Raw genomic sequence first — 57,671 nt, 5'->3', positions numbered from 1 at the left:
GTTAATGCGGACAAGACCGGACTGCTGATCTTCGATGTACATATGAAAGAGTTCCCGAGTGGCGAGGTAACTCCAGCTGTTGTTACCCTGAAATCAGACAATGGCAAGTCGGGGCAGGTTGATATCACAAGTTCGCTCAGTGCTTACTTGGGTGTGAAACACAGCGATTTGGTCAATAGTACTCAAACTGTTCGGATCCCTTTGCAATGCTTTGCAGATCAAGGTGTTGATTTCAGTAAAGTGACACAATCTTTCTCAATGGATATGAGTGCTAATGCTAATTTTGATATTAGTAATGTCCGTGTTCAGGCAGAAGCAGGTGGTGATAAGCCTGGCATTAACCTAGTGATTGAGTGTGATAACTCAGCTAAGAGTGAAGTGCTAACTACGCCTGAATCTACTATTTATGCTCGCAGTAAAAATGATCAAGGCGAATTTGTCGAGTCTGGTTGGACTTATCACCAGACTTCCAATGGCGCTAAAATTTATCCTGTCAATAATGAAGATTCAGACATCGGCTGGGCGGGTGTTGAGTCTACCGCTGAACCGGGTAAGCAGACATACTTGAGCTTTATTTTGAATAAAGAAGATACGAAGCTTAAAGATGTAAGCCAGTACTTAGAAAGAGGGGCTTTGGAGTTCACCCTATGGGTTGAGTCTTATAGTGAGATGCCTCACCCGACAAATAATATCATAGTGAAAATTGATACGCCGACTAAGAATGATCCAGAAAGTCCATCTTCAGATTATCGCTATCCAGCGTCTAAGCTGTGGACAATAAGCTGTAAAACAGATAACTGTGAAGGGGCAGTACAGAAATTTTCTCTTTCTCTTGCTGATTTCTTTAGTACAGCAGATGGCGAGATTGATATCAATGTACTGAAGCACATCAAAAAAATAGTGTTCTTCCCAGAGAAAGTAGATGACAAATCATACTCTCCGAAAGGGTTTAAATTCAGTGTCAGTGACGTGAAGTTTGTCATGAACCCTCAATAACGTTTCTTACCGTAAAGCTTGTAGCAACTATTCTGACTGTTATCTCTTTCGTTAAATAACAGTCAGATTCTTCGACAAATTAAATTGATTTTTGCCGGTACTACTTTCGCTAGGGGAAGAGCAGTAGTACCGGCTTTTTTGTTTTAAGGAAAATATTTAAGGAAACTCACTGTGAAGATGAAAGCAATACCTCTAATTGTTATGGGGGCTCTTGCATCTGTCGGTAGTATTCATGCTGCTGAATCAAAGCCCATAGAGAATAATGCCGAAGGTCTGCAAAGGCCGAATGTTCTGTTTATTATGACAGACGATCACGCTGTACAAGCACTTAGCGCCTATGGTCATGAAATCGCACAATTAGCACCAACGCCCAATATCGACCGTATCGCAAAGCATGGCGCTATTTTTACTAGCTCCTATGTGACAAATTCGTTGTGTGGACCAAGTAGGGGAACAATGCTGACAGGTAAGTTTGGCCATAAAAATGGCTTTAACTACAATGGCCAGAGCTTTGATGGTAGTCAGTTTACTTGGCCGAGAGCATTGCATGAGGCGGGTTATAACACGGCTGTTATAGGGAAATGGCATATCAACCGCATACCGGAAGGTTTGGAGTTTGACCACTGGGATATTCTGAACGACCAAGGTGAGTACTATAACCCTGATTTCATCACTGAAAACGGGGTGAAGCAGGAGATGGGTTATACCACTGATCTGATCACTGACAAGACCTTGGCATGGTTGGAAAATGAGCGGGATAAAAGTAAACCATTTGCACTGATGATGCATCACAAAGCACCACACCGAAACTGGATGCCTCCTCTGCGTTACACCCGCTTGTATGAGAATACTGAGTTCCCCGTCCCTGAAAACTACTTTGATGATTATCAAGGGCGGCTAGCGGCAAGTAAGCAAGAAATGAATATATATCGCGACGCTCAAGAAGGGCACGATTTAAAAATGACCCGAGAAGTCGGCAGCAACCAATGGCGCAAAGATATTTGGCCGCACCTGCTGGCTCGTTTGACCAAACAGCAACGTAAAGCATGGGACGAGGCCTATCAAGAGCGCAATGATTACATGAATCGCCATGAGTCGGAGTGGTCTGATAGAGAAATGGCAGTGTGGAAGTATCAACGCTATCTTCAGGATTACTTGGCAACCGTGAAAGCTGTCGACGAGAGTGTCGGCGAGGTACTTGATTACCTTGAAGCGCATAACCTAGCGGATAACACAATCGTGGTTTACACATCAGATCAGGGCTTCTTCCTCGGTGAGCATGGCTTCTTTGATAAGCGCTTTATGTATGAGGAGTCTTTCTCAACCCCCTTGTTGGTTCAATACCCAGCAAAGATAAAAGCAGGGACGGTGATAGATGAACTGGTGCAGAATATCGACTACGCGCCAACCTTACTGGACTTTGCGGGTGTCAAAACTGATGAAGCGTTTGATGGTGTATCAATGAAGGGGTTGTTGACTGGCAAGCAGAGTGGAGAGTGGCGCAACAGTTTGTATTATCACTATTACGAAAATCCAGGTTTCCACAATGTCGCTCGCCATTATGGAGTTAGAGATCATCGCTATAAATTGATCCACTTTTACTACCCAGATGATGAGTGGGAGTTTTATGATTTAGAGTCCGACCGCTCCGAGATGGTGAATTTGATAGATACTCCTGAATATCAAAATGAAGTCAATCGCCTGAAAGCGGAATTAAAAAGGCTTGAGGACCTATATGACGTGCCGCCACAGGATGAATGGATTGATATGCAGTTGATTCATGAACCAAAACCAACGTTAGAACAGATTTTCTCGGATAAAAACTAACTGAGTACGGACTCATTGGTTGGGCTCGATGGCCCATACTTGAGTAAATATCTGCTGAATAGTTTCTAGTTGTTATTTACGTGTAGAGTCTTATTGAAATAAAAACCCAAGTACTCACTTATATACTTGGGTTTTTTATTAACATAGTCAGATGGTTATAGAGATGGATTATCTAGTAGTAGGTGATATTTGCCAGTGCCTCTGGCGTGATTAACACCCCTCCGCAACGTGATTTACTCCAAATCAGTCCCTCTTGCACTTCAAAGCCATCAAAAAGCTCTCGCGCACTATTTGTTGCTTGATGAATATTATCAAACTCACCAAGTTGGATGTTGATACATTGACCTACGTTATCGGAGACTGCTTTTCCTTTCTCATTGAGGAATATAGCAATGTAATTCATGCAGCAACCTTGATCTTGTTGGATAATGTTCTTACTACATATTTGCACCATTCAGAGTCGGCATGTAGTAGGTTTATTTTTCGGTCTATAGCAAGTTGAGTTAACGGGTCAGCGTCAAGTCTTGCCGTTGTTAATTCAGAGACTTTCTTTGATATTTCATTATGCATATTAATGAAATATTGCGGGTCACCCAACACCAACCTTGAATTTGCTTCATCTTGCTTGAGGCTTACTTTTGCCTCTTGCAGTCTTTGGCTACTTACTATCAATTCACCTTCGTGAGTGATGGAGTATATTTTTTTGTCAGGCTTATTGGATTGATTGATTTCCTTACAAGTGAGAAAACCTTTGTTTTTGAGCTTCAACAAGGTTCTGTATATTTGTTGATGGGAGGTTTTCCAAGGTGATTTGTTGATTTTTTTTGTCAGTTCATAGCCAGTAGATGCGTTTTCTAATAAATTGGCCAAAACGACGACTTCAAGATTGCCTATCATGATATCTCTTCTAAATTATTGGTTGGAGCGAATTGTAATTATATTTATGTGGTGGTGTGTCTAGCCGAAACTTAAAATTTGTGCTTTAGTTTAATTGGTATTATCCGTGTACCAGTAGATAACACCTGTTAGTTTAATTTCTCTACATTGATGGCGCTCAGGTCGCCGCACCCGAACAGATACGGCGCACAATTATCTGTGGGATCAGTATCTACCGCGCCAGCCATTGGTATACTTCAAGTGGTTTTTATCCCAGCCCCATTGCTGTGGCATATTATCATTGCTCCATGCATCAAATTCAGCTTTAAGCCTAGCCACTTGCTCAGGATGGGCATCTGCGATGTTTTTACTTTCACCGATATCACTGCTGATATGGAAAAGCTCATAGTGGGCATTTGTATCTGCAAGGTTGGGCATGACCAATTTCCAGTTTTCATCACGAATAGCTGCTTGGTTAGGCATATGCCAGTATAGGAAGCGATTATCGAGGTGCTCTGTTTTACCTTTTAGTACCGGTAATAAATTAACACCGTCCAGCTGCATCTCTTTTGAGGCTTCAATACCTGCAGCTGCAAGGGCGGTAGGTAATATATCCAAAGAAATAATAGGATCACTGATTGTACGGCCTGCAGGAATGGTTCCTTTCCAGGTTACGCTGAATGGTATTCTTATCCCGCCATCCCAAACTTGTCCTTTTTCACTCCTGAGGGGGTGGTTATAGGATTCGTTCCCATGCTTGCCGAGGAATTTACCGCCATTATCAGAGAGGAAAATGATCAGCGTGTCTTGCATTAACTGGTGCTCTTCCAGCTTAGCGATAATTCGCCCGACGTTATGATCCATGTTGTAGTTCATGGCAACCGCAAGCCTACGCTTTGGGTTCTCAATATGATTAAAGCGCTGTAAGTCTTCTTCTAAAGCTTGCTGCGGTCCATGGATAGCATTGAAGGGCACATAGAGGAAGAAAGGTTGATCTTTGTTGGTTTCGATAAAGTTGACCGCCTCGTCGCCAAACTTGTCGGTAAGGTACTCATCAAAAGGAGGAACTAGTTGATCATTATGATAGATTGAAGAAAAAGGTGCATTCTTGCTGTTTTCTTCATTTCTGGCCCCGACAAAGTAGTCCGCAGCTCCATTGTTGAAGCCGAAAAACTCATCAAAGCCACGATTTTGCGGCCAGAACTGTTTGGCATCACCGTCATGCCATTTACCAATTACCGCTGTCTTGTAGCCGGCATCCTGAAAGTAGTGGCCAATGGTAGGAATATTGGCAGGCACTCCCTGCTCAATGCCTTTTTCTAATATATATGGGCCAACATTGTCATGTGCGCCGAAACGTTGTTGGTATCGACCTGTTAGCATCCCAGCCCGTGATGGGCCGCATACCGGTGCTGTAACATAACCCGCTTCGAAGATAACACCATCTTCGGCTAATCTGTCGAGGTTTGGTGTTCTGACATCATTGCTTTGGTTCTGGAACCCTGTATCTGCATACCCTAGGTCATCAGCAAAGATAAGAAGTACATTAGGTTGTTTGGCGTCAGCACTTTCAGCCTGAACTGCAGCAGCACAAGGCAAGGACATCATGGCAAGCGATGCCGCCACTGGCCAAATGGGGGAGAACTTCCTTTTATTGATTGTGGATGACATCATTTTCCTATCCTTGTGTATGTGCCGTTAACCTTATAAAATTTCCGCTCATTGTGTAACGTTTCTACTGATCTGATGGCGTATTTCAATTGAGTTTCAATCAAACTCAAGCGGCTATAGCATTAATTCAATGACTTACAACTATGTGGCGTAAGTCACTATGAACTGTACAGCACAATTTTACCCCTATCAATTGAAACGTTTCAATTTGTGATCTTTTTCAAACCATACGTGCTAGATGCCAAATCTTCAGGACAGTATGGCGTGCAATACCTTTGATTGATGGAGCATTAAAACCTGATGCATTGCGAGTGTTTTATTGCTAAATTGATCTACCGTTAGCTGATGGTGGTTAAGGCGTTGTTGGTAACTTTCGATTTGAGTAGTATAGGTACTACGATCGTTCAATCTGTTGTTTAGTCGTGAAATTCTTTGGCTTATTAGTTGGCCTTCTTCAAATAAAAAGCGAAGTTCACTAGTGGAAATATTGCTTGTTTGCATAAGTGTCTTTTTGTTATTAATCTGGTCAATATTTCACTTTTTATATATTTAACTTGTACAGGTCATTTTGCGACAGTTATATTTTGATTGTTAAACTTGCAAGCTGGCTAACAGATATTGTATTTGTCGCTAGATCATATTTGAGCAGTCAGTAGTATTCCCTTCGTCGATAAATTTGCCTTTTATTATAAGTTGTATGGCTATCAATATTGTTAAACGATGTGTAGCGATTGGTGTCGCTTCTGTGCTGTTAAGTGGCTGTGTAGGTAGTAATGTCGCTACTTCTAAATTAATGGAATATAACGTAAAAGCAGTGGATAACCGTTATGCCCGTGGCGGACTGAACATGGCGATGTCGCCATTGTATGCGGTAACGGTAGGGGCGGATTACTTGGTGTTGAACTCATTGGAATTTTGGACCGGTGAGAACCCGATTAGCGGTCAGCCTCATATTTTTGATACCGATACGGATACGTGGTTGGAAGTCAATAGCAGTATTGATGAGTCGCTTCATTCTGCTCCTATAAAAATAAGCACATCAGAATAAAATTGGCATTCTAATTATCTTGGTACTTATATTTTAGAGGGTTAAGTTATCTTTGATAATTAGTGTCAATTCTTTTGGAATAATAAAGTAGTACTCTTAGGTCCTTTTGCCCTTACATATTATGTAAGGGCATTTTTTTACATTTATAAGTCTTTGACAAAGTTGCGAACGAAGCCAGCGACATTGTGTTTTTCAATTCGATTACTGAACCATACAGTCACTGTGTCTTTGGTTGGTGAGATATAAATCCCTTGTCCTCGCATCCCGCCTTTGAACATATCGCCATCGTCCCATATAGCATCAAACTGGTAACTTCCCCCGATAGGCTCATCAGCAGTCATGGCAATGAATTGCTCTGAAGCAGGACTTACTGTATAAACACCGGGTGTTACTGATTGCTGGATGGTTTTGATAACGCTTGGTGAAATTATCCTTTCATCCGAAGTCGCCTGCCAACTGTCGGTGTAGAGCATGGCGTATCGGGCCATATCTTCGGTGTTCGATGTCATCAAACCGTGGATCACTTCATGGCCGTCAGGTGTCAAAGTGATATACCCATTATCGGACATACCTGCTTTGGCCCAAATCCTTTCATTCATTACCTGATACAAAGGCTTGCCTTCGACTTTTGCAATCAGCAACCCCAGGATTTGGGTATTGGCGGAGCTATATTCAAATGCCTTGGCAGCATCGCTCTTGCGTGGGATATTCAACAACGTTTGGTAGTAATTACCTTTGGCTTCGATCTCGGCAAAAAATAGTTGGGTGATGTGGGAATCTGGGTTGGCCCGTGCGGTATCGTTTTCTTCTGCGTCCAAACCAGACTGCATATTCAAGATATCAATAACTCGAGTTGATCCCCAACTCGTATCCGCAAGCTCTGGCATATAGGTCGACAGGGGCTCTACAACATCGAGTTTACCTTCCTCTTCTAGTAGTGCCACCAACAAACCTGCAATAGATTTAGCATTGCTCATCCAGACATGTTGGCTGTCATAGGGCATATTGAAATGTTCAAAAATGACCTTGCCGTTCTGGATGATCATCATCGAGTTTATAGAAGGGTTGCTACCTGTCAGCAGCGAGCCCAAACTTTGGTCATTGAAGCGGGTTTGGTGGACATTTTCTGGTGCAATCAGGCTTCTCTCTAACGGCTTGGATTGAGAACCTTTTGTCAGCGTGGCATAGGGAAGCACTTTGTCTAAATTCTGCCAATACCATGAAGCCTGTTCACTGGGATACATAAAAGTCTGCAGGGAGAAATCTGCGATGTATTCTTGTTCTGTCTCAGCGGAAATGTCCGCTGTAGCTGCTGTGCTGGCAATTGCCAGGGCGATGAGACTGTGTTTTACCATCTCAACCTCGCTATGGTGTTATTGGAAACAGCAATATAACGAGGTGGAAGCAAAATTAACCTATCACATTACGACATTTCGAGTGGTAAAACCGCTAGCTTTAACTAGATAGGGACAAGCTCTTCAAGTATTGGGTTGGGGTCTGTTTGAGGTGCTTTTTCATCGCCCGAGAGAAGTTGGACGGATCTGAATAGTTCAGCTTTTCCGCCACGGCTTGAACACTATGCCCTTGTTGGAGCAACACCATCGATTTTTCGATCTTCTTCTGGTTGAGATAGTCCCTAAATGAAGAATTGTGTTGGATAAACAACCGCTGCAGTGTTCGCTCTGAGACCCCAAACAGGTGGGCAACAAAATCGATCCCAAAGTGCTCCTCCTGCCAAAAAGTATCAACCACGCCCTTTACCCTTGCCATTGAGCAGCAGTGCCTTTGATTGGGTTGGCGTCTAAATGGCTGTAAGTCATTTACATTCAAGCTCACAGGAACGTAACTAAAGTCAGTGCCATAAAACACCTTCTTTTCTGCAGTTTGCCCAACAATTTTGGCTTTGGGTGAACTCTGGTGGTCGAAGGCTAGATAATTTGGTTGCCATGATGCACCCAACTGATCCTTCAATAGTTTGATGATTAGGAAAGTCGTGAATTCATTGGCATGTTCATAGCTCTTGTTGGTCGCTTTTAATGAACTCTGGTGGCAAATTTTGAGTTCGCCATTGAGATATTCAAACCACAACTTGAAGTGAGATCCTTGCAGGTGTTGGAATGAGATCAAGGCATCAAGGAAATCAGTTAATCCTTCGCTGCTGGCTAAATGATGTTGGAATTCAGGGTGTAGGGCTTGGTTGTTGACATACTGCGCAGCATAGAAGCCGATATCATCATGCCCGGTGGTTTTTGAGGCCGAGTCGACAATCAGGCTGACAACATGTGAAGGAAGGTACAATGTTGGTGTCGTTAGCTTTCTCTTATCTATACGTAAGCGCTTTAGTAGCGGTGATGGATCACGGCCATTATCATCAAGAAACTGTAGAAAAGGCGCACTAAGTGCTGCTCGGCAAACGGGTAGAGAACTCATGATCCATTTAGGTGGTGAATGATGCTGGCACTGTATGCTATCTGACCTTGAAGATAACTGAATGGTGAATGGCTATTCACGAAATCGGTTGTTTTGCGAATGATTTGCAAGTTTTAGTTCAATGAGACGAAATTATTTATCTTTTTTTCGTCTTTTCCTGATGGTGCCCGTCTTACGGGTATACAAACTATCAGAGAGAGTTAGATATGCTCAAAGTTATTAGCTTCAAGATTTGTCCGTTCGTCCAGCGAGTGACTGCAGCATTGGCGGCCCGCAATATTCCCTTCGAGATTGAATACATTAGCCTCAAGGACAAGCCTCAGTGGTTTTTGGATATTTCACCTAACGGGCAGGTACCTTTGCTCATCACCGACTCAGGTGCCGCCCTGTTTGAGTCTGATGCGATCATTGAATACATTGAAGATCAATATGGCCCGCTAGAGGTTGGGGTGTCTAATGAACAACGGGCGCTTGATAGGGCATGGAGTTACCTCGGAGCCAAGAACTATATGACTCAATGCGGCACCATGAGCAGCAAAGATAAAGCAACGTTTGAGCAGCGGAACGAGAAGTTTGTTACTGCCTTTGCCAAGGTAGAAAAACAATTGTCGGGTGAGTCCCGCTACTTTAAATCCGACAGCATCAGCAATGTTGATATCGCTTGGTTGCCTTTACTGCATCGAGCACACATTATCAAACAGCATACGGGGTTTGATTTCTTGTGTTGCTTGCCTAAAACCCAGGCTTGGCAAAAGGCAGTTATGGCGTCTGGACTGGTGGAACAATCGGTTGCCGAGGATTTCGAGCAGCACTTCACCCATTTTTATCTGTCAGAGACCTATTTGTCAGATAGCACTCTTAAAACGTGCAATGAGCTGAAAAACAGCACAATATGTACTATCAGCAGTTGTTGCGGCTAACGGTTAGTCATATCTTAATTTACTATTTACAAAGGTTATGGGGATGCCCATAACCTTTTTGCGCTGGAGAAATAAATGCCTGACAGAGCCTTGCCGGAAAATACCCTTCGCATTGAGGATGTTTGGCAGCAATACCAGACGAGCCTAAAGCGATTTTTGCATTCGAACGTCTCGTGCCCGGATGATGTGGATGATTTGCTGCAGGATATCCTTATCAAAACCTACCAGCAGATCAGCACGGTTAAAGACAAGAACAAGCTCAAGTCTTGGTTGTTCCAGTTGGCCAACAACACCATTATCGATTTCTACCGCAAGCGGGCACGAGGCAAAGGGGTTACCGAAGACGAACTTTGGTACACAGAAGGTGGGGAGAGTATCCATCGTCAGCTTTCCCACTGTATCTTGCCGTTTATCCAAGCCTTGCCAGAAGAAGACGCGCAACTGTTGAGCGCAATTGAAATCAATGGCACCTCACAGAAGGACTACGCTGAACAACATGGGATGAAGTACTCGACGTTGAAGTCCCGGGTGCAAAAAAGCCGCGAAAAACTCAATCGTTTGTTCAACGAATGCTGCGAGATGAAGCTCGACAGCCATGGTAATATCATCGACTTCGAGCAAAGGGGGGCTTGCAGGAAGAAATGCTAGGTCCTAGGAAAAGCGGGTCCTAGTTCCTGGGAGAAGCAAAAGCAGAAACAGGTACTCGGAAGAAAAGGCACGAGGTCTTTGGAAAAGCGACAAATAGAAGCAAGAGCTTGACGTATCATTGCATTACGGAAAATGCTGCAGAACCCAGAACCCAGAACCCAGAACCCAGAACCCAGAACCCAGAACCCAGAACCCAGAACCCAGAACCCAGAACCCAGAACCCAGAACCCAGAACCCAGAACCCAGTAATCTGATTTTAATTTTATGAACATCCCAACAAAAATTATTGAGAAAGTCGCTCTGTCAGTTGGTGCTGTCGGAGTAGCAAGCGTTGAGCATATCCAAAGTCTTTGGAGTGGCTATGGCGAGTTAGTCAGGTTGCATTTGGACGGGGGTGTTCGGCCTTCGGTGATTGTGAAATATATATTGTTGCCAAACGCGACATCGCAGACTGCGAATCATCCCAGAGGGTGGAATACCTCACGCTCTCATCAGCGTAAATTGGATTCTTACCAAGTAGAAGTGAATTGGTACCGGCATTATGCCAATCATTGTCATGCTCCAGTGCCAAAATGCTTGCTGGTGGAACAGCATGACAATGAAATTTTGTTGGTGTTGGAAGATTTGTCGGTTGCGGGTTACAGCCAAGTACACAAGAGTATCGAGCAGCATTCGCTACTGGCTTGTTTACACTGGTTAGCACAGTTCCATGCCCAGTTCATGGTTGGTGTTGGATCTATAGCTCCGGGCCAAACAGCAGATTGCGATTCTCACGGGCTCTGGCAGACAGGGACTTACTGGCATTTGGCTACACGTCCGGATGAGTTGGCAGTGCTTGAGGATCAGACACTCAAATCTGCTGCCGAGCATCTTGATACCATACTTTCGCAAAACAAGTACCAGACCTTGGTACACGGCGATGCCAAACTGGCCAATTTTTGCTTTACCCCTGAAGGCAATGCGGTTGCTGCCGTTGACTTCCAGTATGTTGGTGGTGGCTGTGGCATGAAGGATGTGTGTCTGTTCCTGAGCAGCGTTCTCGACTTCAGCGAAAGTGTGGCAAATAACGAGGCGAAAGTGGAAGCCTGTCTTGATGGGTATTTTTCAGCCCTGAAGCAGGCATTGCTAGAATATCATCCGCAAATTGATGGTAACGATGTCGAGCAGCAATGGCGTCCACTGTATTGTGTCGCTTGGGCAGATTTCCAACGTTTCATGAAGGGATGGTGCCCTGATCATTGGAAGATTAATACCTACACCGAGAGCCTTAGCCAGGAGGCATTGCAAAGCCTCGGAGTCAGTATCAATAAATAAATACTGGTTTAAAGGGCGAGTGTGCATGTTCTAGGTTCATCATTCTATTTTATTACTTCACTATGCGTTGTACCCCCCATAACGACGCAAAATGGAGTTTTTAGTGGATACCCTTTCAAAGACAAAGCGCTTTAAACATTTTCACGCTTCCGATCTCAGAGGGATCGGCCAACTGGCCACACAAGCGACGATGAGTGCAACACGGATTGCTGAAGGGGTCCACCAGTCAGTCTGGCGAACGATGGGAGTTCCGGGGGGCGAAACTCCAGAACGAACTCGGGGGCTGACCGGGTTTGTTTATAAAAGGATCTACAAAATTACCGGGTTGTTGGGGAATGGGGTAGATAAAGTCTTGGAAAAACAACAGCCTTGGCTTGAGTCCTTCGATGAAGGTAAAGAAGAGACTCTGGAGCGTATTTCAATGCTGTCGGCCCTTAATGGTGTAATGGGGGACAGGTTGGTTGAACAAGGCAATCAATTTGCGATTCCAATGAGTTTTTATTACCAGCAAGAACAATTGCCAATCAACGACTTGCGTTCTTTTCATATCCCAAAAGCCACAACGAAGGTTCTTCTGATGGTCCATGGGTTGTGCATGAATGATCGTCTATGGAAAGGAGAGCATGATGGGGTTGAGGTTGATCATGGTCTTCAATTGTCAGCGGCTTTAGGCTACACCCCTGTTTACCTTAGGTATAATACCGGCCTTCACACCTCGCAAAATGGCAGGCAATTATCTGACTTGCTGGAGCAACTTGTCAAAAATTGGCCTGTTCCCATAGAAGAGCTTTCTGTTATTGCCCACAGTATGGGTGGGTTAGTGTCACGCAGTGCCGTTCATTATGGCCAAGAGCAGGAGATGTCATGGCCCAATGTTGTGAAAAAGATGGTGTTCTTAGGGACCCCTCATCATGGTGCCCCTCTGGAGCGTTTGGGAAACAAGCTGGGTGTTATTCTGAGTAAAACACCCTATACAGCCCCTTTTAACCTTCTTAGTAACTTACGAAGCTCAGGTATCACCGATCTTCGTTACGGTTATGTTGTTGATGAAGATTGGCAAGGTGCTGATCGTTTTCAAAACAAGCCTGACGAGCGGGCTGGGGTGCCTCTGCCAGAGGGGATTGACTGTTTCACCATCGCTGCCACAACGGCGAGTAAAAGAAGTCTGTTAGCGGAAAGGCTGGTTGGTGATGGCCTCGTTCCACTCAATAGTGCATTGGGGGTTCATCCGGTAAATGATAGACACCTGATGTTTGCCGAACCCTCAAAAAAAGTATTTTATGACATGAACCATAACCAGTTGTTGAGTGACCCGAAGATCACCCAACAACTTGAAATGTGGTTGGGTGCTTAACGTTTATCTGCAGGGTGATTAGCTATCCAGTGCTTGGCGATATCGGTACGAGTGGTTATCCAGATATCGTCGAAGCCACCGATGTAATCGAGGAACTTCTTGAGGGCCTGAATACGCCCTGGTTTGCCTAGAATCCTGCAGTGCATACCAATCGACATCATCTTCGGTGCGGTTTCTCCTTCTTCATACAAACAGTCAAAGGTGTCTTTCAGGTACTGGAAAAATTCCTCGCCATGGCTAAAACCGTAGGGAGAGGAAAAACGCATATCGTTGACATCCAAGGTATATGGCACCACCAAGTGTGGTTTTTGGCCCGATGGGGTATCAAGCGAAGCCCAGAATGGCAGGTCATCGCCGTAGTAATCAGAGTCGAACAGTATTGATGGATGTTCGGCGAGTAGTTGGCGTGTATGCTTTGAGTCTCGGCCGGTATACCAACCGACAACGGGTTTGCCCAGCATGTCTTCAAGACGGGTTAGCGCCTGCGCCATGTGTTCCCGCTCTTCATCGACTGGCATATTTTGGTGATGGATCCATTTCAGGCCATGGCAAACCACATCGTAGCCATTGTCGATAATCGCTTGTGTTACCGCCGGATTCCTTTCTAGTGCGGTGGTAATGGCGAAAATTGTCAGTGGAAGCTGGCGTTTTTCGAACTCGTTGAATATACGCCATACCCCGCTGCGAGATCCGTATTCATACAGGGATTCTATGCTCATATGGCGGTCAGGGTAGGCTTCCGCTCCGGCGATTTCGGACAAGAATGTCTCGGAGTGGGTGTCGCCATGAAGAATACAGTTCTCACCACCTTCCTCGAAATTCAGCACAAACTGTACTGCAAGTTTGGCATTATTAGGCCAATTGGCATGTGGCGGTTTACCTGCGTATCCGGCCATATCGCGGGGTTTGAGGGTGGCATTTTGCGATAGAAGTGCGTCATCGTTGTTCATGGGTTAGTCCTCCTTGCCTGCAACTGCCGACCAATGCTGGTAACGACCAGTGAACGGTTTGGCGGGTGGCGGGGCATAGGTTGCAACCTTTGATGTTGATAAGGATAGCCGATGGAGCGACTCAGCCAGGCTGACAGCTGCGGTAACACCATCGATGACAGGAACACCCAGTTCACTCTGCAAGTCTGAAACAAGATCTGACATACCCGCACAGCCAAGTACGATGGCTTCTGCGCCATCATGATGGAGGGTTTCCCGACAGGCGGCTAACAACTGCTGGAAGGTGGCATTGTCGGATTTCTCCAGTGCCAAAACAGGTAACTCAATAGCCCGAATGGCACAGCAACGCTCCGCTAGGCCATAACGTTGCAGTAAATGCTCGGCAGTGGGGATTGTGCGTGCAAGGGTAGTGACTACCGAAAATCGATGGGCGACTAAACTAGCGGCATGAAAGGCAGCTTGTGCAATACCAAGCACCGGAGCTTCGGTGAGTTCCTTAGCGGCATCAAGGGCCGGATCGCCAAAACAGGCAACAATATAGGCATCAGGCTTGTTCGTCTCTTGCTCACACTCTTTGATCACGTCGAGCAACCCTGCTGAAGCTAAGACTTCATCGCGGGCGCATTCGATGGTCTCGGGTCCATGCTCGGGGGAGCAGGCGGTAATTTGGGTGGTTGGCAGGGCAATATGCTGTGCACATAGGGCGATTTTGTCTGTCATTCCCTGGCAGGTATTGGGGTTGATAAGCTGGATCCGCATCCGTGGGCTCCTCGTTGATGTAAAAAAACTGTGCTTAATGGAATAGGGTATCGAAATCGACCGCCTTGTTGTCTTTGTCGAATACAAGGCTGTTTTGAATGATCTCTAAGTGGTGTTCCATCCATGTTTTTGCGGCGTTTACCTCACCGTTGTCTAGCAGTGAAATAAGTTCGATGTGGCTACCACAATCACAACCGACACTGTGTTTGGTGCCAAATACGGCAATGATCAGTGAGGATCGAAAAGCCAGCTGTTCAACAAACTGGGTCAGGGTGTCGTTGTTGGCAACTTTGGCCAACTCGATGTGGAACAAGGCGGTATATCTGATTGCAGCGGCAAAATCGTTCTCGTCCTTGGCTCTGTCTTCTTGCTCAATGACCTTTCGTAGTTTCTCTGCATGGTGTGGTTGCCAATGCTTGGCAATCGCAGGGATCAAGCCGGTTTCGATCAGAATGCGGCTTTCAAAGACTTCTTGTGCCTCTGTCGCAGAAGGCGTCCTGACTTCAGCCCCTTTGTTAGGCTGGATCGTAATGAAGCGCTCTATCGCCAATTGTTGCAGTACCTTGCGGATCGCTGTCCGGCTGACTTTGAACCTCTCGGCTAGCTTATCTTCTGGCAAGCGAACACCCGGTACTAATTGTTGGGTAACAATTGCATCACGAATTTTGAGATAAATAGCATCGTATTGAATCATGGTTATCAATCCATAGCATCCATTAAATACAATATGGCGTTTAAGCGTATACAATCAGCTTAATTGAATTTTCATAATAAAAGCAAATAAACAAATAATAAAATGCGATACCGCTATTTTAGCGCGCTAATTTGGGGCAAGCCTGCATCATATTGATGCACATAACACCTTATTTTTGCTTATATAATCCATGAATCCATTTATTTGAACGGATAAAAACGTTGGCATGATGATTGTATACATTAGTTGTATACAATTGAGAGAGGGAATTACTATGGATAAGGAAATTAAAGGTGTAACGGTCAGTCCCAGATTGATTAATGATGATCTGGCTCCGGAGAAAGAGCAGAAATGGGGATGGTACAGTATTTTTGCTTTTTGGATGTCAGATGTTCACTCCGTGGGTGGTTATGTATTTGCTGCAAGCTTATTTGCACTTGGTTTAGCCAGTTGGCAGGTTTTTGTTTGTTTAATATTAGGTATTTCGATTGTCCAGTATTTTGCTAATTTAATGGGTAAGCCGGGACAAAAAGCCGGTGTTCCTTTTCCTGTTGTTTGCCGGATGTCATTTGGTGTGCTGGGGGCGAATATTCCAGCGGTAATACGCGGGTTAATCGCTGTTGTTTGGTATGGTATTCAAACGTTCTTGGCTTCTAGTGCCTTTATTGTTCTGATCCTTTATTTTGCTCCGGAATATGGACGTTATACCGAAGGGTCTTTCTTAGGCTTATCACCATTAGGCTGGTTTGGCTTTGTCTTTATGTGGATAACCCAGGCGATGGTCTTCATGTTCGGTATGGGGGCAATCCGTAAACTGATTGATTGGTCTGGCCCAGCTATTTATTTGGCAATGACATTGCTGACGGTTTGGATGGTATACAAAGCAGGTTGGCAGAATATCGATTTCAACCTAAGTGAGTCATCACTAACTGGTTGGGACGCTTTCACCCAGATGGCAGTAGCAACAGCCTTGGTTGCAGGTTATTTTGCAGGGCCTACTTTGAATTTTAGTGACTTCTCTCGTTACTGTAGCTCTTATAAGGCTCTGAAGTTCGGTAATTTCCTAGGGCTGCCGATTAACTTTGTACTGTTCTCGCTATTCAGTGTGATTATTGTTGCCGCCTCAATGCCGGTATTTGGTGAAATCATTACTGACCCAATCGAAACTGTTCATCGCCTAGATAATGGCCTGGTGATTATTCTCGGTGCTTTTACCTTTATTCTGGCAACCATTGGTATCAATATCGTGGCTAACTTTGTTGCTCCGGCTTTTGATTTTTCGAATGTGTCACCTCAGAAAATCAGTTTCAAAACCGGTGGTTTTATTGCCGCTGTCGGTTCGGTATTAATTACGCCTTGGAATTTGTTCAATAATCCAGAAGTCATTCATTATACCGTTGATGTGCTAGCTGCAGTGATTGGCCCTCTATACGGCATCATTATCATTGATTACTTTAAAATCAGGAAACAAGAAATTGATATTTCTGCGCTATATACCGAAGATAAAACCAGCCGTTATTGGTATCAGGGTGGCGTAAACAAACATGCAATATATGCGTTAATTCCATCAACGGTAGCGGCACTGTTCTCATCATTTATTGTGGTTGAGCTGGCAAACTTCTCGCTCTTTATTGGCGGTATTTTAGCAGCGGCGAGTTATTGGTTCCTGATGAGTTACGAATGGCAGTTAAATGTTAAAAAGCGCAACCATGTCAGTCTGAACGAAGTGTAATCAATAACAAGTAACACTTAAGCATTATTTCAAACCAAAAGAAAACCCAGCGGCAATGAATGATTGCTGCTGGGTTTGTTGTTTATATTGGCTTATTTTTCCTGCTGGTCTTCAAACAGCAAATTAATAGCGATGCTTACCAAGACCAGACCAAGGATAGGAGCCAGAACCGCTTGCGGCGCACGCTCAATGTAAGGCAGGCTTTCGGCTATCAGCAATCCCCACTCTGGATGAGGAGGCTTTGCGCCCAAGCCAATGAAGCTCAATGCTGTCAGGCTTAGTGTAATAGGCGGAAAGCGCATGACCGTGTGCCTCAACAATGGCGGTAAAATATAAGGCAGTTGATAGTGCCTCAACATTCGCCAACGACCCACACCCCAAAGTGGTGCTAAACGGATATGTGGCTGTGCCCTTGCTTCAAGTAATAGGCTGGAACAATGGGAGGCCAAAGGTGCCCAGGAAACCAAAACCACAGCGATAAGCGCACTGTTCGGATTCATACCTGAAAGTCCTGCAACCAGCAGACCGGCAACGATATACGGTGTCCCTTTGGTGACTTCAATCAAGCCCTGGCTGAGCTTGGTGTTGAACCCCATGATGAGCCCGACCAGTAAGCTGAGGATTGTTGCCAGCACACCCATGCTAAGGGTGGAAAGCATCCCTTGGCCTACACGGGCCAACAAGTCACGACCAACGGCATCGGCACCAAGCGGCGCAGCCAAACTTGGTGAGAGCAAGCGGCTAAACTGGCTGGTGTAGGGATCTCGCATTTCTGCCCATAAGGCAAAGCCAACCAATAGCAGGAAGATAGAAGCACTGACAATGCGCTTAGTGCGGTTTTTAGTAAAGCCGAGTGGAGGGTTACTGGTGATCAGTTTGCCACTCTTCAATCCTTGTCCTAGCCATAGGTGTTGGAAAAGGATGGTCAGGCTACTAATAGCAATCGACATAACTAGAAGGAACAGCAACCCGCCCTGAAGGGTCGGAAGGTCCTGAGCGGCTGTTGCCCCCAATGTCAGCCGGCCAATTCCCGGAATGGAGAATATATGCTCGACTGTTACCGCACCACCGGTCAAGCCGATAACGATCATAGCAATCTGCGGAAGCAGGTTGCTAATGGCACGGCGCAGCGCATAACGGCCAATGTGCACAGAGCTTATATTGGCACTGAGCCAGGTGATGACCCAAGGTTCATCCAAAACCCGTTGTAGGCTATCGTTGAGCAGCTTGGTAAACAAGCCTGTAGCAGGTAATGCCAAAGCAAGGCTTGGTAACCAGATGTTTTGCCAACCCTGCCAACCATAAGGAGGTAACAGGTTTAACCAAATGGCGAAGAACAGGATCAGCAAGGTGGCTATTACGTATTCAGGCAGCGTGATAAGTACTGTACTGATGCTGCCATTGAGCTTATCCAGTCGGTTCCGTCGCCATTGCCACATGGTGTGCTGGACACTGATGCCACAGAACAACAAGGTCAGGCCGAATGCACAAGCCATCAACAATAATGAGGTGCCAGCGGCACTCATTATTGATTGGCTGACAGGACTGCCGTCAATCCAAGAGACACCGAGGTCACCTTGAAAAAGGGATGTAAGCCAGTCCCAAAGCCTTTCCAAACTGGTTCGGTGCAGTCCCAGATCCTGACGGACTGCTTCTAGGGCCTCCGGCGTCATCATGCGCTGTTGCCCTGAGCGGGCACGCAGAATCGCTTGGGTAGGATCAATGCCGGCAATATCCGGCAATAAGCCAACCAGCACGACCATGGCCGACAGTGCCCCTGCGCGTGACAGCCATGGTAGTGAGCGATTTAGCATAGGAGAACCTGAAAGGTTGGCAAATCGCATTGTGCTTAGTTCACATCCGTAAATTCAGTGACAAGCAGACGTTCGCGTGGGTCACGCTCTGCATTTTGAACGCGTAGGCTCTCACCTTGGATGACACGCTCATGTAGTAGAGGGATCGCTGCGTATTGGCCGAGGATGATCTGCTCCGCTTCAATGGTCGCTTTCTGGCGAGCTTCACCTAGCGGTTGAAGATCGGCATGGGTCAGTGCCGCATCCACTTCTTCTGAACAGAATTGACCTAGGTTGAATGAGCCTTCACAACCGAAATCACTCATCATATAAGCGACTGGGTCACCTGAATCGAGTACCGTGGCACGTGACAGCATGAAGATATCAAAGTTACCGGCAAGGGCATCGTTTTCGATTTGGGCGTACTCACGGATATCCAGTTCTACATTAAAACCGGCACTTTCTAGTTGTTGTTTAACTAAAACGGCAACTTCTGGAAGCTCTGCACGGTCTGTAAATGTACCAAGGACAATTTTCTCGCCATTGGCTTTCAGGCCTTGTTCAAGCTCTGGCGCATCAGGGCGGATTGGAGCTGCCCAAGCAAGCGCTGGACCAAGTAGGCCATCGGCTTTGTCAGCACGGTTTTCGTAAACCGTTTTGATGATCTGCTCACGGTCAATGGCAGCAGCAGCAACCTTGCGCATTTCAAGCTTACTGAATACCTCTGACGAGTTGTTCAGGTACAGCGTATTGGTACGAGGCATGCTGACTTCGTGAAGAAGCTCAGGATCAATCAGCGCTAACTGAGAAACAGGCACGGCTTCAACGACGTCTGCTGTACCGGTACGCAGTGCTGCAGCACGGGCGAAACCGTCCGGCACATACTCAGCGGTTACACGTGCGATTTTGGCTTTCTCACCCCAGTAATCATCAAAGCGCTCTAGTTTTGCACTGGTTGCACCGTTAATTTCGGTCAGGATGAAAGGGCCACTACCGGTGCGGGTCGGGTTAACACTTCCGTTATCTTGGTAAGCACTGGCGGCAAGGATAGAAAGCTGCGGGCTCGAAAGGCGGCTAGGTAGAAGTGGGTCGTTAAACTCGGTTTTAATTTCGACACGCATGCTATCTAAGGCACGAACTTGCCATTCGATACCGTCGATAATACGTGGCTTAGGTGCCGCCGCGAAGGCCTTCTCTAGAGAATTAACAACAGTTTCAGCTGTCAGTTTGCTGCCATCATGGAAAGTGACACCATCACGGATAGTAAATTGCCAAGTCAGATCATCAACCTGCTCCCATTCTGTCGCGAGTTTCGGTAAAGCTTCAGCTTGTGGGTTCAACTCAACAAGAGTCTCAGCGGTTCTCCAGCGGGAAAGTTTGAACGCATCATCAGACAAAGGTGAAAGGCCAGTACGTGGCGGCTGCATCATGGCAAGATGAATTTCTGCGCCTTCGTTTGCAGCTGTGTTGTCTGTAGATGAATCGAAACAACCACTTAGGGCTAGCATTAGGCCAGCGGCAACAGTGGTTTTAAGCAGGTTTGAGGGCATGATAATGTCCTTGATAATCATAGTTAGCTCGCAATGGCTTGCGATGGATATTGCATATCTACCAACGATTGGCTGATAGGGTGGGTCGGGTTGTCAAAGATCTCTTCTGCGGTACCGTACTCAACGACTTCTCCTTGAGCGAGTACTAGGATCTCATCACATAATTCTTTGGCGGCACTTAGGTCATGGGTCACTAGAAGTAACCTCATATCCCTTTGCTTTTGCAGATTTTGGAGCAAATCGAGAATGTACCGGCGGCTGACGGGATCCAAGCTACTGGTGGGTTCATCGGCAACTAATACACAAGGTTCAACCACAAGTGCTCGGGCAATAGCAACCCGCTGGGCTTGGCCCAGTGACAGTTGGTTTGACTTGCGCTCAAGCAGGTCAGCACTTAAGTTGACATCAGCAAGGGCCTGCAGCAGACGTTGTTCGCAACCTTCGGTCATACCTACACAGTGTTGTGGCTCTGTCAGAATCTCCCTCACTGTGTAATAAGGATTCAGGCTAGTGTGCGGCTCCTGCGGGATAAGCTGGATGTGTCGGCACAGTTGCTGGCGTTGCTGTGCCGAAATTTGAGAAAGCGGTTGCTCGCAAAGGTAGACCTCACCTTCACTGATTTGTCGCAGGCCGAATAGTAATTCAATCAAGGTCGACTTGCCCGCACCGGAAGGGCCGACAATTGCTAGGCTTTGCTGATCAACATTTAAATTCAGTTTGTTCAGCGCGACGAAGGGCTTTCCGCCTAGCCAACTTGGCCTTGAGTAGTAATGCACACTGACATTGTCGAAACGAAGTTGGGCCGACCCCCTGTTGTGATGATGCATGTGTGCTCCTATACCATCAACTGGCGTAGCTGGTGGCAGAATGGGTGTTGGCTTTGCAGCAGGGCTTGTTGTGGTTTGCCGTAGGCCACCATTTGCCCTTCATCGATGACTACGAGCTTGTCACAAGCTAGCGCACTGTGAAGATCATGGGTGATTAAGACGCCGGCAATGCCCTGCTGCTTGATGCTGCTTCTTAGCAAATCGAGGATTTCTCTCTCGGTCACGGGGTCCAATGCGCTGGTTGGTTCATCGGCGATGAGAACCTGTGCACTGCCAAGCAGTGCCATGGCAATACAAATTCGCTGGCGCTGGCCGCCTGAAAGCTGGCTTGGATAGTGTTTGAGAGTTTGTTCCGGCTGTTCAAAACCAAGCTGGCTAAGCAAAGAACAGATGACGTCTTTGCCCGAACCTTTTTTAGAATTCCCCGCACTGAGCGCTAAGCTCAGTTGCGTGCCGATGCGAGCCAGAGGGTTCAAAGCCTGAAGTGGGTCTTGGAAAATAACCGCAGCACGTTGCTCTGGAGTGCGCTTTAGCAAGTTTATTTGGGCAACTTCATTACCCGCAATACGTATTTCGCCTTGCGGTTGAATACCTTTGGGCAGGAATCCAGCAATGGCTTTTGACATCATTGACTTACCGATACCCGATGGCCCCATTACCGCCAAGATTTCTCCAGCATTGACTTCGAATGCGATGTTCTTAAACAGCGAACCTTTGTCGTGAATGAGACTTAACTGGCTGACGGAAAGTAGTGGTGCGGTCATCTGGCTATCAATGTAATGTTATAAAGTAACAATGATAATCATTTTTTAAAGTATGACAAGAGGCTGTGTTGAATAATAAATAGTACTTTCATGGTAAAAAAACGCATTTATGCACTTTTTTGCCCTAAAAGTGTTATTTTTTGCAGTTTTATAATTTATGAAAAGATTAGGAAATAATGAGCTTCTGTGGTAATAATTCTCATTTCGTGCCGAGTGACAGATTCGAACCTGCCTTAAGTTGGGTAAATAAAGCACTCCGATTCTTTCTCAGCGAGTGCCTTTAGGGGCTTTTTGCTGGCCCAAGAAACGCCTCAAAATATTACATCTGAACGATATAGATCATGGCTTTAACAAACAAAGATTATTACAAGATTGCAATTCCGTTTATTATTTCGACCGTCACCCAACCTTTGCTTGGTGCTGTCGATACCGCTGTTATTGGCCGCTTGGGTGTTGCTGAATTAATAGGCGGGGTGGCTATCGGTACCGTTATAATGAACACGCTCTACTGGTTGTTTGGCTTTTTTCGGGTCAGTACAACCGGACAGAGTGCTATTGCCATGGGCAAGAACTGCAATGAAGCCAAAGCCAGCAGTTTGATCCGCCCTTTTATGCTGTCAGGGCTAGTGGGATTGATCTTTATTTTGACCCAGTCGCTTATTTGGCAGGGGGCTTTATGGGTAATAGAACCCGCAGCGGATGTTGCCGTCCACGCCAAGACCTACTTTGATATCCTCATATTTGGTGCCCCGCTGGTACTGCTTAATTATACCGTTATAGGTTGGTTGATGGGGCAGGCGAAGGTGAAGGAAGTCCTGTTTACCCAAGTCTTTGGTAATGTGCTCAATATTATCCTAGATGCCATTTTCGTTCTCTGGTTTGACTTCGGTGTCGCCGGGGTGGCGTTTGCCAGTTTGATTGCTCAGGCAACCACCTTTGCTATCGGTATGGCGTTGATTTTGAAAACAAGTGATTTTTCACTGTGGCAGTACCTTGGCATGGCAAAGATCAGTAAAGCCGATCTCAAGACCATTATTTCATCAAATACCGACTTGATGCTGCGGACTGTTTGTATTTTGATTTTCTTCAACATGATGGCACGAACCGGTTCACGTTTGGGGGCGGATGTGCTGGCGACCAATGCTATCCTGATGCAGGTAACCTTTATCATCAGCTATATGTTCGATGGTGTTGCCAATGCATCGAGCGTGTTTTCCGGAAAGGCTGTGGGTGAAAAGAACCCTGGCTTGCTCAAAGACGTGCTTAAGCTAAATTTCCAATGGACTACGTTGTTTGTGGTCGTGATGACCGCTTTCATTGCCCTGTTCAAGGATGACTTGGTCCTGTTGTTTACCCAGATCCCATCGATCATTGATTTGTTCGAAGGTATGTCGGCTTGGCTATTGCTGTTCCCGTTGGTAGCGGGTTATGGCCTGACGGTATACGGCATATTTACTGGAACTGGCACCACCCGTCCGGTTCGTGATTCAAGTATCGCGACTTTGGTTGTCTTCCTGATTGTCACTTACTTTACGGTAGACAGTATGGGTAACCACGGGCTATGGCTTGCTTTTACCCTGTTCTATGTTGGCCGTTTTGCCTTCCTGTACCCATTCATTTCTCAAGTTAAACAGAAGTGCCTCCAAGCTTGATGGCCCCTGGCTACAGGCGCACCTAGCAGTAGACACCTAGCATCCTCTAACTTCCTGCTGCTAGGTGTTTATTGCGGTATCCACTGGGCTGTAATAGCCTAAGAAGATAATGATAATCAGCCTAGTGGAAGCCACCGTGAAAATTGTCAGTGTCGATCAGACCAACATGCAAACCTACCTCAACCTGTCGCAACCCTATGAGGCAGAGTTCTCCGTCTATACCAAGAAAATGCCTGATGAAAATGGGCTGTTCGCTATGGATACCTTGATTGGCGGCAACGTGATGGGATTCCTGCTTTATATCGACAATGCACCGGCTGGATTGGCAGCGATTGCGGAGACGTCTGCGGGTCATTACGAAGTGTGCGATTTCTACGTCGTGCCTATTTTCCGCAAGAACAAGATGGGGCAGCAGTTTGCCCATCAATTGTTTGCCATGATGCCCGGCGAGTGGGAGAGCAAGCAAATCGATAGTGCGGTACATGCTATCGCGTTCTGGCGCAGGGCCATTGGTGCTTTTACCCAAGAAAGCTATGTGGAAGATATCTACCAGGACCCGTATTGGGGACCGGTAACCCGCCAGAGTTTCTCGACACTGCCGGCCTAAGGGCTATCCAACATCTCTCCAGTTCTATCTGTTATCAATCCTCCTGCAATCTCATAGACATGGAGAGGAGGGGGATTGGTCAGAAGCCTGTTCCTTGGCTATGTTTTAAAACTCGCCCCATCTTTAAATTCGCCTAAGTAAAACTGGATGCATAGCATTTTGTTTTAGTGTCATTATTGCGCTTTGTTGCATATCGCCATATCACGAAATAAGTAAAAATTCGTGTCAGGGTGGTGACTATTCCCCTTATTGTATTACAATAGCATTAATTGATTTATACCAATCCCCATACACTTTCATTGATATAAGAGAGTTAGCATGAGCAACCAAAAATCTCTTGATGCGATCAGGAAGATGAAGCTGGAAAATGATACTTCAGCTGGTAACCTTGTAGACCTACTCCCTATCGAAGTACAAAAGCGTGACTTCGACCTTTCTTTCCTAGACAACTTGAGCGAAGAGCGTCCTCGTCTTCTGGTTCAAGCTAAAGATCTAGCAGATTTTAAAGCGAAGGTGCAGGCTGACGAGTCATACTGCATGTTCGACGATTTCTGGAACAACTCAACCGTTAAGTTCCTAGACACAGAACCTTACGCAGAGCCACAGCCTTACCCAGAAGAAACAGTGGGTAAAGCGTCGCTATGGCGTCCTTACTGGCGTCAAATGTACGTTGATTGCCAGATGGCACTTAACGCAACACGTAATCTGGCAATCGCCGGTATCGTAAAAGAAGACGAAGAGCTAATCGCAAAAGCAAAAGCTTGGACTCTAAAACTTTCTACTTACGATCCAGAAGGCGTGACTTCTCGTGGCTACAACGATGAAGCTGCATTCCGTGTTATCGCGGCAATGGCTTGGGGTTACGACTGGCTACACGCTCACTTCACAGACGAAGAGCGCCAGCAGGTTCAAGATGCATTGATTGAACGCCTAGACGAAATCATGCACCACCTGAAAGTAACGGTAGATCTACTGAACAACCCGCTGAACAGCCACGGTGTTCGTTCTATCTCTTCTGCGATTATCCCAACGTGTATCGCGCTTTACCACGATCACCCGAAAGCGGGCGAGTACATCGCATACGCGCTAGAGTACTACGCAGTACACTACCCGCCATGGGGTGGTGAAGACGGTGGTTGGGCGGAAGGTCCTGATTACTGGAACACCCAGACTGCATTCTTGGGCGAAGCATTCGACCTACTGAAAGCTTACTGTGGCGTAGATATGTTCAACAAGACATTCTACGAAAACACCGGTGATTTCCCGCTTTACTGTATGCCTGTTCACTCTAAGCGTGCGAGCTTCTGTGACCAGTCTTCAATCGGTGACTTCCCTGGCCTGAAACTGGCTTACAACATCAAGCACTACGCGGGTGTTAACCAGAAGCCAGAGTACGTGTGGTACTACAACCAGCTGAAAGGCCGTGATACTGAAGCTCACACTAAATTCTACAACTTCGGTTGGTGGGACTTTGGCTACGACGATCTTCGCTTCAACATCCTATGGGATGCACCAGAAGAGAAAGCACCGTCGAACGACCCACTACTGAAAGTGTTCCCAATCACTGGTTGGGCGGCGTTCCACAACAAGATGACTGAGCGTGATAACCACATCCACATGGTATTCAAGTGTTCACCATTTGGTTCTATCTCTCACTCACACGGTGACCAGAACGCATTCACCCTACACGCATTCGGTGAGACCCTAGCGGCAATCACTGGCTACTACGGTGGCTTCGGTGTAGACATGCACACCAAGTGGCGTCGTCAAACGTTCTCTAAGAACCTGCCTCTATTCGGTGGCAAAGGTCAGTACGGCGAGAACAAGAACACAGGTTATGAAAACCACCAAGATCGCTTCTGTATCGAAGCGGGCGGCCAGATCACTGACTACGACACTGAGTCTGACGTGAAAATGGTTGAAGGTGATGCGACGGCTTCTTACAAGTACTTCGTACCTGAAATCGAATCTTACAAGCGTAAGATCTGGTTCGTACAGGGTAAAGTATTCGTGATGCAGGACAAAGCGACACTTTCTGAAGAGAAAGACATGACTTGGCTGATGCACACGACATTCGCTAACGAAGTGGCTGACAAGTCGTTCACTATCCGTGGTGAGAAAGCGCACCTAGACGTGAACTTCATCAACGAGTCTGCAGACAACATTCTTTCTGTGAAGAACGTTGAAGGCTTCGGTGAGGTTGACCCATACGAGTACAAGGATCTAGAAATCCACCGTCACGTAGAAGTTGAGTTCGGCGCGGCTAAAGAGCACAACATCCTAACGCTACTTGTTCCTAACAAGAACAACGGCGAACAGGTTGAGGTGTCTCACAAGCTTGAAGGCAACACGCTAATGCTAACTGTTGACGGCGAAACCGTTACTATCGAGCTGTAATCAGCCGAACAGTTTAAGCCTGTTCTAGATACAGCCAAAAGGCCCTAGGTTGAAAAACCTAGGGCCTTTTTCATTGCTGTAAAAGAAACAGCATCAGAAAGGGTGAGAGCGAAATGTTTGGGTGTGCATCAGGGGGAATTGATGCGGTTAACAATTCGCTCTCGGGGGAACCGTTTAGACGCTAGGTATTAAGCTATTTGTTTCCAAGTCATTAGCTCAACAGATTTTTCATTTCCTTGGCAACTTTATCAACCTTGCCCATGCCGACGATAACCTGCAGGCCGCCAGAACCAATGGTTACCACACCGGCAGCGCCGAGTGCTTTCATCGCCTCTTTGTCCGCAATGGAGGAGTCTTTTACCGTCAAGCGTAGGCGGGTGATACAGTTATCAACTTCAAGAATATTTTCCTTACCACCGATTGCCGCAATATAAGCATTGGCCAACTCGCCCATGTCTTCTTTGTTGACGCCAGATTGCTCATCTTCGCCGCGTCCCGGTGTCATCAAGTTGAACTTGGTAATGGTCACGCGGAAGATGCTGTAGTAAAGGCCGAAGAACACAAGGCCCTGCACAATTAGCATGTACCATTTGGTTGCTAATGGGTTCTGGCTCGAAAGTACTAGGTCAACCAAGCCTGCCGAGAAGCCGAAACCTGCCATCCATTCCATTGTCGCGGCGATGTAGAGTGAAATACCTGTCAGTACGGCGTGGATCAGGTAAAGCACAGGGGCGACGAACATGAAGCTGAATTCTAGTGGTTCAGTAATGCCTGTAAAGAAAGATGCCATTGCCGCTGCCAGCATGATAGAGAAGACTTTGTCTTTGCTTTTCTTGTCTGCGCATTGGTAGATAGCCAAAGCTGCACCCGGTAGGCCGAACATCATGATAGGGAAGAAGCCTGCCTGGTACATACCGGTCTGGCCAACGACTGCAGTACCGTTGGCGATAGATTGCGCACCGCCAAGGAAGTTCGGAATGTCGTTGATGCCGACAACGTCAAACCAGAACACTGGATATAAAGCGTGGTGCATACCGATGGTCAACATCAAACGGTTGAAGAAGCCGAACAGGCCTGCACCCACAGCACCCATAGACTGAAGCTGGGTTCCGAATGCAATCAATGCATCATAAATGACCGGCCAGACAACCAGCAGGATACAGGCCATTGCGATACCGGCGATTGATGTCAGGATGGGAACCAAACGCTTGCCGCTGAAGAAAGCCAGTGCTTTAGGCAATTCGACCTCGTGGAAGCGGTTGTAGATTTCAGCCGAGACAATACCGACAAGGATACCGACAAACTGGTTGGCAATCTTTGAGAAAGCCGCAGGTACCGCATCGGCTGGAATGTGTTTGAGCTGGGCAACCACCGCAGGGGAAAGCAGTGTGGTCAGTACCATAAAGCAAACATAACCGGACAGCGCGGCAGAGCCGCTTTTATCCCGGCTTAAGCCAAAGGCGACACCGATTGCGAACAACACCGCCATATTATCAATGATGGCAGCACCTGATTTAATGAGTAAGGCTGCCGCGACACTTTCCGAACCCCAACCGACGGGGTCCATCCAGTATCCAATCCCCATTAGGATAGCCGCAGCGGGTAGGGTCGCTACGGGTACCATAAGGGCCTTGCCGACCTTTTGTAGATATCCAAGTATGTTCATGATTTACCTTGTTATTTTGTGAGGTGAAGAAACTTTTTCAGGCAGCGCAAGCGCGCCCGGCAATCCACTTGCCAGAAATGAACTGTGAATTTAATGGCGCTCATCATCGGCAATTTCAGGGAGACGGACAAACGAAAAGTGCAGTAGAATGTATTAAATAATTTAATGCATGCCGATTTAGGCAGCTTAGTGATTGGAAGGGATAGTGGAGCGAAAACAACAACTGCTGGCCAATATGCATTCATTCAGCGTGGTGGCCAAATACCTCAGTTTCACCAAAGCTGCGCAGGAGCTTAATCTCACCCAAGGTGCGGTAAGTCATAGGATCAAAAACCTCGAAAAGCAGTTGGGCTTTCCGTTGTTTGTCAGGTTGACCCGCCGAATGGAATTGACGCCGGAAGGGGAAAGGCTGCTTTTGACCTTGAACCAGTCATTCGAAAGTATCTTCAATGAACTTGAGGATATTATAAGTAATGAGTTGAGTGGCGAGTTATATATCGGAACTTCCCCGGCCTTTGCCAGTAGTTGGTTGATGCCACGCCTTGGTAAGTTTCGTGAACTGTATCCGCAGTTAAATTTGCGGGTGAAGGTAAAAGGTTACCGGCCAGATTTTCAATATGAACCCTTGGATGCCGCTATTTTCTATAGTAGCGGCCACTACCCAGATTGTTACAGCTCCCGGTTGTTTGATGAGCGCCGTATCCCCGTGTGTTCCCCTGATTATGCGCGGCAGTTTGAACTCGAGGAGGGCAAAATGAACCGATTGGAGGACGTAACATTTATCCATGGTGACCGCTCACAAATTTGGTCTCGCTGGTTGGATAAGATGGGGCTGGATATCAATTGTTACCGCCGGACATGTACTTTTAACCTTTACGAGCATGACATCATGGCAGCAAGGCAGTCGCTCGGTGTCGCGATGGGCCGTCTTCGTTTTGTTTTGCCATATTTACAATCCGGTGAGCTTGTTGCTCCATTTGAGTCGATAAATAACGGTTTGGGCTATGATTTGGTATGTCCGGAAGGGATGCAGAAGCGGCCTAAATTCCAGGCTTTTGCCCGCTGGCTGGCGCAGGAAGTTGAGCAGGAAAATCAGTTTGATCTCGATAGTTCGGATATAAATATGTCCAAATGTTAAATTGATTAGCAAGTCACAGTTTTTTTCCGTTCCTCACAGGGGCACACTAAATTCTGAAATTATGGTAGGTAGGGATTTTTTTTGCTCTGATCTTCGATTAACCAATAAAAATAAAGAGTTTTTTTTCAAATAAGAACAGGATTAAACAGGTCGTAGTTTCATATGGGGGCGGCCTGCTCGCTTTGACAGAAATAGTAACGATTGAATTGCACTGTAACACTTTTGAAATAGTGGTAAACACCCTAGTTAATACACAATACAGCGAGGCATCGGACGTCAGTTCGGCGCCTTTTTTTTTGAGCTCTTTTTTAAGTTCAAAGTTTAATGAGCAAGCAAGGATGCTTACTGGTAAATAAGTTTAATTACCGCTTTTTTTGAGGCGGTTTTATTTGGAGTTTTGATGGAAAACTTATCCTATCTAGTGGCTTTCAATCACTTGTTTTTCTCCATGGTTGCTGTCGTTATCATGGTTTTACTCGCTCGTACCGTTGTTGCGGGCACTAAGTATTCAGCAGTGCTGATGATCGTTGTTTTCGGTCTGCTAATGGGTACGCTATTTGTAGAAAGTGGGCTTGCTCAACCTGGCTTGGGTGATTTCCCGGTTATTGTGTTGTTGGGCCAGACTACGGTCATTGCGCTTATTGCATCATTCTTCGTTGGTGGACAGGAAATCCGCCGCTTGTTGATGAAGCAGCTGGGCAGTGTGGAAAGCTTGGTTGAGCCGGGTAAACATGAAGTGTTCGTCGGTACCACAAGCACCCAATTGGTGTATGTGATCCGTGCATTCGTGCTACTGATGAGTATCGAGATGGTTTCTGCGCTGATTTCAGGCCGCAGTGGCTCTCACCCTCTTGGTGAGTCTTACATGGCGCTAGCGTATGTAGGCATGACGATTTCCCTGATCCTTATCGATAGCAAGGCGAAAATTGCCAACAAGCGTAACTACCTTGTACGCGGTGTGGTTGAAGTCATCGCTATTATTGCTGTTTTGATCATTTCGCTTCGTATTTCCCAGTTGGTATCAGGCTTTATCGGCCTACCGCAAATCTTCTTCGCGATGGTACTTTCTTCTGGCCTAGGCATGGCAATGCCTAAGTGGAAGTTGGGTCCAACAATGAACGCGCTCCTTTTTGCCGGTATCCCTGTCGTACTAACTGGTAGCTTCTTGGTGGGTGGTTCTCACATGATGGAAGCGTTTAGCATCCCAGGTCTACAGAGCGTAATCGTATACGGTTTTGCCGGTCAGATGTTCTGGATGTTCGGTGGTCTTGCTATCCTAATCTTCCTGGCAAATGCGAACCATGTGCGTAACTTGGCACCGGGTATGGCGGGCGGTCTGTCTCACTCAGGCCTGACCGGCGCATGTACAGCGGGTGATCTTGGTGCAACGGCTGCAGGTCGTGCGCCTATCATGATTAACGTACCTTTCCTAGGCCATATCTTCGTATTCACCATCTTGGCTGCAAGTGCAGAAAGCGGCGTACTTCTAGTGCAGTGGGTTGTTCCTCTTGTTCTAGTTGGTCTGGGCTGTGTTTACCTAGCAACCAAGAACCTACGCAAAGCTAATGGCAACGATGAGATGGAAATCAAAGGTTTGATGCAGTTCTCGTTCGGCTGGCAGATCACCGCAGTATTCGGTAGTTTCACCATCCTGCACTTTGCCGGTATGCCAATCGAAAACGCCTCTATGGCAGCAGCGTCTGGCCTATCTCACTTTGGTCTGTTTGCAGCAACCCAGGGCGGTATGTTCGGTGCGGAAGCGGCGAGTATGATCACCTTCATCTTTGCTACGCCATTCCTGGTTCACCCACTGGTATTTGGCCTGTTTGGTAAAGCGGCAGAGAATAATGGCCCGATGGCGAGCAAAGCGGTTATGGCCGTATTCATCATCGGTTCCCTGGGCGTGCTTTTCTCAGCATTCTCAGTGTAAGTGCGCGAGTTACTCAGTATCGCGTAACTTAATCGCCGAATAACCGAATAAAGCCACCGTCAGCAACTCTAAAAAATGAGTTGATGGCGGTGGCTTTTTTTACCCGCAATTTTCTATTGGTTGTGTTACAGGTGGTTGCGTTATCGGTGGTTGTGTTATCGGTTTCGTTGCTGTGTGATGGTTTGGCTTAACCACTGACAGAAGCATTCAACAGCAGGGGTATTGTGCTGACGATATAGGAAATATCCGGCCTCGGCCTTAATGGCGGGATAGGGGGTGACTAATCGGTTTTGTTCAACTTCGCTGCCCAGCAAGGCTTGGCGAGCAAGGGCTACACCGAGCCCCGCTTCTGCTGCTGCCATCGCCATATCGGTTCGATTGAAATAGTGTCCTTGCGGTAACTGAGCCAACTCTAGCTTCATCGAATCAAACCAGCTAAGCCATTCCTGATCTTTTTGCGCTCCCTGCCATGGCATTGCATCGTGTAGCAAAGTGATCTCTTGCCATATGCTTTCAGATTGCCAATTGAAACTGTTGTAATATGCCGGACTCATAACTGGGACGAGGTGTTCCTCAAGTAATAATTCGCCGCCGTTGGTATCAGTGTCGAACTGGCAGTAATCAATCACCAAATCCACATCATCACACCGGTGATCAACGAGTGCACCATCGGCAAAGGTCTGTACCTTGAGTTCTGGGTACTGGCGGTTAAAGTCATGGAGCTTGGGCACCAACCATTTGAAGGCAAAAGAAGGTGTGAGTTTAAGCCGTATTTCCGTACTGGTTTGCGGGGCCTTTAGTTCAGCTAATACTTGCTTGATTTGCCCAATACTAAGATCCACCACATCAAACAACTGCTTGCCACTGTCAGTCAAGGTGAGCCCGCGAGAATGGCGGTGGAACAAGGTGATATCCAATCGGTGCTCTAGTTGTTTGATTTGTTGACTCAGCGCCCCTGTTGTTAGGTGCAATTCTCGTGCTGCCTTGGTCAGGCTTTGGTGTTTAGCCACAACGGCAAAAGTGGCGAGGCCGGCGAATGTACTTGCTCTCACATTAATCCTCGAAATGACGTCATTTGATTGTGTTTAGTATTTCTAAACACAGCCCTTAAATATTATCGATTGTTAGCAGAATGTAAATAAAGGATTCTTGCTCGCACAATAATGCGTGCTTCATCCAGATTGGCTGGATGATTTGCTTTGGTTTAGTTTTGAGGATTGAGATGGAAGTTATTGTATTGGGTAGTGGTGTGGTTGGGTTGACCTCTGCTTGGTATCTGCGCCAAGCCGGGCATGATGTCACGGTCATTGACCGTCAGCCGCGCAGTGCTGAGGAAACCAGTTTCGCCAATGCTGGGCAAATCTCATACGGCTATTCATCACCTTGGGCTGCACCTGGCATTCCGGTCAAAGCCATGAAATGGTTATTGCAGGAACACGCTCCCTTGAAGATCAAGCCTTCGGTCTCGCCTGAGTTATATCTCTGGGCCAGCAAAATGTTGGCGAACTGCAATACGGCCCGATATCAAATCAATAAGTCCCGGATGCTGAGAATCGCCAATTACAGCCGCGAGTGCTTAAAGCAGCTGCGCAACGACTTTGATTTGAATTATGAGGGTCGCCAGCAGGGTACTTTACAAGTGTTCCGCACCGACAAGCAGTTAGAAGCGGTGGCAAAAGATATTGAGTTGCTGGCCGAAAGTGGCACCCGTTATCAGGAGTTGGATGTGGCTGGGTGCATTGCTGCCGAGCCTGCCTTGGCTGCGGTAAAAGACAAGTTGGTGGGCGGTTTGCGCTTGCCTGATGATGAAACGGGCGATTGTTATCTGTTCTGTCAGCAATTGACAGAGCTAGCCAAGCAAGCCGGGGTGAACTTTAGGTTTGATACAGAGATAACTAGGCTGGTAGTCGACGAGAACCGGATTAGCTCGGTACATACGAGTAATGGCGAGTTCAAAGCGGATGCCTTCGTGGTGGCGATGGGAAGCTATTCACCGCAGGTGTTATCTCAGGCTGGTATTGTTGTCCCCGTCTACCCAGTTAAGGGGTACTCACTGACCATGCCGGTAAAAAACGGTGAGGCTGCTCCTATTTCTACCGTGATGGATGAGACCTACAAGGTGGCGATGACCCGGTTTGATGACAGGATCCGGGTTGCCGGGACAGCTGAGCTAGCAGGGTTTGATTTGAACTTGGCAGAAAAGCGCAAGGCAACCATTGCCATGGTGATTCAGGACTTGTTCCCGCAAGGGGGCGAGATAGAAAAGGCGGAGTACTGGACTGGGCTAAGGCCAATGACACCAGATGGCACGCCGGTAATTGGCAAAACACCGATTAAAAACCTGTATACCAACTCAGGCCACGGCACGTTGGGCTGGACCATGGCATGTGGCTCAGGCAAGCTGCTGGCCGACATTATCAGCGGTACAGAAACGGATATCGATACTACAGGTCTGGATGTGTATCGTTATATCAACTAAGCCTGAACGCGGATTTTAAAACGGAGATTGCTATTTATTTTTGTTCTTGTCTTTATTGCGGTTCATGAATTTATCTATGTAGTGTATCGCAATAAAGCAAATAGCTGCAGCCAGTAACAGGATGATTAATATCTGATTATTGATATCCATAAGCTCTCTAATGATCCTACCTGATAATAGAACCATTATAACTTAAATGACTTATTGGGTAGTGCAATTTGGTATGGAAGAGGGATTTGTAACTGTGAAGCCGCTCGACTCGCGGCTTCACGCAATGTAATGCTCGTTAGCAATTGCCTTTTTTGGCTTGGCCTGGAGGGCAGAAGCTCCCGTTGCCGTGGCTGTGGTGACTATCTTTGGTTGACGCCTTAATGGTTACGCCTTCGACTTCCCCTTCAACATGGGTCAGTTGGCAACCTGTCAGGGTCACAGTGGCAAATAGCACAAGCAGCAAAGTGATTCTTTTCATCTTCAAAAGGGCTTAAGTAAAACTGGGGTGCGCACTGTATGTTTTTTGGCCGTGATTTGTGTCAGGGAAGTGTCAGCGAGAAGTCAATTTGGAAATGGTTGAAAGCGAGCCGGTAAAACCGCACTCGCTTTGTTTAAGTGAAATTGTAGAGTATCTGTCTTTAACCTAACTCATGGGGGTTAAACACAAGGCACCTGCTGGGTAATACAGTGGATGTTCCCCCCGCCCAATAGAATTTCCCTTGCATCGACGCCAGTGACTTTGTAGCCAGGGTAGAGGTCGTTGAGTAAGTCCTCTACCTCGGCATCTAGGTTGTCATCAAGCAATGGATAGACAATCTGATCATTGGTAACGAGGTAGTTGGCGTACGAGCCAGCCAAACGCTCACCCGGAGTACGTTCCATCCCATCAGACACATCAACCCCGCTGGCTTCATTTTCCGAGATAAACAAAGGCCCCGGCATTGGCAGTTTATGGACTTTGATTTGCCGTCCCTTCGCATCCGTTTGGGTTTCAAGCACATCTAATGCCTGACGTGAGATGTCATACTGCGGGTCATTCTTATCTTCACACCAAGTCAGCACCACTTCACCTGGGCGAACAACATGAATCAGGTTATCGACATGACCGTTCGTTTCGTCATTGTATAAACCACTTGGGATCCAGACGACTTTTTCCACTGAAAGGTAGTCGTAAAGGACCTGCTCGATGTCTTCTTTGGACAAGTCTGGGTTACGGCTTGGGTGGAGTAAGCACTCTTCGGTGGTATAAAGTGTTCCTTCGCCATCAACGTGGATGGAGCCGCCTTCGAGGACGATAGGCGCACGGTAGCTGGCATCACCATGGAATTCACACACCTTTTGTGCGACTGCATCGTCTTTATCCCAAGGAAAGTACAAACCATCGACCAATCCGCCCCAAGCGTTGAAGTGCCAATCGACGCCGCGCCTATGACCTTCCTTGTCAACCACATAAGAAGGGCCGATATCCCGCATCCATGAATCGTCAGTGCTCATTTCGACCAGGCGGACGTGGTCTGGCAGCATCTGGCGGGCGTTTTCAAATTGCTGGGCACTCACTACCATATTGACCGGGGTTGATTGGGAGATAGCTTCTGCAACTTTGACGAAGGTTGTCTGCGCCGGTTTACCCCCGAAGCGCCAGTTGTCGGTGCGCTCAGGCCATGCCATCCATACTGCGGCTTGTGGTTCATGTTCGCCTGGCATTCTGAAGCCGTCTTGTCGTGGTGTTGAATCAATTCGTTTGCTCATGGCTAGACATCCTATATTAATGGCTATGAGAAGGGTGTTGGTTAGGTTGCTCTGTGTGTTCTGCATTTTTCTTGGCAACCGCGAGTTTCAATAGGTATTCACCGATACCCACTGTCAGAATGACCCCGATAAGTACCGGTGCACTGTATGTCCAGTTTACGGTCATATCGATAAGTTCTGGGAAGATAAACAGGATCACTGCCTGGGCAATGACCACGAAGCAGATGATGCTCAGTACCCACTGCACGCCTAGGCCGCCAGGAACACGGAAAGGACGCTCGGTCTCTGGGTCACTGATACGTAGCTTCAGGTATGACGGGAACATAAACAGGTAAGGTAGAAGGAAAATACAGCTGGAGAAGGCAAACACAGACCAGAACAAATCGTCACTGGTTTGGGCAAAGAGGGCGTAGGCCAGAATCACCACAGTCGATAGGATACCGGTAATGTTGTTGGCACCGACCGGGGTATCGTGTTTTTCTGACATTTTAGCGACCGCTTCAGGTAGCTCGCCTTCGTTAGCGGCTTCGGCTGCTGCTCGGCTAGCCCCCATTGTCCAGGTCACCATGTTGCCGATAAAGGTAAGCAGTGCCATGGTACCGATTAAGTAAACCATCATGGTGCCAAATGCGCCTGTTCCGAATAGTTTGCGTAACGTGTCGACAATACCCGCAACCAAACCGATATCCTGTACCGGCAGTGCCATCAAGATGCCAACCGTGCCAAAGACATACAGGAATGCTGTGATAGCGGCGGCAAGGAAGATAGACTTTGGCATGTCCCGGACGTCTTTCATCTCTTTGGTCATGGTCGCGACCAGTTCAAACCCCATTAGGTTGAACACCAAGGCTGGAAGGAAAGCCACACCGGTATCTAGGCTTGGCATCATGGCGGAAATGGTAAATTCATTGGCAACACCATGCTTGGCAGCGTAGAAGAAACCACCAAAACCCAATACCGCGATGACAGTGACTTTAAGGATTGCCCCGATGTTGGTTACCCATACGCCGACATCAACGGAAACATTGCAGATCCAGATGGTGAGCCAAGTAAGGGCAATACATATGGCGATTTGCCACATCAATGAAAGGCCAGGGAAGAACAGTTCGGCGAACATGCCGGCAAACATGATATAGACCGCAGGCATCCACAGGCCGACGTTAATCCAGTAGAACCAGGTTGTCCGGACAGCCCATTTGTAGCCGAACGCTTTCTTGACCCAGTCATAAATTCCACCGTCGCCAGGGTAGGTGGTGCCCAGTTCAGAAGTGATTAATCCGTAAGGGATAACAAAAACAATGAGGGTAACCAGCCACCACCCGATAGCACTGACGCCAATGGATGCAGAGGCCGTCAAGGTATCAACGACAATAACAGCACATAGGCTAAAGAGGGCGAGACTGCCTACTCCCATCTTTCCGCCTGAGGTTTGTGTTTCCATAATTATATCTCCGTGATTGTTACACGTTATTTATGCTTGATGTCCAATTCTTTAATTTACGGAAATAATCTTATGCCTACCGCGGGCAGATATTCGTTATTAGAATCACTTATCGGATATCGTTAATATATGACTGCCAAAGGCGTGACTCTTACCATAAATAAAGCGGCTGAATGTGGCTAGGATGAGAAAATTGATTCTGGTCAAATAATGCTAATTATTATTAGCGATAAATTGAATGGTAGGTTCTCAATGATAAATAAGACAGGTTGGTAGTATGGCACAGGATAAACCAATTATTGTGGTCGCTGTTGGTGGTAATGCACTATTACAACGTGGCGAATTAATGAGTTACGAAAATCAGGCTAATAATATTGATATCGCTTCTAAGGCGTTGGCAGAATTAAGCGAAAATTACCGTGTGGTTGTGGTACATGGAAATGGCCCCCAGGTTGGCTTGCTTGCTCTACAAAATTTAGCTTATACCGATGCACCACCTTATCCACTTGATGTCTTGGGCGCAGAAACCCAGGGGATGATCGGATATATGATGGCTAGGAGCCTGAAGAAATATATGAAAACGGGGCATGTCAGCACGGTCGTGACACAAATAGCGGTTGACCAAGCCGATCCTGCTTTTAATGCGCCAAATAAATTTATTGGGCCGGTTTACGACAAAGAAACGGCACAAGCCAAGTCGGCACAATATGGCTGGAATATAAAACCGGATGGCGATTACTGGCGTCGGGTTGTTCCTTCACCATTCCCGCAGGGAATTATTGAAATTGATAGTATACGCACATTACTCGATGCTGGTCATACAGTAATATGTTGCGGTGGTGGCGGCTGCCCGGTGGTTGAGAAAGAGGGTGAAATGACCGGGGTTGAGGCTGTGATAGACAAGGATTTTTCAGCGGCGACATTGGCCAAGCAGTTGAATGCACAGCACCTGCTTATCCTAACCGACGGTGATTATGTCTGTGTCGATTGGGGTAAGCCAACAGAGCAGCCACTCTATGATGTAACGGTTGAGCAACTGGGGCAATACACCTTTGCTGCAGGCTCTATGGCGCCGAAGGTTGAAGCCTGCTGTGACTTTGCGGCCTATACAAAAGGTGCGGGGATCGGGCATATAGGCTCGCTTCATAAAGCGGCAGAGATCATGGCAAACCGTTCTGGAACACATATACACGGATAGGTAACTCAATGCGAAAAGAGTCGACAGAGAAGAGACTTGAGAGGATCCATTCAGCGGCAATTCGTTTGGCGTCACAGAGGGAGGTGAGCGCAATATCTATCTATGATGTTGCCAAGGAGGCTGCGATTGCTGCCTCAACGGTCTATCATCATTACCCGAATATTGAAGCCTTGATTTGCGAGTTAATGAACTCGGTATTTGATGACTTTGAGCAAGTATTAGATGATGCTGTGGTGGCAGAAAAAGTCCACCATTGGTCTGACATTAATCGGATGATTGAGCAGAGTTTCGTTGACTATTACCGTCTGGCGCCATTGGCGCAGCACACGTTATTAGGGCAACATACTTACTCCTCCGTCCGACAGGCCGATGCACAAAATGATTTGGTTCTGGGCAAGAAGGTAGAGGATATTTACCGGCAGTATTTTACCCTGCCTGAGTTGCCAAGTGATGTTAATATTTTTGCCATCGCGTTGCAGGTGGCCGATAAAGTCTACTCGATGAATTATCGGGAAAATGGCGATATTGCCCCCGAAATGGCGAGGGAAGCGATAGTGATCACCGAAGCCTATTTGGGAACATATTTGCCTAAGCAACTGCCGAGGGCTGTTACTCTCAACTAATTATTTCTATCGACGATTTTACCGTAGCTTTTACTTATAAGCCTGCTGTTGCCATTGCAATAGCGGGCTTTTTATTGTCTGGATATATTATTAGAAATGAATATCGAAAAAAGGCTGTTGTTTGTTTTAATCAGTGTGACTTGCGTCAATGTGATTATTCAAGTGGAAATAACAATACCGATTAGTGATTCTAATTTTAGAATTCATTGTTCTTTTTCCGGATACTGAATTCATCCAAGCAATACACCAAAACGTGATTGCTCGATGAATAAATTAACTCTGGTAAAAAGGATACGAAAATGAGACTTCCATCTTCTAGTGCAACCGAACTAAATAAACTAAACCTGCGCCATTTTCTGAAGACTCAGGATTTTACCAAGCAAGAACTTGAAGAAATTTTAGAGTTGATGGCGATGCTAAAGCAGGCTCGCCGAGACAATGCGGTTCCACAGCTATTCAAAGGCAAGTCGGTCGCGATGATTTTCGAACAGCCTTCTACCCGTACCCGAGTGTCTTTCGAAACTGCTGCGACCATTCTTGGGGGCCATGCACTGTTCTTGTCACCGAAGGATATCCACCTTGGTGCCAAAGAGTCGCTTGAAGATACCGGCCGCGTTCTGTCTCGCATGGTTGATGTGATTATGGCTCGTGTTGATGAGCATGATACAGTGGCAGGCCTTGCGAAAAACGCCAGTGTACCTGTTATCAACGGTTTGTGTGATTGGCTGCACCCAACCCAAATCATGGCTGATTTGTTCACAATGAAAGAACACCTACCTGAAGGTAAAGCGTTGAGCGATTTGACCGTTGCTTTCGTGGGTGATGCAACGAACGTAGCGTCTTCACTGATGTTTGCCTGTACTAAGTTTGGCATGACCTTCAAGCATATCTGCCCAGAGCGCTTCAAAGCGCCACAGAAGTGGGTCGATATTGCGCTGGGTAACTGTGAAACGTCAGGCGGTAAATTGGTCATCACTGATAATACCGACGAAGTAGCGGGTTGCGATATCATCGTTGCAGATAGTTTCTACTGGTTTGGTCAAGAGGAAGAGAAAGAGATCCGCCTATCGACTTTCATCCCTGAGTATGTAGTGACAGAAGACATGATGGCGAAAGCGGGACCAAACGCCATGTTCATGCACTGCCTGCCAGCCAATGATCAGCGTGAATGTACCCGTGGTGTAATGGAAGCGGATAATTCGTTGATTTTCGACGAGGCCGAGAACCGCTTAACCGCACAAATGGCGCTGTTGGTGTACTTCACCCATAAGGACATGACCATTCCGACCCCAGAGGTTGAAGCGGCCCATAAAGAGAAAATTGACCGTTTCCTCTCTGCATTATAATTTCCTCCTATTAATGTGAAACAGCCCGATGCTTGCATCGGGCTGTTTGCGTTTGATGGGCAATGAGACTTAGCTGTTAAACCCCTCACGAATGTGAAAGATGGTTTAAAATTTAATGACAAACCCGTCAAATCGAAATGTCAGGAGGCCCTTATGGTTAGGGTTTTTTACATTAGCGATGACTTAGACGACCTAGAGCTGGTGGAGTACGAGTTGGAGCTCAGTGGGCTTGGCCCTTCGCAAATCCACGTGCTCACCGACAATGATGCCGAGGTTGCCAGCCATCAACATCTCCATCCGGTGAAATCCTTTATGCGCAATGACGTTATCCACTCCACCGAAATAGGTGCTGTGATTGGCGTAGTTGTCGCTGCACTTGTTTTGTTTTTTGCTTATGCCACTGGCGTGGTAGATACGGTAGGTTGGCTGCCCTTTATCATGCTGGCAATCATTATGATGGGCTTTATCACCTGGGAAGGGGGCTTGTTTGGTTTCCAGGAGCTTCATTACCAGTTCCGTCGTTTCAAACAGGTACTGCAATCTGGTCGCCATGTATTGATGGTAGACGTCGAACCCGAACAAGAGATTATGCTGGCCAATGTCACCTTGGCCCATGACAAACTCCAACCCGCTGGAACCGGCAAAGCACCGCCACGTTGGTTGGTCTCGCTGCACAACCGCTGGGACCGGATGATGCATACCCTGCCGTAGGCAATCCTAGCTATCGGTGAATACTGACGTCATTTTCCGGTACATACCCGGTGATACGCCTTTTAATTGCTTGAAGTTTCGGTTGAAGCTGGAGACGGTGGGAAACCCCACCGTAAAGCCGATATCGGCGATGCCCTGTTTGCCCTCAAGCAGCAGGGTAGAGGCGGCTTCAACCCTGACATTGTTGATATAGTTCATTGGTGAATTGCCTGTTTGGCTCTTGAAGGCTCGGCAGAAGGCATTCTTGTTCATGCTGGTTCTTAGCGCGATGTCCTCGAGGTTGATATCGCGGTGGTAGTTTTCATTGATCCACTCAATCGAGGCATGAATCTTGGTAGTAGCAAGGACCTCGACTTCCGAGTTGGGCTGGGCAGAGATAAATTCAAGTTGGGTACTTTTATCTACTTCGGCGAGCAGCTGGAGAAACTTGATAATCGAATTGACGCCCGAGGATTCTATTAAGGATCTCATTAGCTGGAACAACTGCTTTGGCGCTTTTCTAATTACCAAACCATGTTTGGAGTGGCTGATCATACGCGCTATCCGAGTAAGTTCGGGGGTATTGGTAAACAGTGAGCCAAAACAGCATGGGTTGAATTGCAGGATATAAGAGTTAAGCGGGCTGTGTTTTTGTTCTGCTTCGCAATGAAAACGGTGGGGAATGTCTGAGCCAATAAAGAAGATATCGCCTGCCTCAAAGTAGCTTGCGGTATTGCCGATAAGGACGTGACCGTGACCTTTGGTGATGAAGACCAACTCCGTTTCATGATGGAAATGATAGGGGTGCTCAAACTCCTTGGACTGAAATTCATAAGCAGTAAATGAGCGATCCATACGATCAACGTTTTCAGCGGTAGCCTTCAAACTCCCTCCCAACCAATCCATTGCTTGTTGTCTGAATTGTAAATGGTGCGTTTTTTGAACGGTAGTGATCCATTTCACGGTTCTTCCGATTGCTAATTTTTGGCTATTTTCGGCAAATTTTTGCGCAGATTCTCCTTGTCTACAGCCCTATGATGATAATCAAAGCGGATGTTGGAGATGCACCATGGAAAACAAAGATATCACTCTGGATGGCGTTGCAGCTGATTTTATCTCAACCCTTATTTCTCAACAAAAAGCCCGTAGCCGGTCTCGGATCGCGTTTGTTTCGGTTGCGATTGAAATTCACTTCAATTGGCAACTGGCCAAGGAAACCACCTTGCAGGTTTCGGAGTTGGTGCGCGAGATGCTGCCGCAAGATCACTATGATCTTATTGTTGCCGATGAGCCATTTCAGGATCATAACCAGCTCAAAGCATTTTTAGACGATGCGGCACATCAAGGGTTGGATGGGGTGATTGTGTGTCACTCGGCGTATACCACCGGTGAGGTGGCATCACAGTTAGGTACATGGCTCGCCAAACATCAGACCCCTATATTCAGCCTGGCGATGCCAGAACCAATGGGGAATGGCCTAAATCTCCAAGCAAACCGCTTATGTTCGCAAAACTTTGTACTGGGTATCCTCAATTCATTGGGAGTGAAATACCAGTGGCAGTTCTGCTCTCCGGAAGACCCTCGGGTTAAGGAGGAGATACAGGCTTTCACGCGTGTTTGCCGGGTGCTGGGATACCTACGCGGCAAGAAAGCACTAATTGCTGGCGCTAGCCGGGTACCGGGTTTCTATGATTGCGAGATCAATGAAATTGCCATTTTGAAGAAACTGGAGCTGGGTTTTGACCGGGTCAACCTGGTTGATATCACGGCACGTATGGCAGAGTTTCGCAGCGAAGATATTGCCGAAATCAAACGCCAGATCCTCTCTGACGTTGACTGTAAGTTCAACAACGTTCCCGATAATCAAATCGAGGACACAATTCGCTTGTCACTGGCCCTAATGGTAGTCGCTCGCGAAGGCGACTACGTTGCGGTGAGTTTCAAAAACTGGCCAGAGTTGTTTGATCACTTCCAGATCGCTGGCGATGGTGCGATGGCACTGATGAACGACCAGGGCATAGTGGTGGCCGATGAGGCCGATACCGGGGCCATGATTACTATGCTGCTGTTTAAAGAGTTAATGTCTGATGGAGCGGGGCCGGGCACAATCCCAATGCTTTCCGATATCTCTTACCTATCGGGAGATGGGGAGCGGTTGGGTGTCTGGCACAACGGTTCGGCAGCAACTTGCTTGAGAAATCCAGCGACCGGCTATGAATGCCGCAAGCACGGTATTTTGGAAAACTACGACGAAGATACGGCCTGGGGGCTGTTGTTTGAGTTCCTGGTCAAGCCGGGTCCTGTCACTATCGCCAAATACCAAGCGCCTTCTATTGATACTGTACTGGCCTTCGAAGGTGAAATTGTCCCTTCTGATATGAAATTCCGTGGCACCTACGGTGAGGTGATCCCTTCCGGTTACACGGCGGCGCAAATAGTCGGCACTATCATGGACCAAGGCTTGGATCACCATTGGATTGTCGGTCGTGGGCACTTCTTGAGGGATCTCCAAGTACTCAATTATTGGATCGGTGCGGAATCAATAGACGTTGCTAACGCCGGGGAGAGCTGCGGCTTTGGAGGCTAACGATGAAAAGTATTGCGTGCTTAGGGATGGCGGTCGCAGATGTCATTGTGGGGCCATTAGATGGATTTAGTTTTTCAACGGACGTCACTCTGGTAGACAACGTACAGGTCAAGCCGGGAGGTGACGCGGCAAATGTTGCGCTCAACTTGGCTGCAACGCGTACTCCGGTCAGCCTGCATTCTATGCTGGGTGACGACATGTTTGGCCGTTATCTGCAGGAGGTTTATCAGGCCAAGGGGATTGAAAGTGCCGTCAAGGTTTCCAAGCGGCACCAAACCGCAACGGCGGTTGCTTTGGTCAAACAGGACGGCGAACGGGTGTTTATCTATAACGGTGGTGCCATTGATGAAATGACCATGGCCGATATTGATATTGGTAACTTACTGGGCCACGACATGTTGCATGTCAGCGGGTTCTATCTACTCCCTGCCTTGGAAAACAGCGGCTTGAATGAACTGTTCTATACCGCGAAACAGCAAGGAAAAATAACCTCATTGGATGTCGGCTGGAACGCTGATGAGCAATGGCTAACTAAAATAGCGCCGGTTTTGCCATCACTGACTTACTTCTTGCCGACGCTTAACGAAGCCCAGCAGATTACCGGTTATCAGACAATAGAGGAATGCGCGGCCTTCTTTATCGAGCGGGGAGTTGAAAATGTGGTGATCAAAGCCGGTGCCAAAGGCGCTTATGTCAATGACGGCAAATCGGCTTACTGGGTAAAAGGAGAGCGAGTTGCAAAAGTAGTCGATACCACAGGGGCTGGAGATGGTTTTGTCAGTGGCTTTCTGGCGGCCATATCGAGGGGGTACCAACTTGAACAGGCTGTAGAGGTTGCCAACCACGCGGGGGCGAGGGTTGTACAGCAATACGGTTCGAGCGGCGCGATTAAAAGTTTCGAGCAAATTGATATCACAAGGAAAGTTTATGAAGACGCTATCTGAGTTGCTGGCACAATACCATCAAACCGGCGATTGCCTGATCGGTTTTAACTTCAATGATGTGTGGGACGTTCAAGCGATTTGCCAGGCAGCACAAGAGAGAAACCAACCGGTTATGTTGATGGCATACACCAAGGTAGTAGAGGTGTTGGGGCTTGATCTTATCCAAGCGATTGTCGAGAGGATGAAAGCACGATACTCAGTGCCGATCTACCTCCACCTTGACCATTGTGATGATGTTGAAATGTGCATGCAGGCGGTCGATGTCGGTTTTGATTCGGTGATGATTGATGGCTCGGCCTTGCCATTGGAAGAGAACATCGAGAGGACAATCAAGGTTGTAAACTATGCCCATGCCAAAGGGGCCGTCGTTGAAGCGGAAATAGGAAAAATTCGTGGCCGGGGAATGACCGATGACGATTATCTTGCAAGCGTAGCGGACGTAAAGCGTCTGGCAGAAGAAACCGGTGTCGATATGATTGCGGTGGGTATTGGTACTGCCCACGGCCACTATCAAGGGAAGCCAGAGATTAACTTTGAACGTTTGCAGCAAATCCATCAGTCTGTCAGTACCCCACTGGTGCTGCATGGTGGTACCGGGATCCCCGAAGAAGATATACGCCACTCCATGACTTTTGGGATCACCAAAATTAATGTCGGGACGGCAATCCATACTGCGTATATGCAAAACCTAGGTAAGCAAATAACAAAAGACGGCATCGATGCTTATCCACCAACCACTATTAGCGAAATATTGCCGCAAGTTAAAAATGAAGTCGTTAAATATTTTGAAATGGTAAATCCATCACAAGTTGTTTAACGGCTAAGAGATAAATGCAAATTAATTAAAACTCAAAATAAATATAATAAGTGTCGCTAAGGAAGGATGCGGTCCAAGCTAAATAGTGCCTTTAAAACTATTTAGCTTCCAATAACGTGATAAAAGGACGAATTATGATTATTCCAATCTCATTTGCCTTGGTAACGGGAGCCGTGGCTTTAGGGTCTTGGTACAAGGTCAGAAGAAAAGAGAAACAACAAGAATCAGCAAACTCTTATTTCCTTGCAGGACGAGGGTTAACCGGGGTGTTAATTGCTTCATCCCTGATGCTGACAAACCTGTCTACTGAACAATTGGTCGGTTTGAACGCCCAAGGTTATACCGCAAATATGACACCAATGGCGTGGGAAGTGTGTGCGGCATTGACCCTGGTTGTTGTGGCACTCTATTTGTTGCCGAAATATTTGAGTGGTGGGGTGACAACCATTCCTGAATTTATTGAACAGCGATTTGGCAAAAGTACCATGTATTTTTGTACTTTCCTGTTTTTATTCGGGTATGTGCTGAATTTGCTTCCGCCAATATTGTATACCGGCTCGGTCGCATTGGGCGGTATATTTGATATCTCCGGGATATTTGATGTTTCATACTGGGGCGGAATATGGATTATGGTCGTCTCGATTGGCCTTGTCGGGGCAGCCTATGCCGTATTCGGTGGGCTAAAAGCGATAGCCTATTCTGATACCTTCAATGGTATTGGCTTGTTGGTCGGCGGCGTCGTGCTTATCCCTTTGTTTGGCCTGTCTGCGTTAGGTGATGGCAGTGTCGTTGCCGGGTTCCAGCATTTGATGACGGAACACCCGGAAAAACTCAATGCGATTGGTGGCAAGGACGATCCTGTTCCGTTTTCTACATTCTTTACCGGGATGCTGATCCTCAACCTTTTCTACTGGGGAACGAATCAGTCGATTATCCAGCGTGCGCTGGGTGCACAAAACCTCGCAGAGGGACAAAAAGGGGTGCTTTGGGCAGGAATGTTAAAACTGCTTGGTCCATTCTTCCTTTTGATCCCAGGGATCATCGCATACGCTATGTTTGGGCCGGATTTGCCTAACGGTGAAGTCGCTTATCCTATGCTGGTCCGTGAAGTGCTGCCAACACCTTTGGTTGGTTTCTTTGCTGCCGTGTTATTTGGTGCAATCCTCAGCTCCTTTAACAGTGTGCTGCACAGTACCTCTACACTGTTTACCCTCAATGTATATAAACCTTTGCTTAATCCTAAAGCAGATGATCGTGACTTAGTCAGGGTGGGTAAGCGTTTCGGTGCGGTAATTGGACTCTTTGCTATCTTTGTTGCTCCTTTTATTTTCTATGCACCCGAAGGTTTCTTCCAATATTTCCAGACCATCAATAGCTTTTATATGGCGCCGATGTTCACCATTATTGTGGTGGGTTTGGTAACCCGTAAGGTGCCAGCCATGGCAGCAAATATTGGCATCGTGGTATTTATGTTGGCTTATGCACTGACCAGTTTTGTCTTCCAGCCGGATATTCATTTCCTTCACTTAACAGGCATATTGTTTGTTGCAGTGGCGGCCTTGATGATATTGATTGGTTATTTCTTCCCACAAGAAAAAGCGGCTGAAACCCAGAAAACCAGTGTGGTTGAATTAACACCATGGAAACATGCCAAGCGTTTTTCTTTGGTGATATGCGTTGGCGTTGTAGCGTTATATATCATTTTCTCACCGATTGGGATCGCGCAATAAGCGAGTGTTCCTCTGGATTGCTGGGGCTGAAATACGCCCCGGCAAAATAGGAGCTAAATATGTATATAGAAGTTGGCCAATATTTAGGTCAGGACGGCGTTTGGCTTAAAAATGATGAGACGCGGTTATTTATCCAGGCTTTCGGTGGGATGACTCCGGAGTTCTCACGGAAAATGCGCAGCCAAACTGGGGACTATTGGCTTAATGCCCATTGGATGCCGCATTTTAAAGCACCGTTTTCCGGCAGGATGGATAACGACGACCCTGAGCAACTGGCTTACTGGCAAGTTGAACTGCTACGCCAGGCTGCCGGCACCTTTCCTTGCGCTCCGGCATTTGGCCCGGGTACTAACAACATACCGACCCACGGTGACACGGCCAACAATGTTTGGTCATTAGCGTCAGCAAGATTGGTGGACTCGGGCGGTGAGAGCTATGCCAAAGCTGTTTGGCATCTGGCCGGGGAGTTTGAGCAATTAAAGTACCAAAAAACAGATTACCTGCGCCAAGGTGATAGTAGCCATTATATGGTGATGACGGTTGAAAATAACCATGACTATGCAGTACCGATAAATATGGCCTGGCATACGACCTTGGGGGCACCTTTTGTCGAGCGGGGATGTTGGTTGCTCGATAACTGCCAGCAATATCAAGTATGTCCGCAAGGGACGGAATTCGATACAACGGCAAGCCTCGAACTAGGCGCACGTTTCGAGTCATTGAGTGATATCCCAACCCGTACCGGGGGTAAAAGTGACTTGTCCCTGATGCCTGGTTACAACGGCCATGCAGAATTTATTAGCGGCGTATCAAGTAGCCGGCAATTACTTTGGAGTGCCTGTTACAACCCTTATTACAACCTAGTATATGTCAGTGTAATTCCCCTCGCTCAATTAGAGGATCAGGTGTCGCCGTCTTTTATGAACTATTGGATCCATAGCGGTGGCCGGGAAATGATGCCTTGGGCGGATTATGAAGGAGGTTACGACCGTAATTATGCTTTGGGACTTGAGTGTGCCATTGGAGGCTCTTGCAAAGGCTATGAATGGAGCAGGGAAAACCCACAGTTTCTCAATAAACCGACGTATTTCGAATTAGCCGGAAATAGCACTGCCTCTTTTGTTTGTATCAATTCTTTTTTCTCCCCTGAAGGTTACGGCAGGCCAATAACCGGGGAGTCGCAATTAACCGAAATGATAGAGCAATATATCCGCTCATTGGATATTTCTTTTGACGGCCTGCAAGCCAGGTAATGACTTTTTCATGAATTAAAAGCAAATAATAAATAGCACAGGAGTGTTAAATATGACCATCCAAACGCTAGACCCTAAAACCCTTGAATTTCTTGAACCTGCAACACTGCCATTTTATGTCAATGGCCAGTGGAGCCAGTCAGAGCAGACCTTGACGGTAGAAAACCCTGCAACAGGTACTAGAGTAGCCGATGTTTGCCTTGCCGATGCAAAAGCAACGGATCAAGCCGTATTGGCCGCCGATGAAGCGTTCCCTGTGTGGCGTAAGGCTGAGGTAGCGTTTCGCAGTGAAAAGCTTCGCAAGCTTGCCCAATTAATTGAAAGGGACAGCCAGGTATTGGCTGATTTGGAATGTATTGATGTCGGTAAGCCAGTGGCTGCAGCAATAGGGTTTGATGTGCCCTTTGCCGCTCAGTGCTTTGAATATTTTGCCCAGGTAGCCTTAGACGCCGAGTACGAAGTGGATTTGGGACTGTCGGTTACAGATAGCAAAACTATCAAACGCCCTTATGGCGTGGCAGGTTTCATTTTCCCGTGGAATTTCCCACTCACCTTATGCGCTTGGGGGATTGCCCCAGCCTTGGCAGCAGGCAACACCGTGGTGATAAAGCCAGCTTCTGAAACACCGCTTTCGACCTTGTATCTCGCTAAATTGGTTGAAGAAGCCGGTTTCCCAGCGGGTACAGTCAATGTCATTCCCGGTAAAGGCAGCGTTGTAGGCGAAGCATTGACTAGCCATCCTAAGGTCAAACTGATGTCATTTACCGGTTCTACCGAGGTTGGCCGCCATATCGGTGAAGTGTGCGGGCGTAACCTTGTTCCGGCTAAATTGGAGCTAGGTGGCAAAGGGGCTGCCGTTATTTGCCAAGACGCGGATATTGACCATGCGGTCGAAGGGCTGTGCGGCGCCATTTCGTTGAATGCCGGTCAGGTGTGCTGTACCGCTTCGCGCTGGTACATCCACGAGTCTATCTACGATGAGTTTGTCGCCAAGGCCAAAGCAACCCTCGAAGCGGTGGTGGTGGACAATGGCCTCAAAGCTAGCAGCCAGATGGGGCCGATGTGTACCCACCGCCAGATGGCCAAGGTACTGGAGTGCATTGCTGAAGCGCAGGCAAATGGTGCTGAGGTGGTAACGGGCGGTCAACGTTTGATGTCAGGTGAGTTGGATGAAGGCTATTTCATCCAACCGACGCTGTTGGCAGGCAGTGATGATAACCCTTGGGCGCAGGAAGAAATCTTTGGTCCAGTGGCCTTCCTACTGAAATTTAGCGATGAAGAGGAAGTTGTCGAGAGGGCTAACCGTAACCCTTATGGCCTGTCGAATAGCGTATGGACACAAGACAGCGACAAAGCACAGTGGATTGCCGCAGAATTGGTTGCGGGTAATAGCTGGATCAATGCCCATAACGTGTTTGAGTACGGTTTGCATTACGGAGCCTGCAACCAGAGTGGTTGTGGTGGTGGGGTAAACAGCAAGGCAACTTTCGAAGGTTACCTGCGTCATCAATCAGTTGCGGCCATCCGCTAAGGTGAAGGCATGGTTCTTGATATCCTGAAAAAACACCAGGTGGTATCACAAGAACATGCCACGGCAACCCCACTGACTGGTGGGGTTAGCTGTGAGATTTATCTTGTCGAAGACCCGAAAAACAAGCTGGTGGCTAAAAGGGCACTGGAGAAACTGAAAGTTGAAAAAGACTGGTTTGCTGATACCAGCAGGAATTTATTCGAACAGCGTTACCTGAAGTATGTCGGTAACCAGTTTCCCCAATATGTGCCAAAGATTTTGCATTCATTTGAGGAGGAAAGGCTATTTACGATGGAGTTTTTCCCTGAACGATTCAAAGATTGGAAGAAAGATTTAATGCGGGGCCAAACCTCGATGGTGGTCTCGCAGAAAATTGGCGATATTCTGGGTGCCATTCATAAAGTCAGTTGGCATGAACCCATAGCAGAAGGGTTGTTTAAGTCTGATGAGAATTTTCACCAACTTCGGCTAGAGCCATATTTCGAATCTATGGTGAGTATCCATCCGCAATTAGCGGGGCAAATTACGGCGTTGTGCAGCCGGGTGGCAACGACTAAACACTGCTTGGTACATGGGGACTTCAGCCCGAAAAATATTCTGGTGGCCGGGGAAGAAATCAAAATCGTGGACTGTGAGGTAGCTTGGTATGGCGATCCTTCCTTTGACGTAGCCTTCCTGCTCCATCATTTGCTGCTCAAATACTGCCACTTCAACAGTACGGCTTATCTCGATCTGGCCGTTGCGTTTTATACCCGCTACCGCAGAGCCATAGGTGAAGAGAGGTTCCTTGTTGTTGGCGAGGATAACGTCGTTGAGCTGACCTTGATGATGATGCTGGCCCGTATCGATGGAAAATCTCCGGTGGAGTATTTATCGGCACAAGAGAAAAGCCATATCCGAGAGCGTGTTATCCGGCTACTGGGCAAGAATATAACCAAACTGGATCTGTTGATGGAAGGAGTGCAGCATAATGAAAATAAAGTCTGTTGATGCGTATCAGATATTTGATTCCCGCGGGCAGCCAACGGTTGAGGCGGTAGTGGAGCTAGAAAACGGCATAAAGGGTGTGGGCATGGTGCCGTCAGGGGCATCAACAGGGCAGTTCGAGGCATTGGAACTCCGTGATGGCAACGTGCAAAGCTACCTTGGTAAGTCTGTTTTCAAGGCCGTTGGCAATGTGCAAAAAGAGATAGGTCCTGTTCTGCAGGGAGTGAGCGTTGATTCACAGGCGGTGATCGACAAGATCATGTGCGATCTCGACGGTACGGCAAACAAGTCCCGCCTGGGGGCCAATGCTATTTTGTCTGTCTCGTTGGCTGTCGCCGATGCGAGGGCAAAGCTAAGTCAGAAACCGATATTCCAGTCACTAACACCTGATGGTGAAGGTAAGTTGCTGCCGCTGCCTGAGATTCAGTTGGTAGGGGGCGGTGCCCATGCCCAATGGCGCACGGATATCCAGGATTTCCTGTTGATCGTCAATGGCGCTAAAAGCTATCAGGAAACACTGGAAGTGACCTACAACATCTACCGGACGGCAGAGAATTTACTCAAGAGCAGGGGGTTACTGGCTGGTGCTGCCGATGAAGGGGGTTTTTGGCCCACCTTCAATAGCCATGATGAGATTTTCCAGTTTGTCGTGGAGGCGATTGAGAAAGCCGGATATCTACCCGGTGAGGAAGTATCGATTTCGCTCGATATTGCTGCCAGCGACCTCTATTCCGAGGGTAAATACCATTTACCGCTCGATGGCAAAAGCTACACGCCTGAAAAGTTCTTGGCGCTGATGCTCGATTGGTGTGAAAAGTATCCGGTATTGTCGATTGAAGACCCGTTTGCAGATACCGACTTCGAAATGTGGCAGCGCTTCACCGCACTGGTGGGGGATCGTATCCAGGTCATTGGGGATGATTTGTTTACCACCAATATCGATAGGATCAAGCAAGGTATTGAACAGAAACTGGCAAATAGCGTGCTGATCAAATTAAACCAGATCGGAACGGTTTCGGAGACCCTAGCAGCTATTGAACTGACGCAACAAGCCGGTTGGCTACCGGTTGTCTCGGCTAGATCGGGAGAAACCGAGGATGCTTTCATTAGTCATCTTGCCGTGGCAACCAATGCCGGTCAGCTCAAGGTAGGATCATTTACCCGAAGCGAGCGGATGGTTAAGTGGAATGAAGTGATCCGTATCGAAAGGGAGCTGGGTAAGGAAGCCAAATTTATAGGGGGAGAGATTTATCACAGCCTGCAGCAATTGGTCGAAACGGCGTAACACATAGTTTTTATCTGAGAGAAAGTCTTTATCTGACAGCAAAGAGCCACCATGACGAAATGGTGGCTCTTTGGCTTTATGCCAAGTCGTCTTTGCCTTCAATCAGGAAATGGTGGCTGACTGACCCTTCGGTACGGGCTTTGAGGTGCGGTACATAACCGGGATCGCTCATGAAATCCAGACAGGCCTGTTTTGAAGGCCACTCAATGATAATCCGAAGGGCAGCTTCTTCCCCTTCACCTTCCAAACGCTGGTGGCTGTCGGTACGGGCGAGGTATTTACCGCCGTATTGCGCCACCAATTTATTGGCAGGGCCGATGTAATCAGCCACCCAGTCTTGGTTGGTCGGGGTAACAGCTAGAACAGAATAGTAAGACATGGTACATCTCCGTAGGGTAATAGTCGTTGTTAAAAGAGGTCTGTTTTAGCGGGCAAATCCGCCAAATGGCTTAAGCCAAAGTGGAGCCAGGGCCGCATGGCGAGAGCGTAAATCATCGGGTAAATCACCCAAGTGAACCATACGTGTTGGCTCGGCGGCGGCGACCCAACGCTCTGCAAAGTTATCCCAATTGCTTACGTGGATATGGGCCGACTCAACGTCTTGAAAGCGTTCGTATACCATGACATCGCCGTCATCAGAGATGTAGTACTGGTAGTTCAAGGTGCCAGCTTCCTTCTGTGTCTCTGCAACGATTTCTTTCATGACTGCTTCGAATTCATCACGTTTGCCGTCTTTCAGTTTTGCTTCAACAATCCAACCAATATTCTCAAACATCATTGACTCCGGTATTACGTTTACTTGCTACTTTGCTGGGAACGAGGACTAGGCGTATTGCCTTGCCCGTTGCTTGGTTTGAATAGTAGTCGCGATATTTGCAGTTGATAATAGCCACGATAGAGGAATGACTTTATAGAAATTGTTGATAATGAGCTGGTGGACACCGCTTTCTCCTATTTATGCCCTTAGTGTTGAACTGGAAATATTTGTGAGAAATGTCATGTTTTTTGATGGGTAGGTTAAATCATGAAATAGATAAGGAATCACCATGAAACAAATGTGTTTCATCGCAATAACTGCCGTTAAAATTCATTAAATTGACAATAAAAGTTGGAATTTAGCGTCCATTTATCCTTTCTTTGTCACGAAATCGTCATTTCCAGCCCCTATTCTGCCCTCCATTCCTTGGGAGGGGACATGAATATTAAAGATGTAGCCGCATTGGCGGGAGTATCTCCGGCCACAGTGTCGCGGTATTTGAATAATACCGGCACGATTTGCCAGCAGACTCGTGAGCGTATTGGCAAGGTGGTTGAAGCAACGGGATACAACCCGAAACAAAAAGCCAAGAGGATTGAAATGAACCACAATCCGACGATTGGCGTGTTGATCCCAAGCTTATTGAATCCGGTGTTCTCAGAGATTGTCGCCGCGATACAAGAACGGGCCCGGTATTTTGGTTATTCCACCATTATTGTGGATACCCAATATGACAAAGGCCGGGAGCAACAGGCGGTGGTGGATCTTATCCGCCAGCGGGTAGGCGGAGTGATCCTGACCGTGGCAAATACCGAGCAAAATGAAGCGTTGGCTTTGCTGAAAGACTTCAATTTTCCCATTTGCCTGCTTTACAACAAATCTGCAGCCCAAGAGCCAGCAGTGTTTGTTGATAACTTCAAGGCAGGTTGGCAGGTGGCGGATAAGTTGATTGGGCTTGGCCACTATCGGTTTGGTGTGGCTGCGGGACACTTCAGTGCCTCCGACCGGGCAAGGCAGCGCTATGAGGGTTTCAAGCAGCGTATTGAACAAGACGACAGGGCTGAACTGGCTCTGCTGCTTCAGGTCGACCCGACTGAAATGGCGCCCTACAGCCAGCATAAAGAAGTCATCAAGGCAGCCATGGCGACAGCTTGGTTCTGCAGTAATGATTTGTTGGCGCTGAAGATGATTAATCACTTTCATCAGGCGGGAATGAAAGTACCCGATGAAGTATCGGTTGTGGGGTTTGATGGTATGTCTCTCGGACAAATCGTCCACCCCCCTTTGGCAACTGTGCGGGTGCCCCATAAAACAATGGGCAGCTGCGCGGTAGACCTTTTATTTAATTCAAAACATAACACAGAACTTTCTCTCCAGCGCGAACTGGATTTTCAGCTGAGCCTGGAAGGTACTGTGTCGGCAATAGATGCGTAGCACCAACTTATTCATTGGATTGGGATGAAATGATGAAATGTAAACACCTTTCAAAAGTGGCATTGTTGACTTTCGGTTTTGCCACCACAGCCGTTCAGGCAGCGGATGCTATTTGTTATAACTGTCCGCCGGAGTGGGCGAACTGGGGCGGGCAGCTTGTTGAAATCAAGAAGGAACTCGATATCAGTGTTCCTATGGATAACAAAAACTCCGGCCAGGCGCTGTCTCAGTTAGTGGCGGAAAAGAATAGCCCGGTTGCCGATGTGGTTTATTACGGCGTATCTTTCGGGATCAATGCCGCCGAACAAGGCGTGGTTGAACCTTACCAACCGGCCAACTGGGATCAAATCCCTGAAGGCCTGAAAGATCCGGAAGGCAAATGGTTTGCAATCCACTCCGGCACAATGGGTTTCTTCGTCAACGCCGATGCCCTTGATGGGGCCGATGTTCCACAGTCTTGGAATGACCTGCTCAAGCCGGAATATCGCGGTATGGTGGGATACTTAGACCCAACCAGTGCTTTTGTCGGTTATGCCAGTGCGGTTGCGGTCAACGAAGCGATGGGGGGCGATTTGGATAACTTTACCCCAGCGATTGAATACTTCCAGCAGTTGAAGAAAAACCGTCCTATGGTTCCGCGCCAGACGGCGTATGCCCGAGTCATTTCCGGTGAGATCCCAATTTTGCTTGATTATGATTTCAATGCTTACCGGGCAAAATATAACGATATGGCCAATATTGAGTTTGTGATCCCCGCTGAGGGTTCTATCGTGGTGCCTTATGTCATGAGTGCTGTAAAGAACTCACCGAATCAGGAAAATGGCCGAAAAGTGTTGGACTATGTGTTGTCTGAAAAAGGTCAGCAGCATTGGGCCGAGGCATATCTGCGCCCCGTTATTGCTGGCACCATGAGTGAAGAGACGCAATCCAAGTTCTTGCCAGATACAGATTATGAACGCGCGGTGACTGTCGATTTCGGCAAAATGGCTGAAGCACAAAATCATTTCGCAGAGCGTTACCTTAACGAAGTTAACTAAATAACGGGGTGGGGGTAACCCCACCCTCTAATGGCATGAATAAAAAAATACATCATGGTTTGCTAATTATTCCAGCACTGATAATTAGCCTTGCTTTCTTTTTGTTGCCGGTGGCAAAACTATTTTGGCTCTCATTTGAGAGCGACGGTGGAATGAGTTACTGGTATATATTGACCCGTCCAGCGTATTACTCGAGTTTGCTGTCCACCATCGTTTTGTCGGTATTGGTAACCTTAGCCAGTTTGGTCATTTCAACCGTTATTGGCTTATTCCTGACCAAGAATGACTTTAAAGGCAAGTCATTGCTGGTCGCGATGTTGAGCTTCCCATTGGCCTTTCCGGGCGTGGTTATTGGCTTTTTCGTCATCATGTTGGCAGGCCGCCAGGGGTTGATTGCCCAAGTTAGCCTAGCTCTGACCGGTGAGCGCTGGATGTTTGCCTACACAATGGCTGGCCTGTTCCTCGGATATTTGTATTTCTCCATTCCTCGGGTCGTGCTGACGGTAATGGGCGCGGCGGAGAAGTTGGATCACAGCTTGCTCGAAGCAGGGAGATCCCTCGGGGCCAACCGCTGGCAAATCTTAAGGGATATTACCCTGCCAGCACTGACTCCAGGTTTGGTTTCATCGGGTTCGGTATGTTTTGCTACCTCGATGGGGGCATTTGGTACCGCTTTTACATTGGCCACCAACATCAATGTGTTACCGATGACGATTTATACCGAATTTACACTCAATGCCAATTTTGCCATGGCTGCGGCACTCAGCTTGGTGCTAGGTGGTATTACCTGGGTTTGCTTGGCTGTTGCGCGTATCAAGGGTGCAGCATCGGTCAGTATGGGAGGTTAAGTGATGAAAAAAGATAAGTTCTTCTATGCCCAGTTGCTGTTTACGATTTTGACATGTGCCTTTTTGATTGTGCCGGTTCTGATGTCGGTGACCGCTGGCTTGACCAATAATTACTTTGTCGGGGTGAAAAGTGGGTTGACCCTGAAATGGGTAGAGCAGGTATGGACGCTGTATTCGGATACGATTTGGTTAACGCTACAAATTGCGTTGGCGACCACCTTGATCAATATGTTGGTTGGGGTGCCCTGTGCCTACTACCTTGCCAGTAAACGTTCTAAGTTCAGCGCCGTATTTGAAGAGTGCCTGACACTACCAATTGCCATCCCGGGTATGGCGATTTCACTGGGTATTATTTCTGTTTACGGTGGATTCAGTGATTTCCGGAGCAGTTGGCTATTTATCCTGGTCGGTCACGTTATCTTCACCCTGCCATTTATGGTGAAGTCAGTATTGGCTGTGCTAAATAGTATCAACTTCAAAGTGTTGGAAGAAGGCGCGGCAAGTTTGGGGGCGACATTCTGGCAGCGGTTCTTCCATGTGATAGTACCGAACTGCAAAACGGGTATTATCAGCGGTATTTTGATGACCCTGACCCTGTCGGTCGGCGAATTCAACCTGACATGGATGCTGCATACCCCGCTGACCAAAACCTTGCCGGTTGGCCTAGCTGATTCCTACGCCTCGATGCGGCTTGAAGTGAGTTCAGCTTACACCTTGATCTTCTTGTGCTTGATTATGCCTTTGCTTGTGGCAGCGCAGATGTTTAACAAGAAAGCAGCGAAATAGCAGCGACTTTCAGTGAGATAGTTAAAAATGAGTTTAAAAAGTTCTAGCGTTGCCATTACGCTAAAAAATGTTCAAAAGACGTTTGACGACGGTACCCTAGCGTTAAAACCATTGGATTTGGGCATTGATGCCGGGGAGATCCTGGTGCTGCTAGGCCCTTCGGGTTGCGGCAAGACAACCACGCTGCGATTGATTGCCGGCCTCGAGTTTGCCGATGAAGGCAGCCAGATCATGTTTGGCAATCAGGATGTCACCAAACTGCCGATTGAGTCTCGCCGGGTTGGTATGGTTTTCCAGTCTTACGCCTTGTTCCCCAATATGAATGTCACTGAAAACATAGAGTATGGTCTGCGAGTGCGTGGTGAGAGTAAAGAGGTTCGCCAGCCCAAAGTCGCGGAAATGCTTGAAATGTTTGACCTGACGCCTTATGCCAACCGCGGTATTGACCAGCTATCGGGCGGTCAGCGCCAACGTGTTGCCTTGGCCCGGGCGATTATTACTCAGCCTCAGGTCCTATTGTTGGATGAACCGCTTTCGGCATTGGATGCCCAGTTGAAGAAGCGCCTGCGCACCGATATCAATGCGTTGCTAAAACGTCTTGGCATTACCGCTATT

The 57,671-nt window shown here is 47.3% G+C and carries 50 protein-coding genes and 1 pseudogene (2 of these 51 running past the window's edge); 31 read left to right on the top strand and 20 right to left on the bottom strand.

Translation table 11 applies throughout. The features are described 5' to 3' along the window. On the top strand, nt 1-996 hold the 3' portion of the coding sequence (locus C9J01_RS06250; RefSeq protein ID WP_107297214.1) for a putative glycoside hydrolase. The gene continues 348 nt to the left of window position 1, outside the view; 996 of the gene's 1,344 nt are visible here — the last part of the coding sequence; its start codon lies beyond the left edge, outside the window; its stop codon occupies nt 994-996. 177 nt (nt 997-1,173) lie between these two features. Further along, on the top strand, nt 1,174-2,823 hold the full coding sequence (locus tag C9J01_RS06245; protein WP_107297213.1) for a sulfatase family protein: 1,650 nt from the start codon (nt 1,174-1,176) through the stop codon (nt 2,821-2,823). Between the two features lie 172 nt (nt 2,824-2,995). Here the strand turns inward: C9J01_RS06245 and C9J01_RS06240 are convergent, their stop codons facing one another. The 3 genes from C9J01_RS06240 to C9J01_RS06230 form a co-directional block, all read right to left on the bottom strand. Then, nucleotides 2,996-3,226: a hypothetical protein gene (locus tag C9J01_RS06240; RefSeq protein ID WP_107297212.1), complete on the bottom strand. Its 231-nt coding sequence runs from the start codon at nt 3,224-3,226 to the stop codon at nt 2,996-2,998. Beyond that, on the bottom strand, nt 3,223-3,720 hold the full coding sequence (locus tag C9J01_RS06235; protein ID WP_107297211.1) for a PadR family transcriptional regulator: 498 nt from the start codon (nt 3,718-3,720) through the stop codon (nt 3,223-3,225). The genes C9J01_RS06240 and C9J01_RS06235 overlap by 4 nt, the downstream gene beginning before the upstream one ends. 204 nt (nt 3,721-3,924) lie before the next feature. After that, nucleotides 3,925-5,373 carry a sulfatase gene (locus tag C9J01_RS06230; protein WP_107297210.1) on the bottom strand — a complete coding sequence of 483 codons (1,449 nt, stop codon included), beginning with the start codon at nt 5,371-5,373 and terminating at the stop codon, nt 3,925-3,927. Nucleotides 5,374-6,067: 694 nt separating this feature from the next. On the opposite strand from C9J01_RS06230, the pseudogene C9J01_RS06225 reads away from it, so the two are divergent. Next, a pseudogene (locus C9J01_RS06225) lies at nt 6,068-6,412 on the top strand (DUF3332 family protein); the annotation flags it as partial. 149 nt (nt 6,413-6,561) lie between these two features. Here C9J01_RS06225 and C9J01_RS06220 read toward each other — a convergent pair. Then, nucleotides 6,562-7,773, bottom strand: a complete 1,212-nt coding sequence (locus C9J01_RS06220) for a serine hydrolase domain-containing protein (protein ID WP_107297208.1) — start codon at nt 7,771-7,773, stop codon at nt 6,562-6,564. Between the two features lie 100 nt (nt 7,774-7,873). After that, nucleotides 7,874-8,848 carry a helix-turn-helix domain-containing protein gene (locus C9J01_RS06215; protein ID WP_107297207.1) on the bottom strand — a complete coding sequence of 325 codons (975 nt, stop codon included), beginning with the start codon at nt 8,846-8,848 and terminating at the stop codon, nt 7,874-7,876. Nucleotides 8,849-9,054: 206 nt separating this feature from the next. On the opposite strand from C9J01_RS06215, the gene C9J01_RS06210 reads away from it, so the two are divergent. From C9J01_RS06210 to C9J01_RS06195, 4 genes are all read left to right on the top strand, one after another. Continuing rightward, nucleotides 9,055-9,768, top strand: coding sequence for a glutathione S-transferase family protein (locus C9J01_RS06210; RefSeq protein WP_107297206.1), 714 nt, complete (start codon nt 9,055-9,057; stop codon nt 9,766-9,768). A gap of 75 nt (nt 9,769-9,843) precedes the next feature. Continuing rightward, entirely contained in the window at nt 9,844-10,416 is a 573-nt protein-coding gene (sigZ, locus tag C9J01_RS06205) for an RNA polymerase sigma factor SigZ (protein ID WP_107297205.1), read from the top strand. Nucleotides 10,417-10,680: 264 nt separating this feature from the next. Continuing rightward, nucleotides 10,681-11,730, top strand: a complete 1,050-nt coding sequence (locus C9J01_RS06200) for a phosphotransferase (protein ID WP_107297204.1) — start codon at nt 10,681-10,683, stop codon at nt 11,728-11,730. 103 nt (nt 11,731-11,833) lie between these two features. Next, entirely contained in the window at nt 11,834-13,084 is a 1,251-nt protein-coding gene (locus tag C9J01_RS06195; RefSeq protein WP_237156884.1) for a GPI inositol-deacylase, read from the top strand. On the opposite strand, the gene puuE is transcribed toward C9J01_RS06195, so the two are convergent. Genes puuE through C9J01_RS06180 form a run of 3 tightly spaced genes read right to left on the bottom strand, consistent with a single transcriptional unit; the run spans nt 13,081 to nt 15,487 of the window. Next, nucleotides 13,081-14,034, bottom strand: a complete 954-nt coding sequence (gene puuE, locus C9J01_RS06190) for an allantoinase PuuE (RefSeq protein WP_419686372.1) — start codon at nt 14,032-14,034, stop codon at nt 13,081-13,083. The genes C9J01_RS06195 and puuE overlap by 4 nt on opposite strands. 3 nt (nt 14,035-14,037) lie before the next feature. Continuing rightward, nucleotides 14,038-14,793: an aspartate/glutamate racemase family protein gene (locus C9J01_RS06185; protein ID WP_107297202.1), complete on the bottom strand. Its 756-nt coding sequence runs from the start codon at nt 14,791-14,793 to the stop codon at nt 14,038-14,040. Nucleotides 14,794-14,827: 34 nt separating this feature from the next. Next, nucleotides 14,828-15,487, bottom strand: a complete 660-nt coding sequence (locus C9J01_RS06180) for a GntR family transcriptional regulator (RefSeq protein WP_107297201.1) — start codon at nt 15,485-15,487, stop codon at nt 14,828-14,830. Nucleotides 15,488-15,761: 274 nt separating this feature from the next. Here C9J01_RS06180 and C9J01_RS06175 point away from each other — a divergent pair, with 274 nt between their 5' ends. Beyond that, nucleotides 15,762-17,219, top strand: coding sequence for an NCS1 family nucleobase:cation symporter-1 (locus C9J01_RS06175; RefSeq protein ID WP_107297200.1), 1,458 nt, complete (start codon nt 15,762-15,764; stop codon nt 17,217-17,219). Between the two features lie 92 nt (nt 17,220-17,311). On the opposite strand, the gene C9J01_RS06170 is transcribed toward C9J01_RS06175, so the two are convergent. Genes C9J01_RS06170 through C9J01_RS06155 form a run of 4 tightly spaced genes read right to left on the bottom strand, consistent with a single transcriptional unit; the run spans nt 17,312 to nt 22,153 of the window. After that, a complete protein-coding gene (locus C9J01_RS06170) occupies nt 17,312-19,033 on the bottom strand; it encodes an ABC transporter permease subunit (RefSeq protein WP_107297443.1) in 1,722 nt (573 codons plus the stop codon). Nucleotides 19,034-19,068: 35 nt separating this feature from the next. Beyond that, complete coding sequence (locus tag C9J01_RS06165; RefSeq protein WP_107297442.1) at nt 19,069-20,562, bottom strand: ABC transporter substrate-binding protein; 1,494 nt, start codon at nt 20,560-20,562, stop codon at nt 19,069-19,071. Between the two features lie 23 nt (nt 20,563-20,585). Next, nucleotides 20,586-21,389 carry an ABC transporter ATP-binding protein gene (locus C9J01_RS06160; protein WP_107297199.1) on the bottom strand — a complete coding sequence of 268 codons (804 nt, stop codon included), beginning with the start codon at nt 21,387-21,389 and terminating at the stop codon, nt 20,586-20,588. 8 nt (nt 21,390-21,397) lie between these two features. After that, the gene (locus C9J01_RS06155; protein WP_107297198.1) at nt 21,398-22,153 is read right to left on the bottom strand and encodes an ATP-binding cassette domain-containing protein; all 756 of its coding nucleotides are present in this window, start codon (nt 22,151-22,153) and stop codon (nt 21,398-21,400) included. Between the two features lie 341 nt (nt 22,154-22,494). Here C9J01_RS06155 and C9J01_RS06150 point away from each other — a divergent pair, with 341 nt between their 5' ends. The 3 genes from C9J01_RS06150 to C9J01_RS06140 all read left to right on the top strand — a co-directional run bounded on the left by C9J01_RS06150 (nt 22,495) and on the right by C9J01_RS06140 (nt 26,809). Further along, nucleotides 22,495-23,805: an MATE family efflux transporter gene (locus C9J01_RS06150; RefSeq protein WP_107297197.1), complete on the top strand. Its 1,311-nt coding sequence runs from the start codon at nt 22,495-22,497 to the stop codon at nt 23,803-23,805. A gap of 136 nt (nt 23,806-23,941) precedes the next feature. Continuing rightward, nucleotides 23,942-24,412, top strand: a complete 471-nt coding sequence (locus C9J01_RS06145) for a GNAT family N-acetyltransferase (RefSeq protein WP_107297441.1) — start codon at nt 23,942-23,944, stop codon at nt 24,410-24,412. Nucleotides 24,413-24,730: 318 nt separating this feature from the next. Further along, complete coding sequence (locus C9J01_RS06140; protein ID WP_107297196.1) at nt 24,731-26,809, top strand: DUF4962 domain-containing protein; 2,079 nt, start codon at nt 24,731-24,733, stop codon at nt 26,807-26,809. A gap of 211 nt (nt 26,810-27,020) precedes the next feature. On the opposite strand, the gene nagE is transcribed toward C9J01_RS06140, so the two are convergent. Beyond that, the gene (gene nagE, locus C9J01_RS06135; protein ID WP_107297195.1) at nt 27,021-28,475 is read right to left on the bottom strand and encodes an N-acetylglucosamine-specific PTS transporter subunit IIBC; all 1,455 of its coding nucleotides are present in this window, start codon (nt 28,473-28,475) and stop codon (nt 27,021-27,023) included. A 235-nt stretch (nt 28,476-28,710) separates the two neighbouring features. Here nagE and C9J01_RS06130 point away from each other — a divergent pair, with 235 nt between their 5' ends. Beyond that, complete coding sequence (locus C9J01_RS06130; protein ID WP_107297440.1) at nt 28,711-29,613, top strand: LysR substrate-binding domain-containing protein; 903 nt, start codon at nt 28,711-28,713, stop codon at nt 29,611-29,613. Nucleotides 29,614-30,013: 400 nt separating this feature from the next. Next, entirely contained in the window at nt 30,014-31,543 is a 1,530-nt protein-coding gene (locus C9J01_RS06125) for a hypothetical protein (protein ID WP_107297194.1), read from the top strand. 155 nt (nt 31,544-31,698) lie between these two features. Here C9J01_RS06125 and C9J01_RS06120 read toward each other — a convergent pair whose 3' ends face one another. Beyond that, a complete protein-coding gene (locus C9J01_RS06120; protein ID WP_237156883.1) occupies nt 31,699-32,595 on the bottom strand; it encodes a LysR substrate-binding domain-containing protein in 897 nt (298 codons plus the stop codon). A 170-nt stretch (nt 32,596-32,765) separates the two neighbouring features. Here C9J01_RS06120 and C9J01_RS06115 point away from each other — a divergent pair, with 170 nt between their 5' ends. Further along, the gene (locus tag C9J01_RS06115; RefSeq protein ID WP_107297192.1) at nt 32,766-34,022 is read left to right on the top strand and encodes a D-amino acid dehydrogenase; all 1,257 of its coding nucleotides are present in this window, start codon (nt 32,766-32,768) and stop codon (nt 34,020-34,022) included. Nucleotides 34,023-34,308: 286 nt separating this feature from the next. On the opposite strand, the gene C9J01_RS06110 is transcribed toward C9J01_RS06115, so the two are convergent. From C9J01_RS06110 to C9J01_RS06100, 3 genes are all read right to left on the bottom strand, one after another. Beyond that, nucleotides 34,309-34,491, bottom strand: coding sequence for a lipoprotein (locus C9J01_RS06110; RefSeq protein WP_107297191.1), 183 nt, complete (start codon nt 34,489-34,491; stop codon nt 34,309-34,311). A 179-nt stretch (nt 34,492-34,670) separates the two neighbouring features. Further along, nucleotides 34,671-35,762 (bottom strand): agmatine deiminase, encoded by a 1,092-nt coding sequence (gene aguA, locus C9J01_RS06105; RefSeq protein WP_107297190.1) that lies wholly within the window; start codon nt 35,760-35,762, stop codon nt 34,671-34,673. Between the two features lie 16 nt (nt 35,763-35,778). Next, nucleotides 35,779-37,203: an APC family permease gene (locus tag C9J01_RS06100; RefSeq protein WP_107297189.1), complete on the bottom strand. Its 1,425-nt coding sequence runs from the start codon at nt 37,201-37,203 to the stop codon at nt 35,779-35,781. A gap of 277 nt (nt 37,204-37,480) precedes the next feature. Between C9J01_RS06100 and arcC the strand changes: the two genes are divergently transcribed. The 4 genes from arcC to C9J01_RS06080 all read left to right on the top strand — a co-directional run bounded on the left by arcC (nt 37,481) and on the right by C9J01_RS06080 (nt 41,081). Next, complete coding sequence (gene arcC / locus C9J01_RS06095; RefSeq protein ID WP_107297188.1) at nt 37,481-38,401, top strand: carbamate kinase; 921 nt, start codon at nt 37,481-37,483, stop codon at nt 38,399-38,401. 8 nt (nt 38,402-38,409) lie between these two features. Next, nucleotides 38,410-39,024, top strand: coding sequence for a TetR/AcrR family transcriptional regulator (locus C9J01_RS06090; RefSeq protein WP_107297187.1), 615 nt, complete (start codon nt 38,410-38,412; stop codon nt 39,022-39,024). Between the two features lie 299 nt (nt 39,025-39,323). Beyond that, complete coding sequence (ptcA, locus tag C9J01_RS06085; protein ID WP_107297186.1) at nt 39,324-40,370, top strand: putrescine carbamoyltransferase; 1,047 nt, start codon at nt 39,324-39,326, stop codon at nt 40,368-40,370. 153 nt (nt 40,371-40,523) lie between these two features. Further along, entirely contained in the window at nt 40,524-41,081 is a 558-nt protein-coding gene (locus C9J01_RS06080; RefSeq protein WP_107297185.1) for an NAD/FAD-utilizing enzyme, read from the top strand. Nucleotides 41,082-41,087: 6 nt separating this feature from the next. On the opposite strand, the gene C9J01_RS06075 is transcribed toward C9J01_RS06080, so the two are convergent. Next, on the bottom strand, nt 41,088-41,945 hold the full coding sequence (locus C9J01_RS06075; RefSeq protein WP_158264494.1) for an AraC family transcriptional regulator: 858 nt from the start codon (nt 41,943-41,945) through the stop codon (nt 41,088-41,090). 184 nt (nt 41,946-42,129) lie between these two features. Between C9J01_RS06075 and C9J01_RS06070 the strand changes: the two genes are divergently transcribed. From C9J01_RS06070 to eno, 8 genes are all read left to right on the top strand, one after another. Beyond that, nucleotides 42,130-43,647: an L-fucose/L-arabinose isomerase family protein gene (locus tag C9J01_RS06070; protein WP_107297183.1), complete on the top strand. Its 1,518-nt coding sequence runs from the start codon at nt 42,130-42,132 to the stop codon at nt 43,645-43,647. A gap of 2 nt (nt 43,648-43,649) precedes the next feature. After that, complete coding sequence (locus tag C9J01_RS06065; protein ID WP_107297182.1) at nt 43,650-44,591, top strand: carbohydrate kinase family protein; 942 nt, start codon at nt 43,650-43,652, stop codon at nt 44,589-44,591. Continuing rightward, on the top strand, nt 44,575-45,408 hold the full coding sequence (locus C9J01_RS06060; protein ID WP_107297181.1) for a class II fructose-bisphosphate aldolase: 834 nt from the start codon (nt 44,575-44,577) through the stop codon (nt 45,406-45,408). The genes C9J01_RS06065 and C9J01_RS06060 overlap by 17 nt, the downstream gene beginning before the upstream one ends. 134 nt (nt 45,409-45,542) lie before the next feature. Beyond that, the gene (locus C9J01_RS06055; RefSeq protein ID WP_107297180.1) at nt 45,543-47,138 is read left to right on the top strand and encodes a solute:sodium symporter family transporter; all 1,596 of its coding nucleotides are present in this window, start codon (nt 45,543-45,545) and stop codon (nt 47,136-47,138) included. A 59-nt stretch (nt 47,139-47,197) separates the two neighbouring features. Continuing rightward, nucleotides 47,198-48,391: a hypothetical protein gene (locus tag C9J01_RS06050; RefSeq protein WP_107297179.1), complete on the top strand. Its 1,194-nt coding sequence runs from the start codon at nt 47,198-47,200 to the stop codon at nt 48,389-48,391. 52 nt (nt 48,392-48,443) lie between these two features. Beyond that, the gene (locus tag C9J01_RS06045) at nt 48,444-49,922 is read left to right on the top strand and encodes an aldehyde dehydrogenase family protein (protein WP_107297178.1); all 1,479 of its coding nucleotides are present in this window, start codon (nt 48,444-48,446) and stop codon (nt 49,920-49,922) included. Between the two features lie 9 nt (nt 49,923-49,931). After that, complete coding sequence (locus C9J01_RS06040; RefSeq protein WP_107297177.1) at nt 49,932-50,912, top strand: phosphotransferase family protein; 981 nt, start codon at nt 49,932-49,934, stop codon at nt 50,910-50,912. Continuing rightward, nucleotides 50,893-52,194, top strand: coding sequence for a phosphopyruvate hydratase (eno, locus tag C9J01_RS06035; RefSeq protein ID WP_107297176.1), 1,302 nt, complete (start codon nt 50,893-50,895; stop codon nt 52,192-52,194). The genes C9J01_RS06040 and eno overlap by 20 nt, the downstream gene beginning before the upstream one ends. A 76-nt stretch (nt 52,195-52,270) precedes the next feature. Here the strand turns inward: eno and C9J01_RS06030 are convergent, their stop codons facing one another. Continuing rightward, nucleotides 52,271-52,573, bottom strand: a complete 303-nt coding sequence (locus tag C9J01_RS06030) for a DUF1330 domain-containing protein (RefSeq protein ID WP_107297175.1) — start codon at nt 52,571-52,573, stop codon at nt 52,271-52,273. A 45-nt stretch (nt 52,574-52,618) separates the two neighbouring features. Beyond that, the gene (locus tag C9J01_RS06025) at nt 52,619-52,969 is read right to left on the bottom strand and encodes a putative quinol monooxygenase (protein WP_107297174.1); all 351 of its coding nucleotides are present in this window, start codon (nt 52,967-52,969) and stop codon (nt 52,619-52,621) included. A 420-nt stretch (nt 52,970-53,389) separates the two neighbouring features. On the opposite strand from C9J01_RS06025, the gene C9J01_RS06020 reads away from it, so the two are divergent. The 5 genes in view from C9J01_RS06020 to C9J01_RS06000 are tightly spaced (at most 35 nt apart) and all read left to right on the top strand, a layout consistent with a single transcriptional unit that may run on beyond the window. Then, nucleotides 53,390-54,385 (top strand): substrate-binding domain-containing protein, encoded by a 996-nt coding sequence (locus C9J01_RS06020; protein WP_107297173.1) that lies wholly within the window; start codon nt 53,390-53,392, stop codon nt 54,383-54,385. A gap of 29 nt (nt 54,386-54,414) precedes the next feature. Then, on the top strand, nt 54,415-55,422 hold the full coding sequence (locus tag C9J01_RS06015) for an ABC transporter substrate-binding protein (protein WP_237156882.1): 1,008 nt from the start codon (nt 54,415-54,417) through the stop codon (nt 55,420-55,422). Nucleotides 55,423-55,457: 35 nt separating this feature from the next. After that, entirely contained in the window at nt 55,458-56,270 is an 813-nt protein-coding gene (locus C9J01_RS06010; RefSeq protein ID WP_107297172.1) for an ABC transporter permease, read from the top strand. Nucleotides 56,271-56,273: 3 nt separating this feature from the next. Continuing rightward, complete coding sequence (locus tag C9J01_RS06005) at nt 56,274-57,056, top strand: ABC transporter permease (RefSeq protein ID WP_107297171.1); 783 nt, start codon at nt 56,274-56,276, stop codon at nt 57,054-57,056. Between the two features lie 27 nt (nt 57,057-57,083). Then, nucleotides 57,084-57,671: the 5' portion of an ABC transporter ATP-binding protein gene (locus C9J01_RS06000; protein WP_107297170.1), read on the top strand. The gene runs 489 nt beyond the window's last position; the window shows 588 of its 1,077 coding nt (coding positions 1-588); its start codon is at nt 57,084-57,086; its stop codon lies off the right edge, out of view.

Origin of the sequence: Photobacterium rosenbergii, assembly GCF_003026455.1 — a bacterium.
Taxonomy (GTDB): Bacteria; Pseudomonadota; Gammaproteobacteria; order Enterobacterales; family Vibrionaceae; genus Photobacterium; species Photobacterium rosenbergii.
This window is presented reverse-complemented; position numbering and strand designations above follow the sequence as displayed.

Bases quoted from the DNA above. Each gene is read 5' to 3' on its own strand.
- C9J01_RS06175 (WP_107297200.1), top strand. From the start codon at position 15,762: ATGGATAAGGAAATTAAAGGTGTAACGGTCAGTCCCAGATTGATTAAT.
- nagE (WP_107297195.1), bottom strand. From the start codon at position 28,475: ATGAACATACTTGGATATCTACAAAAGGTCGGCAAGGCCCTTATGGTA.
- puuE (WP_419686372.1), bottom strand. From the start codon at position 14,034: ATGAACAACGATGACGCACTTCTATCGCAAAATGCCACCCTCAAACCC.
- C9J01_RS06045 (WP_107297178.1), top strand. From the start codon at position 48,444: ATGACCATCCAAACGCTAGACCCTAAAACCCTTGAATTTCTTGAACCT.
- C9J01_RS06015 (WP_237156882.1), top strand. From the start codon at position 54,415: ATGATGAAATGTAAACACCTTTCAAAAGTGGCATTGTTGACTTTCGGT.
- C9J01_RS06110 (WP_107297191.1), bottom strand. From the start codon at position 34,491: ATGAAAAGAATCACTTTGCTGCTTGTGCTATTTGCCACTGTGACCCTG.
- ptcA (WP_107297186.1), top strand. From the start codon at position 39,324: ATGAGACTTCCATCTTCTAGTGCAACCGAACTAAATAAACTAAACCTG.
- C9J01_RS06160 (WP_107297199.1), bottom strand. From the start codon at position 21,389: ATGCATCATCACAACAGGGGGTCGGCCCAACTTCGTTTCGACAATGTC.
- C9J01_RS06080 (WP_107297185.1), top strand. From the start codon at position 40,524: ATGGTTAGGGTTTTTTACATTAGCGATGACTTAGACGACCTAGAGCTG.
- C9J01_RS06155 (WP_107297198.1), bottom strand. From the start codon at position 22,153: ATGACCGCACCACTACTTTCCGTCAGCCAGTTAAGTCTCATTCACGAC.
- C9J01_RS06185 (WP_107297202.1), bottom strand. From the start codon at position 14,793: ATGCGGATCCAGCTTATCAACCCCAATACCTGCCAGGGAATGACAGAC.
- C9J01_RS06140 (WP_107297196.1), top strand. From the start codon at position 24,731: ATGAGCAACCAAAAATCTCTTGATGCGATCAGGAAGATGAAGCTGGAA.
- C9J01_RS06070 (WP_107297183.1), top strand. From the start codon at position 42,130: ATGGAAAACAAAGATATCACTCTGGATGGCGTTGCAGCTGATTTTATC.
- C9J01_RS06240 (WP_107297212.1), bottom strand. From the start codon at position 3,226: ATGAATTACATTGCTATATTCCTCAATGAGAAAGGAAAAGCAGTCTCC.
- aguA (WP_107297190.1), bottom strand. From the start codon at position 35,762: ATGAGCAAACGAATTGATTCAACACCACGACAAGACGGCTTCAGAATG.
- C9J01_RS06125 (WP_107297194.1), top strand. From the start codon at position 30,014: ATGGAAAACTTATCCTATCTAGTGGCTTTCAATCACTTGTTTTTCTCC.
- C9J01_RS06100 (WP_107297189.1), bottom strand. From the start codon at position 37,203: ATGGAAACACAAACCTCAGGCGGAAAGATGGGAGTAGGCAGTCTCGCC.
- C9J01_RS06030 (WP_107297175.1), bottom strand. From the start codon at position 52,573: ATGTCTTACTATTCTGTTCTAGCTGTTACCCCGACCAACCAAGACTGG.
- sigZ (WP_107297205.1), top strand. From the start codon at position 9,844: ATGCCTGACAGAGCCTTGCCGGAAAATACCCTTCGCATTGAGGATGTT.
- C9J01_RS06180 (WP_107297201.1), bottom strand. From the start codon at position 15,487: ATGATTCAATACGATGCTATTTATCTCAAAATTCGTGATGCAATTGTT.
- C9J01_RS06245 (WP_107297213.1), top strand. From the start codon at position 1,174: ATGAAAGCAATACCTCTAATTGTTATGGGGGCTCTTGCATCTGTCGGT.
- C9J01_RS06220 (WP_107297208.1), bottom strand. From the start codon at position 7,773: ATGGTAAAACACAGTCTCATCGCCCTGGCAATTGCCAGCACAGCAGCT.
- C9J01_RS06200 (WP_107297204.1), top strand. From the start codon at position 10,681: ATGAACATCCCAACAAAAATTATTGAGAAAGTCGCTCTGTCAGTTGGT.
- eno (WP_107297176.1), top strand. From the start codon at position 50,893: ATGAAAATAAAGTCTGTTGATGCGTATCAGATATTTGATTCCCGCGGG.
- C9J01_RS06090 (WP_107297187.1), top strand. From the start codon at position 38,410: ATGCGAAAAGAGTCGACAGAGAAGAGACTTGAGAGGATCCATTCAGCG.
- C9J01_RS06230 (WP_107297210.1), bottom strand. From the start codon at position 5,373: ATGATGTCATCCACAATCAATAAAAGGAAGTTCTCCCCCATTTGGCCA.
- C9J01_RS06025 (WP_107297174.1), bottom strand. From the start codon at position 52,969: ATGTTTGAGAATATTGGTTGGATTGTTGAAGCAAAACTGAAAGACGGC.
- C9J01_RS06165 (WP_107297442.1), bottom strand. From the start codon at position 20,562: ATGCCCTCAAACCTGCTTAAAACCACTGTTGCCGCTGGCCTAATGCTA.
- C9J01_RS06115 (WP_107297192.1), top strand. From the start codon at position 32,766: ATGGAAGTTATTGTATTGGGTAGTGGTGTGGTTGGGTTGACCTCTGCT.
- C9J01_RS06060 (WP_107297181.1), top strand. From the start codon at position 44,575: ATGAAGACGCTATCTGAGTTGCTGGCACAATACCATCAAACCGGCGAT.
- arcC (WP_107297188.1), top strand. From the start codon at position 37,481: ATGGCACAGGATAAACCAATTATTGTGGTCGCTGTTGGTGGTAATGCA.
- C9J01_RS06050 (WP_107297179.1), top strand. From the start codon at position 47,198: ATGTATATAGAAGTTGGCCAATATTTAGGTCAGGACGGCGTTTGGCTT.
- C9J01_RS06055 (WP_107297180.1), top strand. From the start codon at position 45,543: ATGATTATTCCAATCTCATTTGCCTTGGTAACGGGAGCCGTGGCTTTA.
- C9J01_RS06150 (WP_107297197.1), top strand. From the start codon at position 22,495: ATGGCTTTAACAAACAAAGATTATTACAAGATTGCAATTCCGTTTATT.
- C9J01_RS06235 (WP_107297211.1), bottom strand. From the start codon at position 3,720: ATGATAGGCAATCTTGAAGTCGTCGTTTTGGCCAATTTATTAGAAAAC.
- C9J01_RS06130 (WP_107297440.1), top strand. From the start codon at position 28,711: ATGCATTCATTCAGCGTGGTGGCCAAATACCTCAGTTTCACCAAAGCT.
- C9J01_RS06210 (WP_107297206.1), top strand. From the start codon at position 9,055: ATGCTCAAAGTTATTAGCTTCAAGATTTGTCCGTTCGTCCAGCGAGTG.
- C9J01_RS06040 (WP_107297177.1), top strand. From the start codon at position 49,932: ATGGTTCTTGATATCCTGAAAAAACACCAGGTGGTATCACAAGAACAT.
- C9J01_RS06170 (WP_107297443.1), bottom strand. From the start codon at position 19,033: ATGCTAAATCGCTCACTACCATGGCTGTCACGCGCAGGGGCACTGTCG.
- C9J01_RS06010 (WP_107297172.1), top strand. From the start codon at position 55,458: ATGAATAAAAAAATACATCATGGTTTGCTAATTATTCCAGCACTGATA.
- C9J01_RS06215 (WP_107297207.1), bottom strand. From the start codon at position 8,848: ATGAGTTCTCTACCCGTTTGCCGAGCAGCACTTAGTGCGCCTTTTCTA.
- C9J01_RS06065 (WP_107297182.1), top strand. From the start codon at position 43,650: ATGAAAAGTATTGCGTGCTTAGGGATGGCGGTCGCAGATGTCATTGTG.
- C9J01_RS06020 (WP_107297173.1), top strand. From the start codon at position 53,390: ATGAATATTAAAGATGTAGCCGCATTGGCGGGAGTATCTCCGGCCACA.
- C9J01_RS06005 (WP_107297171.1), top strand. From the start codon at position 56,274: ATGAAAAAAGATAAGTTCTTCTATGCCCAGTTGCTGTTTACGATTTTG.